Annotated in this window: 58 protein-coding genes and 1 tRNA gene (1 of these 59 only partly in view); 32 read left to right on the plus strand and 27 right to left on the minus strand. The window is 68.7% G+C overall.

Translation table 11 applies throughout. The features are described 5' to 3' along the window. Positions 1 to 80 precede the first annotated feature (80 nt). From CR162_RS22080 to CR162_RS22425, 4 genes are all read left to right on the plus strand, one after another. On the plus strand, positions 81 to 386 hold the full coding sequence (locus tag CR162_RS22080; RefSeq protein WP_141563163.1) for a hypothetical protein: 306 nt from the start codon (positions 81 to 83) through the stop codon (positions 384 to 386). Then, on the plus strand, positions 383 to 550 hold the full coding sequence (locus tag CR162_RS22420) for a hypothetical protein (protein ID WP_176559866.1): 168 nt from the start codon (positions 383 to 385) through the stop codon (positions 548 to 550). The genes CR162_RS22080 and CR162_RS22420 overlap by 4 nt, the downstream gene beginning before the upstream one ends. Before the next feature lie 94 nt (positions 551 to 644). After that, the gene (locus CR162_RS14895) at positions 645 to 1,031 is read left to right on the plus strand and encodes a hypothetical protein (protein WP_099096331.1); all 387 of its coding nucleotides are present in this window, start codon (positions 645 to 647) and stop codon (positions 1,029 to 1,031) included. A 40-nt stretch (positions 1,032 to 1,071) separates the two neighbouring features. Beyond that, positions 1,072 to 1,209, plus strand: a complete 138-nt coding sequence (locus CR162_RS22425) for a hypothetical protein (RefSeq protein WP_176559867.1) — start codon at positions 1,072 to 1,074, stop codon at positions 1,207 to 1,209. 195 nt (positions 1,210 to 1,404) lie between these two features. Here CR162_RS22425 and CR162_RS14900 read toward each other — a convergent pair. Both CR162_RS14900 and CR162_RS14905 read right to left on the minus strand, forming a co-directional pair. Continuing rightward, positions 1,405 to 1,481: transfer RNA gene (locus CR162_RS14900), tRNA-Ile, on the minus strand. A 7-nt stretch (positions 1,482 to 1,488) separates the two neighbouring features. Continuing rightward, complete coding sequence (locus tag CR162_RS14905; RefSeq protein ID WP_099096332.1) at positions 1,489 to 1,797, minus strand: hypothetical protein; 309 nt, start codon at positions 1,795 to 1,797, stop codon at positions 1,489 to 1,491. A gap of 118 nt (positions 1,798 to 1,915) precedes the next feature. On the opposite strand from CR162_RS14905, the gene CR162_RS14910 reads away from it, so the two are divergent. From CR162_RS14910 to CR162_RS14925, 4 genes are all read left to right on the plus strand, one after another. Next, positions 1,916 to 2,350: a hypothetical protein gene (locus CR162_RS14910; RefSeq protein ID WP_099096333.1), complete on the plus strand. Its 435-nt coding sequence runs from the start codon at positions 1,916 to 1,918 to the stop codon at positions 2,348 to 2,350. Between the two features lie 70 nt (positions 2,351 to 2,420). After that, positions 2,421 to 3,194 carry a hypothetical protein gene (locus CR162_RS14915; protein WP_099096334.1) on the plus strand — a complete coding sequence of 258 codons (774 nt, stop codon included), beginning with the start codon at positions 2,421 to 2,423 and terminating at the stop codon, positions 3,192 to 3,194. Positions 3,195 to 3,305: 111 nt separating this feature from the next. Further along, positions 3,306 to 3,677 (plus strand): hypothetical protein, encoded by a 372-nt coding sequence (locus CR162_RS14920; protein WP_099096335.1) that lies wholly within the window; start codon positions 3,306 to 3,308, stop codon positions 3,675 to 3,677. A gap of 44 nt (positions 3,678 to 3,721) precedes the next feature. Beyond that, the gene (locus tag CR162_RS14925; protein ID WP_099096336.1) at positions 3,722 to 4,210 is read left to right on the plus strand and encodes a hypothetical protein; all 489 of its coding nucleotides are present in this window, start codon (positions 3,722 to 3,724) and stop codon (positions 4,208 to 4,210) included. 223 nt (positions 4,211 to 4,433) lie between these two features. On the opposite strand, the gene CR162_RS14930 is transcribed toward CR162_RS14925, so the two are convergent. The 9 genes from CR162_RS14930 to CR162_RS14970 form a co-directional block, all read right to left on the minus strand. Next, the gene (locus tag CR162_RS14930; RefSeq protein ID WP_245870389.1) at positions 4,434 to 5,765 is read right to left on the minus strand and encodes an IS701 family transposase; all 1,332 of its coding nucleotides are present in this window, start codon (positions 5,763 to 5,765) and stop codon (positions 4,434 to 4,436) included. Positions 5,766 to 5,907: 142 nt separating this feature from the next. Then, positions 5,908 to 7,566: an ATP-dependent nuclease gene (locus CR162_RS14935; protein ID WP_099096337.1), complete on the minus strand. Its 1,659-nt coding sequence runs from the start codon at positions 7,564 to 7,566 to the stop codon at positions 5,908 to 5,910. 199 nt (positions 7,567 to 7,765) lie between these two features. Further along, on the minus strand, positions 7,766 to 8,314 hold the full coding sequence (locus tag CR162_RS14940) for an SOS response-associated peptidase family protein (protein ID WP_281254990.1): 549 nt from the start codon (positions 8,312 to 8,314) through the stop codon (positions 7,766 to 7,768). A 407-nt stretch (positions 8,315 to 8,721) separates the two neighbouring features. Then, positions 8,722 to 9,201 (minus strand): Cu(I)-responsive transcriptional regulator, encoded by a 480-nt coding sequence (cueR, locus tag CR162_RS14945; protein ID WP_099096338.1) that lies wholly within the window; start codon positions 9,199 to 9,201, stop codon positions 8,722 to 8,724. Between the two features lie 144 nt (positions 9,202 to 9,345). Then, positions 9,346 to 11,919, minus strand: a complete 2,574-nt coding sequence (locus CR162_RS14950) for a heavy metal translocating P-type ATPase (RefSeq protein ID WP_099096410.1) — start codon at positions 11,917 to 11,919, stop codon at positions 9,346 to 9,348. A 99-nt stretch (positions 11,920 to 12,018) separates the two neighbouring features. After that, positions 12,019 to 12,225 (minus strand): heavy-metal-associated domain-containing protein, encoded by a 207-nt coding sequence (locus CR162_RS14955; RefSeq protein WP_218014911.1) that lies wholly within the window; start codon positions 12,223 to 12,225, stop codon positions 12,019 to 12,021. Between the two features lie 211 nt (positions 12,226 to 12,436). Beyond that, positions 12,437 to 13,453: a CBASS cGAMP-activated phospholipase gene (locus CR162_RS23125; protein ID WP_099096339.1), complete on the minus strand. Its 1,017-nt coding sequence runs from the start codon at positions 13,451 to 13,453 to the stop codon at positions 12,437 to 12,439. Next, positions 13,443 to 13,949, minus strand: a complete 507-nt coding sequence (locus CR162_RS14965) for a hypothetical protein (protein ID WP_141563164.1) — start codon at positions 13,947 to 13,949, stop codon at positions 13,443 to 13,445. The genes CR162_RS23125 and CR162_RS14965 overlap by 11 nt, the downstream gene beginning before the upstream one ends. 6 nt (positions 13,950 to 13,955) lie before the next feature. Then, positions 13,956 to 14,555 (minus strand): hypothetical protein, encoded by a 600-nt coding sequence (locus tag CR162_RS14970; RefSeq protein WP_075798176.1) that lies wholly within the window; start codon positions 14,553 to 14,555, stop codon positions 13,956 to 13,958. Between the two features lie 242 nt (positions 14,556 to 14,797). On the opposite strand from CR162_RS14970, the gene CR162_RS14975 reads away from it, so the two are divergent. The 6 genes from CR162_RS14975 (at position 14,798) to CR162_RS15000 (ending at position 20,371) form a co-directional block, all read left to right on the plus strand. Continuing rightward, entirely contained in the window at positions 14,798 to 15,136 is a 339-nt protein-coding gene (locus CR162_RS14975; RefSeq protein WP_208863953.1) for a PadR family transcriptional regulator, read from the plus strand. 55 nt (positions 15,137 to 15,191) lie between these two features. Continuing rightward, entirely contained in the window at positions 15,192 to 16,649 is a 1,458-nt protein-coding gene (locus tag CR162_RS14980; protein WP_099096341.1) for an FAD-dependent oxidoreductase, read from the plus strand. Further along, on the plus strand, positions 16,646 to 17,899 hold the full coding sequence (locus tag CR162_RS14985) for an MFS transporter (protein WP_099096342.1): 1,254 nt from the start codon (positions 16,646 to 16,648) through the stop codon (positions 17,897 to 17,899). Before CR162_RS14980 ends, CR162_RS14985 begins: the two co-directional genes overlap by 4 nt. Positions 17,900 to 17,998: 99 nt before the next feature. Next, positions 17,999 to 18,745 (plus strand): ABC transporter permease, encoded by a 747-nt coding sequence (locus tag CR162_RS14990; protein ID WP_245870394.1) that lies wholly within the window; start codon positions 17,999 to 18,001, stop codon positions 18,743 to 18,745. Between the two features lie 29 nt (positions 18,746 to 18,774). Next, a complete protein-coding gene (locus tag CR162_RS14995; RefSeq protein ID WP_099096344.1) occupies positions 18,775 to 19,749 on the plus strand; it encodes an ABC transporter ATP-binding protein in 975 nt (324 codons plus the stop codon). 49 nt (positions 19,750 to 19,798) lie between these two features. Continuing rightward, positions 19,799 to 20,371 carry a GNAT family N-acetyltransferase gene (locus CR162_RS15000; protein WP_099096345.1) on the plus strand — a complete coding sequence of 191 codons (573 nt, stop codon included), beginning with the start codon at positions 19,799 to 19,801 and terminating at the stop codon, positions 20,369 to 20,371. A gap of 7 nt (positions 20,372 to 20,378) precedes the next feature. Here CR162_RS15000 and arsH read toward each other — a convergent pair whose 3' ends face one another. The 5 genes from arsH to CR162_RS15025 form a co-directional block, all read right to left on the minus strand. Then, positions 20,379 to 21,116, minus strand: a complete 738-nt coding sequence (gene arsH / locus CR162_RS15005) for an arsenical resistance protein ArsH (RefSeq protein WP_099096346.1) — start codon at positions 21,114 to 21,116, stop codon at positions 20,379 to 20,381. Further along, a complete protein-coding gene (locus CR162_RS15010) occupies positions 21,116 to 22,186 on the minus strand; it encodes an ArsO family NAD(P)H-dependent flavin-containing monooxygenase (RefSeq protein ID WP_099096347.1) in 1,071 nt (356 codons plus the stop codon). Before CR162_RS15010 ends, arsH begins: the two co-directional genes overlap by 1 nt. After that, complete coding sequence (locus CR162_RS15015; protein ID WP_099096348.1) at positions 22,183 to 23,496, minus strand: arsenic transporter; 1,314 nt, start codon at positions 23,494 to 23,496, stop codon at positions 22,183 to 22,185. Before CR162_RS15015 ends, CR162_RS15010 begins: the two co-directional genes overlap by 4 nt. 108 nt (positions 23,497 to 23,604) lie before the next feature. Further along, positions 23,605 to 24,030: an arsenate reductase (glutaredoxin) gene (gene arsC, locus CR162_RS15020; RefSeq protein WP_099096349.1), complete on the minus strand. Its 426-nt coding sequence runs from the start codon at positions 24,028 to 24,030 to the stop codon at positions 23,605 to 23,607. After that, positions 24,027 to 24,380, minus strand: coding sequence for an ArsR/SmtB family transcription factor (locus tag CR162_RS15025; protein WP_099096350.1), 354 nt, complete (start codon positions 24,378 to 24,380; stop codon positions 24,027 to 24,029). The genes arsC and CR162_RS15025 overlap by 4 nt, the downstream gene beginning before the upstream one ends. A 195-nt stretch (positions 24,381 to 24,575) precedes the next feature. Between CR162_RS15025 and CR162_RS15030 the strand changes: the two genes are divergently transcribed. After that, positions 24,576 to 25,292 carry a hypothetical protein gene (locus CR162_RS15030; protein WP_141563165.1) on the plus strand — a complete coding sequence of 239 codons (717 nt, stop codon included), beginning with the start codon at positions 24,576 to 24,578 and terminating at the stop codon, positions 25,290 to 25,292. Between the two features lie 130 nt (positions 25,293 to 25,422). Here CR162_RS15030 and CR162_RS15035 read toward each other — a convergent pair whose 3' ends face one another. Further along, positions 25,423 to 26,694, minus strand: a complete 1,272-nt coding sequence (locus CR162_RS15035; RefSeq protein WP_099096352.1) for an acyltransferase family protein — start codon at positions 26,692 to 26,694, stop codon at positions 25,423 to 25,425. 322 nt (positions 26,695 to 27,016) lie between these two features. Between CR162_RS15035 and CR162_RS15040 the strand changes: the two genes are divergently transcribed. From CR162_RS15040 to CR162_RS15075, 8 genes are all read left to right on the plus strand, one after another. Beyond that, positions 27,017 to 27,253: a heavy-metal-associated domain-containing protein gene (locus tag CR162_RS15040; RefSeq protein WP_245870396.1), complete on the plus strand. Its 237-nt coding sequence runs from the start codon at positions 27,017 to 27,019 to the stop codon at positions 27,251 to 27,253. Positions 27,254 to 27,275: 22 nt separating this feature from the next. After that, positions 27,276 to 29,465 (plus strand): heavy metal translocating P-type ATPase, encoded by a 2,190-nt coding sequence (locus CR162_RS15045; protein WP_099096353.1) that lies wholly within the window; start codon positions 27,276 to 27,278, stop codon positions 29,463 to 29,465. Next, positions 29,458 to 29,976, plus strand: a complete 519-nt coding sequence (gene lspA, locus CR162_RS15050) for a signal peptidase II (RefSeq protein WP_099096354.1) — start codon at positions 29,458 to 29,460, stop codon at positions 29,974 to 29,976. The genes CR162_RS15045 and lspA overlap by 8 nt, the downstream gene beginning before the upstream one ends. 13 nt (positions 29,977 to 29,989) lie before the next feature. Further along, positions 29,990 to 30,727 (plus strand): cytochrome c biogenesis CcdA family protein, encoded by a 738-nt coding sequence (locus CR162_RS15055; protein ID WP_456316219.1) that lies wholly within the window; start codon positions 29,990 to 29,992, stop codon positions 30,725 to 30,727. Next, on the plus strand, positions 30,724 to 31,341 hold the full coding sequence (locus CR162_RS15060; RefSeq protein ID WP_099096355.1) for a cation diffusion facilitator family transporter: 618 nt from the start codon (positions 30,724 to 30,726) through the stop codon (positions 31,339 to 31,341). Before CR162_RS15055 ends, CR162_RS15060 begins: the two co-directional genes overlap by 4 nt. A gap of 75 nt (positions 31,342 to 31,416) precedes the next feature. Then, positions 31,417 to 31,665 carry a hypothetical protein gene (locus CR162_RS15065; protein ID WP_099096356.1) on the plus strand — a complete coding sequence of 83 codons (249 nt, stop codon included), beginning with the start codon at positions 31,417 to 31,419 and terminating at the stop codon, positions 31,663 to 31,665. Positions 31,666 to 32,118: 453 nt separating this feature from the next. After that, complete coding sequence (locus CR162_RS15070) at positions 32,119 to 33,531, plus strand: YncE family protein (protein ID WP_099096357.1); 1,413 nt, start codon at positions 32,119 to 32,121, stop codon at positions 33,529 to 33,531. A gap of 72 nt (positions 33,532 to 33,603) precedes the next feature. Next, positions 33,604 to 34,611: an arsenic resistance protein gene (locus CR162_RS15075; RefSeq protein ID WP_245870397.1), complete on the plus strand. Its 1,008-nt coding sequence runs from the start codon at positions 33,604 to 33,606 to the stop codon at positions 34,609 to 34,611. Between the two features lie 59 nt (positions 34,612 to 34,670). Here the strand turns inward: CR162_RS15075 and CR162_RS15080 are convergent, their stop codons facing one another. Beyond that, positions 34,671 to 35,108 carry a MerR family transcriptional regulator gene (locus CR162_RS15080; RefSeq protein WP_099096359.1) on the minus strand — a complete coding sequence of 146 codons (438 nt, stop codon included), beginning with the start codon at positions 35,106 to 35,108 and terminating at the stop codon, positions 34,671 to 34,673. Positions 35,109 to 35,339: 231 nt separating this feature from the next. On the opposite strand from CR162_RS15080, the gene CR162_RS15085 reads away from it, so the two are divergent. Genes CR162_RS15085 through CR162_RS15100 form a run of 4 tightly spaced genes read left to right on the plus strand, consistent with a single transcriptional unit; the run spans position 35,340 to position 37,576 of the window. Next, positions 35,340 to 35,993 carry an SCO family protein gene (locus tag CR162_RS15085; RefSeq protein ID WP_099096360.1) on the plus strand — a complete coding sequence of 218 codons (654 nt, stop codon included), beginning with the start codon at positions 35,340 to 35,342 and terminating at the stop codon, positions 35,991 to 35,993. Then, complete coding sequence (locus tag CR162_RS15090) at positions 35,990 to 36,454, plus strand: copper chaperone PCu(A)C (protein ID WP_099096361.1); 465 nt, start codon at positions 35,990 to 35,992, stop codon at positions 36,452 to 36,454. Before CR162_RS15085 ends, CR162_RS15090 begins: the two co-directional genes overlap by 4 nt. Positions 36,455 to 36,476: 22 nt before the next feature. After that, entirely contained in the window at positions 36,477 to 36,935 is a 459-nt protein-coding gene (locus tag CR162_RS15095) for a disulfide bond formation protein B (protein WP_099096362.1), read from the plus strand. Then, positions 36,932 to 37,576 carry a DsbA family protein gene (locus CR162_RS15100; RefSeq protein WP_099096363.1) on the plus strand — a complete coding sequence of 215 codons (645 nt, stop codon included), beginning with the start codon at positions 36,932 to 36,934 and terminating at the stop codon, positions 37,574 to 37,576. Before CR162_RS15095 ends, CR162_RS15100 begins: the two co-directional genes overlap by 4 nt. A gap of 24 nt (positions 37,577 to 37,600) precedes the next feature. Here the strand turns inward: CR162_RS15100 and CR162_RS15105 are convergent, their stop codons facing one another. The 9 genes from CR162_RS15105 to CR162_RS15145 all read right to left on the minus strand — a co-directional run bounded on the left by CR162_RS15105 (position 37,601) and on the right by CR162_RS15145 (position 50,685). Then, on the minus strand, positions 37,601 to 38,920 hold the full coding sequence (locus CR162_RS15105) for an Nramp family divalent metal transporter (protein ID WP_099096364.1): 1,320 nt from the start codon (positions 38,918 to 38,920) through the stop codon (positions 37,601 to 37,603). Positions 38,921 to 39,155: 235 nt separating this feature from the next. After that, complete coding sequence (locus CR162_RS15110) at positions 39,156 to 40,082, minus strand: cation diffusion facilitator family transporter (protein ID WP_099096365.1); 927 nt, start codon at positions 40,080 to 40,082, stop codon at positions 39,156 to 39,158. A 77-nt stretch (positions 40,083 to 40,159) separates the two neighbouring features. After that, complete coding sequence (locus CR162_RS15115; RefSeq protein ID WP_099096366.1) at positions 40,160 to 42,739, minus strand: heavy metal translocating P-type ATPase; 2,580 nt, start codon at positions 42,737 to 42,739, stop codon at positions 40,160 to 40,162. Positions 42,740 to 42,859: 120 nt separating this feature from the next. Continuing rightward, a complete protein-coding gene (locus CR162_RS15120) occupies positions 42,860 to 43,789 on the minus strand; it encodes a cation diffusion facilitator family transporter (RefSeq protein WP_099096367.1) in 930 nt (309 codons plus the stop codon). Between the two features lie 165 nt (positions 43,790 to 43,954). Then, entirely contained in the window at positions 43,955 to 44,329 is a 375-nt protein-coding gene (locus tag CR162_RS15125) for a hypothetical protein (RefSeq protein ID WP_198368146.1), read from the minus strand. A 68-nt stretch (positions 44,330 to 44,397) separates the two neighbouring features. Further along, entirely contained in the window at positions 44,398 to 47,643 is a 3,246-nt protein-coding gene (locus CR162_RS15130; RefSeq protein WP_099096368.1) for an efflux RND transporter permease subunit, read from the minus strand. 15 nt (positions 47,644 to 47,658) lie between these two features. Then, entirely contained in the window at positions 47,659 to 48,912 is a 1,254-nt protein-coding gene (locus tag CR162_RS15135; protein ID WP_099096369.1) for an efflux RND transporter periplasmic adaptor subunit, read from the minus strand. Next, positions 48,912 to 50,234 (minus strand): TolC family protein, encoded by a 1,323-nt coding sequence (locus CR162_RS15140; protein ID WP_099096370.1) that lies wholly within the window; start codon positions 50,232 to 50,234, stop codon positions 48,912 to 48,914. The genes CR162_RS15135 and CR162_RS15140 overlap by 1 nt, the downstream gene beginning before the upstream one ends. Before the next feature lie 85 nt (positions 50,235 to 50,319). After that, positions 50,320 to 50,685 (minus strand): hypothetical protein, encoded by a 366-nt coding sequence (locus CR162_RS15145; RefSeq protein ID WP_099096371.1) that lies wholly within the window; start codon positions 50,683 to 50,685, stop codon positions 50,320 to 50,322. Positions 50,686 to 51,020: 335 nt separating this feature from the next. Between CR162_RS15145 and CR162_RS15150 the strand changes: the two genes are divergently transcribed. The 5 genes from CR162_RS15150 to CR162_RS15170 form a co-directional block, all read left to right on the plus strand. Next, entirely contained in the window at positions 51,021 to 51,605 is a 585-nt protein-coding gene (locus CR162_RS15150; RefSeq protein ID WP_141563166.1) for a hypothetical protein, read from the plus strand. 163 nt (positions 51,606 to 51,768) lie between these two features. Further along, positions 51,769 to 52,539, plus strand: a complete 771-nt coding sequence (locus tag CR162_RS15155) for a response regulator transcription factor (protein WP_099096373.1) — start codon at positions 51,769 to 51,771, stop codon at positions 52,537 to 52,539. Next, positions 52,536 to 53,861 carry a sensor histidine kinase gene (locus CR162_RS15160; RefSeq protein WP_099096374.1) on the plus strand — a complete coding sequence of 442 codons (1,326 nt, stop codon included), beginning with the start codon at positions 52,536 to 52,538 and terminating at the stop codon, positions 53,859 to 53,861. The genes CR162_RS15155 and CR162_RS15160 overlap by 4 nt, the downstream gene beginning before the upstream one ends. Before the next feature lie 70 nt (positions 53,862 to 53,931). Beyond that, on the plus strand, positions 53,932 to 54,345 hold the full coding sequence (locus CR162_RS15165; protein ID WP_141563167.1) for a hypothetical protein: 414 nt from the start codon (positions 53,932 to 53,934) through the stop codon (positions 54,343 to 54,345). Positions 54,346 to 54,915: 570 nt separating this feature from the next. Beyond that, positions 54,916 to 55,152, plus strand: the 5' end (the start) of a protein-coding gene (locus tag CR162_RS15170; protein ID WP_099096376.1) for a cupredoxin domain-containing protein. Its footprint extends 342 nt past the window's final position; the window shows 237 of its 579 coding nt (coding positions 1–237); it begins with the start codon at positions 54,916 to 54,918; its stop codon lies off the right edge, out of view.

Here is a 55,152-nt window from a genome sequence, read left to right on the forward strand (position 1 = left end):
GGCGCTGCGCGCCTGACGTCCCTTGCAAGCAGGGCACGGAACCTAGGGGACCGGTGCATCGCGCCCCCGAGGAGCTCCCCATGGCGGACAAGAAGCCTGCGGCCCTGACGCTGACGTGGGATGGTCAGACTGACACGCTGACCATCCGTCTGGGGCGCCGCCTCATCGGACAGTACTGCCACGACGAATGCGGGCACACCGGCGTGGCCGCGGCGGAGAGCGTCGCCGCCGAGATGGCCGCCGCCGTCGGCATTGAAATCCGGCACAAGAGGAAGGGTGAGCAATGTCCGCAGATTATAACTGCATGGCTGCTTACAGGAGTGACCCACGGGCGAAGGCCGTCGAAGGGTTCGTCGCGGGCCTCGCCATCTGATCCAAGCTCATGAGGAATGGCCTGCAGGTGCGCGGCGCATTTGGCGGCGAGCACGACATCATCAACGTCTATGTGGACCTTGAGGAACTGCCGGAAGACAGCGAGGACGGACAGGAACTCATCCGCCTCGGCTTCCATCCCGGCGAGGAAGCGGGGAACTGGGGTTACCACACCTGACCGGCGCGCCGGAGCAGGGCAGGGCGCCGGGAACATCACCGGCGCCCTTCTCTTTTGGGGCTCCGGCAGAGTCCCCAGTCGGCTACAAGGATTCATGCTCCCGTTCCCGACATCCCTGCGCGTCGCGGCGTCGAATGTTCTCGGCGGCTGCGACTACACCTCGGCCCTCAAGGAATTCCTCGACCACGCCGCCCGGTTCGGCGTGACGCGCGAGTTGATTGAGGACGCACCCCCGCACTTGGCGCATCCGATGCACCGCGCGCACCTCGCCGCGGTGGCCGAGACGCTGGCGGAGCTGGGCGGCCTGACTGCGCCTGGCTGGACAGAATGGCCCGAGTTCGCGCCGCTCGCCGAACCGGTGCCCGCGGATCCGGACCGGCGCGCCCGGCTGGCTCCGGTTACCCCGCCCGCCTTCGCCCGCCGCGGCCTGTACGGACCAGCGATGGCGGCTCTCTCGGGTCGCTTGCAAGCGAGCGGGTGAGCCTGGGGGCAGGGCGCCTTCCGCGCCCCAGGAGAGCCCCATGCACCCCGACGAGATCTCCGACATCTATGCCGAGACCATGCGCCAACTGCGTGAGGCGGGCGTCTCCCTGACCATCGGTGACGGAACCTCCTACGCCAGCTTCTCTACCGAGGACGGGCGCCTGCTCGACCAGTGACGAACCGAGGGCATGGCGGTCGCCGACGTGGTGCGCGTAGGCCACGCGCTGCGCAGGGCCTACGCGCAGGGTAGACTGGATGTTGAAACCGAGCGCGAGGCAGGGTGGACGAACAGCGCCTGCCTTCTTCGCTGAGCAGCCGAGCAACTGAAATCAAGAAGGGCGCCCAGGATGACCTCGGCGCCCTTCTGGTTGTGGTGCGCGCGGTTGAATTCGAACCAACGACCGACCTGTTATGAGCAGGCAGCTCTAACCGCTGAGCATACGCGCGCGAACTCTTCAGGCGTGACCAGCGGCCTCGCGAATGAGGCCCGCTAGCGGCAGGATCGGAGATTCCGGGTGCTGTGCGGACAGCGCCTGGGTCAGAGCCCGCTCGGCCGCGAGCTGCGCCTGGAGTTGCGCCACCTGCGCCTGTAGGCGCTTCGCGAGTTGGACGGCGCCGACCATGCTTTCCATCGCCACGGCCGTGGTACGCATGGACGCGGTCGCCAGGTCATTGGCAGCCCGCGCGTTCGCACCGGCCCCGATCATTAGGCCGTAGGCGACGTCGGGGTCGATGCCGTGGTGATGCGGGGCGGAGCCGAACATGACTGTCTCCTCGGGGTCGCTGCAACCTGGCATTGAATTCTGTTGTCGTCAATGTCGATTGGCGTTATCTACATTCCAGACGACCCGCCACCCCAGCCTTGCGGGAGAGGAGCAGCGCATGATGACCGCCACCGCCCCGACCACCGCCCGTGAGACCGTTTTGCTTGCCCTCGGCGACGCCTGGGAAGCTGCGGACGCCGCTGGGCTGGACGAACTCGCCCTCGACATTGAGGCCGACACGCAGGAAGCCCGGACGGATCCGGAACTGGCGCCGCCCCGGCCGGGCGTGCCTGCTGGATTGGAGCTCTGGGGCGCCGATGTCGTGCGGCGCCTGGCGGCCGCGCTGCGGGGCGGGGACGCCGCCGAGGCCCGGCGGCAGGCGGCGCTGCTCGAGGTCGCGTTCGGAACCGAGGGGGCGCGGTCTGGCCATGCGGCCGCCGTGGCTCGGCATGGTCATCGGCTGGTCCGGCGCACCGCGACCGGCTGGCCGCCGCCGGACCAGGCCGCAGCCGCCGAGGCGCTGCGTACGCTGCGCGGCGCTGCGGGGGGCTGAAGGCGCGCCTCCCTTGCCAAAGGTGACGGCAGAACTTGGGAAGGTTCCAGAGAGCAGGAGCATCACCCCAATGTCCGTCACCACCGTTATCGCTGCCGCCCTGAAGGCACTCGTCGAGGGCATCAAGGCCGCAACCGGGAAGTTCGTCACTCGGTCCCGAACCGTCATCCGCAATGGCCGGAAGATAGTCGAAACCACCTACGAATGGGTCCAGGAGAATGTGGCACCGGCCGTAACGCCGGTGGTCGCGGGCCTTGGACGCGCCATCTCGTCCGCTCGCGAAGCCCGTGCGGACCGCAGGGCCGTTGCCGAGCAGCGCGCACACGAGGTCGCCGTTGCCAAGGCGGGGCGCTCCGGCAGCGGCTTCTCCCTGAGTCTGTTCGGCCGCGGCGGCGCTGTCGCGGCCGAGGCCCGTGCGCCGAAGACCGAAGCCGAAATCAAGACGGCGCCCGCCGCCCCGCAGGTCTCCGAGGACGAGGTCTACGCCGGGAAGGTCCGCGCGGCCGCGAAGAGGATGGCGCGCGACCAGGCCGTCGACTGGTCCGGAGTGCACACCGAGCACCGCGAGTGGCTCCAGTCGCTGGACCGGCGCCAGCTCGAGGCGATCGGCGGCATCACTCGCGAGCGGGTCGTGGGGCACCTGGACGGCTCCCGCCTGCTGAACGGCGTTCCGGCCGTCGAGGCGGTGGCTGCCGCCCGCGAGGCCAAGGCGGGGCTGGCGGAAGCCCGCCACCCGCGTGTCACCGGCTCCGGCCTGGCCGACCGGCTGCGGGAGCGGCAGGCGGCCCGCCGCGCCGGTCAGACGGCGTCGCTGGCCGATGAGCTGCGGCACGAGCCTGCGTGAGCCCGAGCGGAGCCTGGACATGAACTGGGGGCGGCGCCGCAAGGTGACCGCGCCCTTTCCTTGCATCCGCCCCGGGTATCCTGGCCCCAGGCAACTCCAGAGGAGCGCCCCATGCTGACCCAGGACCTCTCCGACATCGACCGCTGGCCTGACCAACCTTTCCCCCGCATTGAGATCATTCTGCCCGGCGAGGGCCGGGTGAGGTGCTTCCGCGTCGGGCCCATCGGGTCGGTGGAAGCGGCTCGCGCGCGGCGCGCGCTGCGCGGCTCCCGCGCCATCCTCATCGACGGGCGCCTACCGTTGGACGTCACTGCAACACTCGACGAAGCCTTGCAGGGGCTGGACCGCTCCGGGCGGGCCTGCGACGAGCTGGACCTGCACTGGCTTCATCACCCGGAGAGCATCCGCGGCGCCGAGGCGTGCAGGCAGGCGGTCTATGAGCTGGACCGGCTGCACCGGATGATCCTCGAGGCCGACGGCTGAAATAGGATTCGCGCTCTGCGGCGCCGCACGCTACGGCGGTGCCCATGGCCAAAGACTCCCCTTCCGCTGCTGAGGCGCTGCTTCGCGCCGTCCAGGATTACGAGGCATGTGCCGTGAGGCTGGCCGAGGCTCGGAACGAGCCACCCGCACTCATCATCCACTTCGCGCAGGAACTGAACGCCGCGAGCGCGGAGTGTGCCGCCCGCAAGGCGGAAGCGATGCGCCCGGAAAACCGTGGAACCCTCGGGGCCGTTGAGCAGCTCTACATGGCCGCCATCGACAAAGCGAACCGCCTCGTCGACGAAGCCAACCCGGTCGTGGAAGCCGCGCTGCGGGAACTGGCGGAGTCCGGCGAAGAGGGTGGCGCCATCGTCTTCAGCCTGCGCGGGCGCGGCGAGGATGGCGAGCGTGAGGTTGAAGCAGAGGTGATGGGGGACGGTGACGTGGTGCCATCACTAACCACCGGCGGCGGCGGCAGTGGCCACCGGTTCGTCGCGGTCTGGCAGTGGGCGACGAGAAAGCCCAGGGCCTAAAAACAGAAAACGGGCCGCGCACCCCTGCGCGGCCCGTGAGAGCCCCAGCAGCCGGGAGCGCAGTGTCCGGCCTACAAGGAGATAATGTAGGCGTAGGACGCTGCTTTCAACAAAAATCTACATGTTCAGTATGCTATCGCCGACTTGCTCAATGCATCTAAAGGAATCTTCGGCGCCCATCATCTAGCATTTTCCTAATTGGCGCTAGCACTACTTGGGCAGTTTATTGGGTGGTGGCAGGAACCTGCGTCGACAGTGCGGGCATCGGAGAGGTGTTGCGAGGTGGGCGAACAGCCGGTCGAGGATGGCACGCCGGATGGTAGGCAGACTTGGTGAGGGTGGCGGACCCGGCATTCGGGTCGGCATTTTTTCCCCGGCTCATCCGACGGTGCTCGGCGAGGCGGAGGTGCTGCAGATAAGCGCAGGCGATGCAGGCCATCAGCGCATGTCGGTGCAGACCGGTCCAAGATCGGCCCTCGAAGTGCCCGAGACCGAGTTCTTGCTTGAGTTGCTGGTGCGCTTGCTCGCAGACCCAGCGCGCCTTGATGGCGGCGGCCAGGGCGCGCAGTGACGTGCCGGGATCCAGATTGCTGAGATAGTACTTCCGCTCGCCACTGGAGCGCCATTCGCCCACCAGCCAGACCTCGTCGCCCGGCAGGTGCCGGTTGTTGGCCCACACGGCTCCATCGCCAACTCGGACGCGGGCGGCGGCGAACTTGGCGGCCAGCGCACCCCTGGTGCCCTGCCGCCAGGTGATGCGACGCCAGGACAGACCAGCCAGCACCTTCTCCGCCTCCACTGGCTCCTCATCGGGCACCGGCTTGCGCGCGCGTCCCTGCGGCGGCACCAACTGCACTGCGGCGCTGTAGACCTTCTGGTTGCGTGGAGTGCCGACGGCCCAGAGCAGCTCTCGCGCATCGAGGCCGTGGCGGAACGCTGCACTGGCGCCGTAGCCCGCATCCGCCAACACGGTGCCGAACCGCACGCCCGCGGCACGCAACCGGTCGATCTCCTCCAGCGCGATCTCGCCCTTGCTCTGCGGCACCATCGCGGTCTCAGGGACACCTGCTCGGGCACAGCGTCCTGGTTCATCAGTCCACTCTTTGGGCAGGAACAGCCGCAGGCCCACCGGAACAGGCACCTCACCCTGCGCCAGGGTGAGCGACACCAGCGACTGGCAGTTCGCCTTCTTGCCGAGCTGGCCACAATACTGGGGCGCCACGCCGACAGACATCTCGCCCTTCTTGGGCAGCGCCGTGTCGTCGATCACCAGCCAGGCTGCTGGACCGCCGACCAGCTTGTCCGCCTCATGCGCCAGCACAGACCACAAAGGGCCATCATCCCAGGCTGGACTGGCGATGAAGTGCTGCAGCTGATCGTGACCACCCAGCCCCAGGCGGGCCGCCATCGGCTGCAGGCTCTTGCGCTCACCAGGGCCCAGCAAGCCCCGCAGGTAGAGCGGCGCCCAGGTCCGGCGCGTTCTGCGGCCGAGCACCTCCAGGAACGGCACCAGCCAGTGATCCAGGTCAGCGCCGCCACCATGCACAATCGCCATCCTCGCCTCCGCTGCATCGTTCAGCAGGGAGGTAACCGTCACCCAGCCTCGAAGTGCCCAAGTAGTGCTAGGCAACACCAGGGTCGCTCTCGTAAATGCAGGCAGCAACTACAGCCGTCAGAATTGGGCGTCTGGTCGCCAATCAGAGGAGCATTTCCTCGAGATCCAGTACCGGAGCGTTTACCATTTCACGCACCTTATCGAGGAGAGCACCGATGGTGGGTGGAACAATACCCTTTTCGACGAGCTTTCGAGCCATAAAGCGCGCCATGATGGGCTTGCCAACCTGCGAGCCAAGAACGCTTCGGGCCTCTTGTTCCAAGCTGGCATAGAGGCCGGGAATGATGCCCTCTAGCTCCCCCCGAAGTGACTTCTCGTAATCTCCTGCCAGAATGGCGCAGTTCGCTGCGACGCAAGCAGCCGGTCGTTCGTCCGGTGTCATGCCTACAATCCCGGTCAGCTTGCGATTTGTCTCTTTCTCATTGCCACCAGAACCAGCATCGTTGTCAAAGACGAGGTAGATAGGGAAGCCGAGGCCCTCGTAGAGCCGGTAAAGCAACGGCAGGCTGTTCTTGCCGTTGGCGCTGACTACAGACACCCCCAGGGCGTCGAGGTTCATCTCCATGTACTCGGCAAAGATAGGCAGTGCGGCACGTTCAGTTGGCCCCTCCACTAGGATAACAGCACGGCCAAAGAATGCTTCCGCATGCTCCTGGCCGCAGGCGTGCCGGAGGCGCTCTCGTAGCAGGGCTTCAGTCCCCGTACTGGCTTCAGGCGATGCCATCAGATGCGCGGCAGATAGGCGGCGCATCCGCGTGCAGAGCATTCCCTCATTGTCCTCGTCGAGGCAGCGCTCGACTACAGCGATTTCGTCAAAGTTCTCAGGCGATACGAAGGCGGCCGAGTGTGTGGAGTACAGGATTTGGGCGCCCTGGTCGGCCATCTCACGGAACAGAAGGGCGAGGCTGCGTTGGGCATGCGGGTGTAGATAGATCTCAGGTTCTTCGACCGCGAAAACCGCATCTCCTCGAAAGCACTTCGCGTATGCGCGGAAGAGGGCCAGTACGATGAGGTTCCTCATCCCAGAACCTGCTTCCTCAGGGCTCCGCTCCAACCCGTCCTCGACAAGGATGGGTTGGAGCGTCTTATAGAAGTTCAGCGGATCGAAGGTGCGGAAGTCTACTTTTACCTCGTGGCTGGTTCGGCGTAGCTGGGCTTTAAAGCCCTCGGCCATCTCTGTGACGAAGCTCGTGTATTTGTCTGTGCGCAGGATCTCTTGGGCTGTCCGCAAGCTCTGCTTGGCCTGCTCCTGCTGATCGAGGGGAACTTGGGACTTGTAATGGTCATTGAGGTGCCGGATGGCTTGTCCCCAAAGGGACCACTGGGAGGTGCCAAACTGTCGGTCGTAGTTGCGATCCGCATCTAGGTAGACCAGCGGAAAGGCTGCTCTAACCTCATTACTCAGGAAGGTAGGCGTCGAGTTGGAAGTGGTGGTGTACCTGGCGCCAGTGGCACGGGGTTCCCCATGGACGTACTCGTAAAACAACCAGTCAACATTCTTTGGATTGGGCCGGAACTGAACCCCAACTTGCATGCCGCCGCGCCGTGATTTTCCGAAGAAGTCAGAATCCATCAGACCGTTAGCAGACGGCCATTTGCCGCCCAAAAGGAAGTCCAGAGCCGACAGGATGTTGGTCTTGCCGGAGTTGTTCGGGCCTATCAGGGCGGTGAGTTTTCCTGGGTAGAAATCCAATTCCCGGATGGAACGGTAGTTCCTAATGCAAACTCTCTGGATCTGCACGCCGTCCCCCGAGCTGGCTTAATGGGTGACATAATTGCTTACTTGGGCTTGCGTCACAACTTTCGGTTGATATCTAAGGCGCTGGTATTTGGCTTAGTCCTCAGTTCGGGTCCTTCCGGTTGCCCTTCGACACGATGAGCATGTCCTCGTCCGGCAGCGGGCGCTGCAGCTCGCGGGCGACCTCCCACGGCGCCTCTAGCTAAGTGTCCATCTCGTCCGGGGTGGACAGCAGCACGGGCATCGCCTTCGGGTGGATGGCGCCCACCGTCTCGTTCGGGCCGCAGGTCAGGAAGCCGTAGAGCTCGTGCTCGCCCTCGACCGGGTTCGACTTGGGGCCGCGCGTGCCAGTCCAATTGGTCCAGATGCCCGCGAAGGCGAAGGGCGGCCGCTCCTCGGACAGCGCAAACCACACCGCCGTCTTCTTCGGCTTGGTGTCTTCCCACTCTGAGAAGGACGTCACCGGCACCAGGCAGCGGTGCGCCGGGCCGAGCCAGCGGCGCCAGTGCGGGCTGCGGGTGTTGCGGATGTTGGTCACCGGATGCCCGCCGTACTGCTCTGGGCCCGGCATGCCCCAGCGCATCATGGTCAGCTCCCGCTCTCCAACGATGCGCCCAGCGTTGCTTGCCGCCTGTGACCAGCCTTTTGTCCTGGCCCTCGTCCCGCAGGAGCCGCCAACCGACCTAGTCGGCGATGCCCAGCCAGGGCGTCCAGTGAGGTGACGAGAGCCACCTCCTTTAGAATCGAGGATTCTCCCGGTGTATCCCGCCTAAGTTTCAGATATTGTTGGTCATTGTGCTGGAACCTCTACTCAGCCAGCCCGACATGACGCGTCCACCGGCTGCCCGCCCTCCCGCGCCGCTAGCGCCTCGGCCGCTCTGCCTGCCCGCCGCGTGGCATAGCCCATCTCATTGAGCGGGCCGCAGGCGAAAGCCGCCACCTCCGCAGTGTCGTCGACCACCAACACCTCCCGGCCGAGGCCCTGGAAAACGCGGGGCTCCTTCCTCGACTCGCCGCTGCTCCCCGGCTGTGCGTAGCAGGGCGGCTGTAAGCGCTTCGATCAGATGCTCCAGTTCGGCGCGGTGATCATTCAGCGCGGCCTCGGCCGTGCGTCACGTCATGCAGACGGCAGCCACGGACAGAAGGCGGCCCTCGTCGTCACGCACCGGCGCGACGCTGTTGTTCAGCAGCGCCGCGCATCGGGGTGCCGACATGGTTTGGCAGGTCGGCTCTGCTCGCCGCTGCCTGCGCCCCACCCTCAAGGTCGCGCAGGATCGGGCACTCCGGCCGGTGGTCGCCGTGGCAGGCGTCCGCCAGTTCCTGGAGGGTGTCCCGCATGGCCGTAAGTTCCAGGATCCTGGCGTCCAATTCGGTGACGTGCTCTTGGGCAACCCTCTTCACGTCCGCGCTCGACCGCTCCCGGTCCTTCCACAGGCCGACCAGCAGCTTGATGCGCTCGATGGACAGGCCGAGGTCACGCGCCCGCCGGATGAAGCGGAGTGTGTTCACATCCTTGGCCGAGTAGACGCGGTAGCCTGCCTCGGTCCGCGCCGCCTTGGGGAGAAGCCCGATGCTCTCGTAGTAGCGGAGCATCTTCGCTGATACGCCCGAGGCCGCCGACGCCTGCCCGATGTTCATGCCTGCCTCCTTTCAATCCGCCCCTAGGGGTGGTGCCTGATCCTGAAGGTAGGGTTTCCCATTATGGGAAGGTCAAGGCATCCCCGATGCGGCCACTACATCGTTCAGGACCGTGACCTTCCGTACGGCTCGCTGCCGCGCCGGTCAGGCCGCCGCGGAAGCAGTGTGGGTGGCAGGCGGCTCAGCATGGTGGCTCGCGGCCTCCGCAGGCGGTCGGAACCCCCGCAGGCGCAGCGCATTGGTGAGCACGAAGACGCTGGAGACACCCATGGCCGCTGCCGCCAGCATGGGTGAAAGCAGCACGCCGGACACCGGGTAGAGCAAACCGGCCGCCACCGGAATCAGCGCCGTGTTGTAGGCGAAGGCCCAGAACAGGTTCTGCCGGATGTTGCGCATCGTCGCCTGCGAGAGGGCGATCGCGTTCGGCACGCCCCGCAGGTCGCCCGACATCAGAACCACGTCCGCGCTCTCGATCGCGATGTCCGTGCCCGTGCCGATGGCGAGCCCCACATCCGCGGCGGCGAGCGCGGGCGCGTCATTGATGCCATCGCCGACGAAGGCGACCTTGCGCTGTCCACCCGCCTTCAGGCGCTCCACCACGGCCACCTTGCCGTCCGGCAGCACCTCCGCCTCCACTTCGTCGATGCCGAGGCGGCGGGCGATGGCTTCCGCGGTGCGCCGGTTGTCGCCGGTGACCATCGCCACCTTGAGGCCGAGCCGGTGCAGCGCCTCCACGGCCGCGGGCGTCGTCTCCTTGATCGGGTCGGCAACGGCGATGGCCGCCGCGAGCCGTCCGTCCACGGCGGCATAGAGCGGCGTCTTGCCGTCGTCGGCGAGACGTGCCGCCGCTTCGGTGAAGGTGGCCAGGTCATGCCCGAGGCGGACCATGTAGCGGTCGGCGCCGACCTCGACCCGTCGTCCGTTGACAGTTGCGGCCACGCCATAGCCCGGCACGGCCTCGAAGGCCTCAACCGTGGACAGCGTCAGCCCGCGCTGCCGGGCCGCCTCAACGATGGCCTCCGCCACCGGATGCTCGGAGCGCGCCTCGACGGCGGCGACCAGCGCGAGAACCTCGGCTTCAGCGAAGCCCGGAGCGGGCACCAGGTCGGTCAACTCGGGGCGGCCCTTGGTGAGCGTACCGGTCTTGTCCACCGCCACGATCTGGGCGTCCCGCAGGGTCTGCAAAGCTTCGCCCTTGCGGAACAGCACACCCAGTTCGGCCGCCCGCCCTGTTCCGACCATGATGGAGGTCGGCGTGGCCAGGCCCATGGCGCAGGGGCAGGCGATGATCAGCACCGCCACGGCATTGACGAGCGCAAAGGTTAGCGCCGGATCGGGGCCGAAGACGAGCCAGACCGCGAACGTCAGGGCAGCCACCGCCATGACGGCCGGGACGAACCACATAGTCACCCGGTCCACCATGGCCTGGATCGGCAGCTTGGAGCCCTGCGCGGATTCCACCATGCGCACGATCTGGGCCAGCACCGTGTCGGCGCCGACCGCGGTCGCACGGAAGCGGAAGGAGCCGGTCTTGTTCACGGTGCCTCCGACGACGGACGCGCCCGCCTCCTTCCGGACCGGCACCGGCTCGCCGGTGACCATGCTCTCATCCACAAAGGAGGCGCCATCCAGCACCTCGCCATCCACGGGCAGCCGCTCGCCGGGGCGTACCAGCACGATGTCGCCCGCTCCGACTTCGGCCACCGGAAGCTCCACCGCCTGGCCGCCGCGCTCCACCCGCGCAGTCTTGGCCTGGAGGCCCATCAGGCGCTTGATCGCCTCCGAGGTGCGGCCCTTGCTGCGGGCCTCGAGGAAGCGGCCGAGCAGGATGAGCGTGACGATGACGGCCGATGCCTCGTAGTAGACGTTGCGCGCGTCTGCTGGCAGCAGGCTGGGCGTGAAGGTGGCGACCGTCGAGTAAATCCAGGCGGCACCCGTGCCGAGCGCCACCAGGGAGTTCATGTCGGGGCCGCCGCGCAGCAGGTTGGGCCAACCCTTCCGGTGGAAGCGCAGACCCGGGCCGAAGACCACCAGCGTCGCCAGCCCGAACTGGAGATACCAGGCGGCCTCCATGCCGATGCTGGCCGCGATCCATTCGTGCACCCCGGGAACGAAGTGGCTGCCCATCTCCAGAAGGAAGAGCGGCACCGTCAACACGGCGGCCAGCATCGTGGCGCGCCAGAGGGAGGAGAGTTCGCGCTCGCGTGCCTCGCGCTCGCGGTCCACCCGGGCATCGGCAGTCTCGAGTGTGGTCCGACGTGCCTCATAGCCAGCGCGGCGCACGGCCGCTTCCAGGGTGGCGGCATCCACGGCGCCGCCCGCATGACGCACGAGGGCGCGCTCGGTCGCTAGGTTCACCGAGGCTTCCAGGACTCCCGGAACGACCTTGAGCGCCCGCTCGACCCGGCCTACGCAAGAGGCGCAGGTCATCCCCTCGATGGAAAGTTCCGTGGTACCCTCGGGCACGGCGTAGCCTGCACGGTCGACTGCCGCGAGAACCGCCGGGAGATCGGCCTGCCCGGCAAAGCGGAGATCCGCGCGTTCGGTAGCAAGATTGACCGTGGCCTGGGTGACTCCTGGTACCTTGGCCAGGGCACGCTCCACCCGGCCGACACAGGAGGCGCAGGTCATCCCCTCGATGGGTAATGACAAGGCACTGCCAGCCTCCTGCGCCCCAGCCCGGCGGACCGGCGACGCGACATTGGTGTCCGGAGCCATCATTTTTCCTCTGTGAATCTGGTCGCCGCCCCGAGGGGTGGGGCTTACGGTGCGTCGGTGCCGGGCTTGCGGAGCCTGCCGCAGGCCCGGACCTACGCGTCAGGCCGCCAGGCGCTCGCTCTTCCAGCCCGCGTCGCGGAGGGCGCGGTCCAGAGTGTCGGCATCTGCGGCCTTGGTCTCGACGGCAACTTCGCGTTGCTCGAGATCGACTTGGACGACAGCATTCGGGTCCACCTCACGCACGGTGGCCGTCACGCCTTTGGCGCAGCCGCCGCAGGCCATGTTCGGAATCTTGAAGCGCAGCATGGGTATCTCCTTCGTGGTGCGTTCGCCGTGAAGGTGGGGTTTCCCATCGTGGCAAGGTCAAGTCATGACCGTGTGGAAGTCAGCGTAGTGCATCCGCCGCAATGGATGCCGGTGCAACTGGACGGACGTGACCTGGCGGAACCCTTGGGAGCCGGAATTCGGGAGGGCACGGCCGCCGAAGAGGAACACGACCGAATGGGACGGTGGGTGCTCAGCGGCGGACGAACTGCGCTCGTGCGACCATCCTGCGCCAAACTCCGTGGCTGTGATGATCGCGCAGACCGGCCTGGGTCTGTCGGGCGAGATCCTCCAGCGTCCGGCGCGCCTGCTCTGAGGCGTTATCAAGCTGGAGCAACTTGGCCTGGGCGCCGCTCGGAGCGCGATCAAGCCGCAGATAGCGATCGCCTCCGAGGCGGGCTCTGGCCTCTGTGAGGCCATGAGCTTCCTGGACAGCCATCATCAGGTCGACAAGGCCACGGCCGCCCAGGTGCCGGAGAGTTCCCACCAGACCGAAAGCGGCTGGCGTGAGGGTGCCGACCCCTCCCTGTGCGGGGGCACAGGTTCCTACTGAGAGGATGGCGAGCCGCTCCTCAGGCAACCCGAGGCTGAAGGTGGCCTCGCGGATGGCCAGAGCGTCCGGCGCGTTGGCCGCAATGCCCCCGTCCACGAGATCCATGGAGGTGCCCCCAGACCCCAGGCTTGCCCGATGTGAGGGGAAGTAGGTCGGAGCAGCAGAGGTCGCCATAGCGGCGTCCGCGGTAGACATGAGCGCAGTGGCGCCGCCGTCCCAACTCGACAGCACCACCAGTCTTGCCGTTGCAGGTGACACCGAGACGACCATGACAGGAGTCGGCGCCGCAGAGAGTGAGAGGTTAGCCTGAGCGGGGAGGATCCGCTTTACGGCATCGCCGACCCGCCCACCGCGATAGGGCGGCCCAAAGGCGCGCCGTAATCCTGGGAGGGGATATCGTGGGAAGATCGCCGGGCCGTGCTCCCTGATCATGTCCGCCAAAGTGCGCGCAGGCACACCGTGGGCCAAGCCAAGCGCCAGGATGCCGCCGATCGATGTTCCCGCGATAAGGTCGAAGATCCGGTTGCAAGGCGCACCAACCGCCTCTTCGACGGCTGCAAGCACGAGGGCGCTGTAGTAGCCACGAAAGCCGCCGCCTGACAGGCAAAGGAGCAGTGGCATTGTCTGGCGGGCTTCTGCCGCGTCATCAGGTGCCATGTGCACCTAGCCAAGTCGATGCAGGGACAAAGCGGATGCCAAGGCCATCGAGTACTCTGAGCGTATCAGGGTCGTCGGGGGCTGGTCCGATCAGCGGCTTGAGGTGAGCGGCGGCCGTGGCGAAGACGAGAAGCTCGTCAGGCCCTAACTGCTGGGCGACATGCTGGGCGACCCCGTCATCATAGGCGGCAATGTTCACCTCCAGGGATCGGATCTGCGCCCAGATGTCCAGCGCTGGTTCGTCAGGATATGGGTATTGGGTAGGGTTAATCCTCGCCATCTGGCGGGCATGCATCTCTACCGCCTGGTATCCCCGCTTTCTAAGTTCCGGGGACGCGCCACTCTCTCCGAAGAACTGATCTTTCATGATGGCGTGGGAGAGCGGCGATACCCAGATTTCCTCAGTTGGTGAATTGCGGATGTACTTGGCGAGGGGGCTGTTCGCCCACAGCAAGCTGACACGCAGCCCGGCAGTCGTCAGGAAAAAGCCAGCCACAACCGTTCAGCCGGGTTCGCCAAGCAGTTCGGCGATGGCGCGCTCGCGATCCGCAGCCTTCTGCCGCTTCGGCAAGGGCCGGTTGAAGTCACCGGCACTCAGTTGCGCGGCTTCCGAAGCCGAGAATTCAACCGGCATCAGGTCACCGGCTCGTGGCTTCGCCTTGAGGGCTTCTTCAGCCAGTTCCATGATGACCTCGAGGACGCGCCAGTCGACCATCGCGACAGCCTCGTCCACCTTCCCCTGCTTCGAGATGACAGACACGAAACTCTCCCGCGTCCCATTCATCAGTCTGGGAAGCGCAGCCCTGGCACGCTCCACTGTGGCCTCAGTCAAAGGTGTCGCGTCTTTCTCCTCGCTGACGGGCTCCAAACCTACCCGTACAGCCAGCCCTGTGATCACTTGGCGGACGCGGTCAGCCAGGGAGCGGGCCAACTCATCGGGCGAGCTAGGCGTGCTGGCTTGGATGTGGACGAACTCGGCCACAGATACCTTGTCACCCGCCGAGCCCGCCAACTGCTGCTGGCCACGGATACGAAAGATGCGGTTCTCTCCCCTGCCTTGAGGCTGGCTGGGACGGGCGCTTCGAGCGGTCAGGAAAAACATGTAGCCTCCTTCGCCTGCGGGGCACCGGCCCACAAGCTGTACAGCTAACACATAGATCTGTACATGTTTTCGCCCCAAGAGACAAGAATCCTCCGCAACTGCCACAGCGACGTGCGGTACTTCTTGATACCTCGCCCTCCAAGGCATAGCTTGCCGATATGCCCAAGCAGCCCACTCTCCAAGCCGTCCCTCGTCCCTCTCCGGACTTCACGGACCGGAGCTACTGGGCCGGAACCATCAAGATGGCCCTCAGCCGCTTCTTCGTGCTCCAGGTCCTGCACGATGGCCCGGCGCACGGCTACGACATCGCCCGAGCGGTTGAGCGGACCACCAATGGCTGCTGCTCGCCGTCCGAGGGTGCCCTGTATCCGACGCTGCGGGAGTTCGAGCAGGGCGGTTACCTGACCTCGGAAGCCGAGGTCGTCTCCGGCCGTGAGCGCAAGGTCTACACCCTGACCGACAAGGGCCGGGAGGCCTTCAAGGTTGGCCTGGAGGCCTGGATGGATGCCACAGCCGCCCTGACCGAAACCGGCCGCGCCGCCAAGGCCCGCCGCAAGGCCAAGGGCACCTGCCAATGCTGACCCTTGGCTTACTCGTATGCATCGCCCACCGAGGCATAACAAAGGGGAACGTCAGATGAGCTCCTGCTGCTCCGCCAAGCCTGCCCCTCAGAACAGGGCCCCTGAACGCTCCGCGAGCCCCGGATCGCTGCCCGTCGCCATCATCGGCGGTGGTCCGGTCGGCCTGGCTGCCGCCGCGCACCTGCTGGAGCGCGGCCTGGAGCCGGTGGTGTTCGAGGCCGGACCTTCGGTCGGCACGGCGCCTCTGGACTGGGGCCATGTCCATACCTTCTCCCCCTGGCGGTACAATGTAGACCGGGCCTGCCGCGCGCTCCTGGAGCGGCACGGGTGGACGGCGCCAGATGCCGAGGTCTTCCCGACCGGCCGCGAGCTCGTCGAGGACTACCTGGCACCTCTGGCCGTCTTACCGGAGTTCGCCGCCTGCCTGCGTCTGAACACCCGGGTGACGGGCGTCGCACGGTTGCGGGCTGGCAAGGTTCGCAATGACGGTCGTGAGCAGCAGCCGTTCGAGGTCAGGTTTCAGACCGGGGGCCAAGAGGGCCGCCTGCTCGCGCGGGCCGTTATCGTGGCGACCGGCACCTGGGGACATCCCAATCCGGCAGGCGCCTCTGGCCTGCCCGCCATCGGTGAGCAATCAGCCGCCGACCGGATCCGCTACGGCATGCCGGACGTCCTGGGCGCCGAGCGAGGCCGGTACGCGGGCAAGCGCGTGCTGGTTGTCGGCTCTGGCCACTCGGCCATCGGCAGCCTCATCGACCTCGTCGCCCTGGCCGACCAGGCGCCGGGCACCACCGTCATCTGGGCGGCGCGCAGCCCTGATCTGACGCGGGCCTACGGTGGTGGCGCGGCCGACCAGTTGCCGGAGCGTGGCGCTCTGGGGCAGCGGCTGAAGGCCTATGTCGAGGGTGGCCGGGTGCAGTTGCTGGCGCCCTTCGCTGTGGAGGAGGTCCGCCGCCAGACGGACGGCTCACTGGATGTCCTCGACAGCAGCGGCCGGTCGGTTCAGGCAGACGAGATGGTGGTGGCCACCGGCCTGCGCCCTGAGCTCTCCATCCTGCGGGAGGTCCGCCTCGACCTGGATCCGGCGCTGGAATGTCCCCGCGTCCTGGCGCCCCTCATCGACCCCAATCTGCATTCCTGCGGCACCGTCCGCCCTCACGGCGCCTTCGAGCTCCAGCAGCCGGACACCGGGCTCTTCCTAGCGGGCATGACCTCCTACGGGCGGGCCCCGACCTTCTTGTTGGCCACCGGCTACGAACAGGTGCGCTCGATCACCGCCTTCCTGGCGGGGGACATCGAGGCCGCGCGCCGAGTGGAACTCGACCTGCCAGAGACAGGCGTGTGCAGCAGCAGCCGGGTGTTGCCTGCGGACGCTGATGCGGCATCCTCCTGCTGCACGCCCAAGACGCCCCAGGGCGCCTGCTGTGCGCCTAAGCCCGAACTGGCAGAGGATGCTCCGTGCTGCGGGACCGCAGCCCAGAAAGTGTCCGTCCCGGCCGAGCCTGCGGAATGAGCCAGGCCGCCATTCAGGCTCAGGCTGGCTCCACAGGTCCGGCGGCCAGCCGCAGCCGTCTCACAGTCGTCTCGGCCATTGGTGTCGGCCAGATCCTGGCCTGGGGTAGTAGCTACTACCTGCTGGCGGTGCTGGCCGGGCCAATCGCCTCCGACACGGGCTGGCCGCTCACCTGGATCATGGGCGCCCTGTCCATCGGCATGCTGGTCTCCGGCTTGGCCTCCCCGCGCATCGGCCACCTGATTGACCGGCGTGGCGGCCGCCCAGTTCTGGCAGCCAGCGCCGTCTTGCTCTCCGCTGGCCTGCTGCTGCTCGGGTTGGCGCCCAGCCTGCCGGTCTTTGTGCTGGCCTGGGTCATCCTCGGGCTGGCCATGGGTGCCGGGCTGTACGACCCGGCCTTCTCGACCCTGGGGCGGCTCTATGGCGAGCACGCGCGCCCGGCCATCACCCACGTCACCTTGTTCGGCGGTTTCGCCAGCACTGTCTGCTGGCCGCTCAGCGCCTTCTTGGTTGACCACCTGGGCTGGCGCGGCGCCTGCCTGACCTATGCCGCCATCCACTTGGCCGTCGTGCTGCCGCTATACCTCTTCGGGGTGCCGCGCGAGGTAGCGAAACCTGCCACGGCACCTAGAGCCGCCAAGGCTGCCGCGGCGCCGGGCCATGTGCAGGCGGGCCAGCGCTATGCCTTCGTCGTGCTGGCTGCGGGCTTTACCCTGGCGGCGGTCATCATGACCGTGCTCTCCGTCCACTTGCTGACTCTGCTCCAGTCCCAGGGGCTGGCGCTGGCGTCGGCCGTTGCCCTGGGCACGCTCATCGGCCCAGCACAGGTCGGTGCCCGTGTGCTGGAGATGCTCTTCGGCAAGACGGCGCATCCTATTTGGAGCTTGGTGGCCTCGGCGGTGCTGGTGGCGGTCGGCCTGGGCATGCTGGTGGGCGCGCCGGGCGTCGTGGCCGCAGGCATCGTCATGTACGGGATGGGCAGCGGCATTCGCTCCATCGCCCGCGGCACGGTGCCCTTGGCCCTCTTCGGCAAGGAGGGTTACGCCGTGCTGATGGGGAAGATTGCGATGCCGACCCTCATCGCGCAGGCAGCTTCGCCCTTCCTGGGCGCCTGGCTGCTGGACAGCTTTGGCGCCTCCACCACGCTGGCCGTGCTGTGCGCTACCGCCGTCCTGAACATCCTCATGGTGCTGGCGCTCGTGCCATATGCGCTCCGACGGCAGCGCATCGACGCCCGGCAGGCGCCTTGACCTTCCCACGGAAGTAGGAAGCAGACTGCCAGGTCAGACGAAGTGATGGAGAGTGGTTTGTCGGCTACACGGCTTGGCAGTGGAGTGAACTGGATAGGGGTGGCCACTCTCTATCGGCGCGAGGTCCAGAGATTCCTGGCGGTCGCCGCCCAGACGGTCGGCGGCCCCGTGGTCAGCACGCTGCTCTTCCTGGCCGTCTTCGGTGTGGCGCTCGGCCGCCATGCTCCGGCGCCGGGTGGCGTTCCTTACCTGGTCTTCGTCACCCCGGGCCTCGTCATGATGGCGGTCCTCCAGAACGCCTACGCCAATACCTCGTCGTCTCTCCTTGTCGCGAAAGTTCAAGGCAACATTGTCGACCTCCTGCTGGCGCCGCTCGGGCCCGGGGAGTTCCTGACCGGCATGGTGCTTGGGGGTGTCACACGAGGCGTCCTGGTAGGCGCGCTGACCGCCCTGGCCGCCGCGCTCTTCGTGCCCCTGCCGCTCGCGAATCTCGCCCTCTGCCTGTTCTACGCCTTCGGCGGGTCTCTGCTGTTCGCGTTGCTGGGCGTCCTGGGCGGGTTGTGGGCCCAGAAGATGGACCATCAGGCCGCCGTGACGAACTTCGTCATCGCACCGCTGACGCTGCTGTCCGGCACCTTTTATGCCGTCAGCAGTCTGTCTGAGCCATTCCGCTCCATCGCCTATGCCGACCCCGTCTTCTACATCGTGGATGGCTTCCGGCACGGCATCACGGGCCACTCGGAAGCATCGCCCCTCGCCGGAATTCTCGTGGTGCTCGTCGCAAACGGCCTGCTCGGCGTCCTCTGCCACCGGCTGCTCGCGTCGGGCTGGCGGCTGCGCCAGTGATCCAGCCGCCATCGAGAACGAGTCCCGCGATGACTAAGCACGACCAACCCGCGGCGGCCATCGAGGTAGAAGGCCTCCAGAAGGTCTATCCGGGTACAAACGGCCGTGCCGCCAAGCACGCCCTCAAGGGGGTGAACCTAGTCATCCCCCGCGGCAGCATCTTTGGCCTGCTCGGGCCAAACGGCGCCGGGAAGTCGACCCTCATCAACATCCTGGCCGGGCTGGTAAGGAAATCGGCAGGCACGGCACGGGTCTGGGGCATCGACATCGACGAGGCACCGCGGGCGGCCCGGGCGGCGATCGGCGTCGTGCCGCAGGAACTCACCCTGGACCCCTACTTCCCCGCCAGGGCCGCGCTCGAACTCCAGGCAGGGCTCTTCGGCATCCCCAAGGCCGCCCGACGCACCGACGAGCTCCTCGAGGTCCTGGGGTTGGCGGACAAGGCCACGGCTCCCGCGCGCAGTCTTTCCGGTGGCATGCGACGTCGGCTCATGGTGGGGAAGGCGCTGGTGCACAGCCCGCCTGTCCTCGTGCTCGATGAACCCACGGCGGGCGTAGACGTCGCTCTACGTCAGCAGCTTTGGGATTACGTCCGGCTGCTCAATCGCCAGGGCACCACCGTCCTGCTCACGACCCACTATCTCCAGGAGGCAGAGGCGCTGTGCGATCAGATCGCCGTTATGGCCGACGGCCAGATCGTCGCGCATGACACCACAGACGCCCTGTTCCGGCGCGTGGAAGACCAGGAGCTCGTGGTCGATGTCTCAGCGCCCCTCGGCGCCATCCCAGACAAACTTCTTCCCTTCAACCCCACCCTGGCGGCTCCACAGCGGCTGGTGTTCCGGTTCGCACAGGCGAGCGGCAATGTTGACGAGATGCTCGGCGCCATTCGCGTCGCAGGGCTGCAAATAGCCAGCGTGACCACGAAGCAGCCGGACCTGGAGGACGTCTTCCTTCAACTCGTGCAAGGCCCCGCCAGCAACGGCGAGGGCATGACCGGCTAAATCGTACACCCAGACCAAGTGCTCTCAATCCAGCCAGAGGAAACTCCCGGTGCCTGACGCGAATGAAGCCGCCCCCGCCAAACAGCCTGCCGCAGTAACTATCCGGCCCGCTACGGCGGCCGACATGGACGCCGTAGCCGCCATCTACCGGCACCACGTGCTCCACGGCACCGCCACCTTCGAAACAGAGGCGCCAACGGCCGAGGACATGCGGCAGCGACGCATCACCCTCATCGAACGCGGGCTACCCTACTTGGTGGCCGAGGACACCGATGGCCGCGTGCTCGGCTACGCCTATGCGGGCGCTTACCGTCCCCGACCTGCTTACCGGAACACGCTCGAGAACTCGGTCTACATCAGCGAGGAGGCACGTGGGCGGGGCATCGGCCGACGCTTGCTAGAGGCTCTCATCCAGGAGTGCGCCGCGCTCGGCTACCGGCAGATGGTGGCGGTCATCGGCGATAGCGCGAACGAGGCGTCGATCCGGCTGCACAGGGCGCTCGGCTTCGAGCCCATCGGCACCCTGCGCTCGGTCGGACGCAAGCATGGGCGATGGCTGGACACCGTGCTGATGCAGTTGGCGCTGGGGGACGGCGACCGCACCGACCCGGCGGTCGAGTAGGCGGCCCTCAGCCGACGGCGCCGGAGAGCTTGGCCAGGTCAGCCCTGACCTGCTTCTCCGCCCGCTCCTTGCGCTCGCTGTAGCGGTCGGTCAGGTACGTGGAGACATCCCGCGTCAGCAGGGTGAACTTCATCAGTTCCTCCATGACATCGACGACGCGATCGTAGAGCGGGCCCGCCAGCATCCGGCCTGCCTCATCGAATTGCTCGTACGCCTTGGGCACCGAGGACTGGTTGGGAATGGTGATCATCCGCATCCAGCGGCCAAGCAGGCGCAGCGTGTTCACGGCGTTGAAGCTCTGGCTGCCGCCGGAGACCTGCATGACGGCCAGCGTGCGTCCCTGGGTCGGCCGGACGCCGCGGCTCTCCAGCGGCAGCCAGTCGATCTGGTTCTTGAGGATGCCCGTGACGGCACCGTGCCGCTCCGGGCTGCACCAGACTTGGCCCTCAGACCAGAGCGAGAGCTCCCGGAGCTCCAACACCTTGGGGTGGTCGGCGGGAACGCTGTCGACCATCGGCAGGTCGCGAGGGTCAAAGACCCGCGTCTCGGCGCCGAAGCGGCGGAGGATGCGCTCGGCCTCCAGCGTCAGGAACCGGCTGTAGGACCGCTCCCGCAGCGAGCCGTAGAGCAGCAGGATGCGCGGCGGGTGCTGGCTCGCACCGGGGATGCCCAGCTTGCCCAGGTCCGGCGTCTGGATGTGTTCGTCGGCCACATTGGGCAGCGAGAGGTCGAGGTCGGACTTCATCAGGGTCTCCCCGTCGTCAGGAAGTGTTGGATGGCGTGGACGGTGTCGCGGGCGGACCGGGTGATGCCCGCCAGGGTTGCGGAGGCGGTGCCGGTCCAGTCGCCGTAGCCGAGCAGCCAGAGGCGCCGCTCGCGGGTGGCGCGGCCGTGTTCGACGGCGACGTGACCCTCCGCCGTCAGCACGCCCAGATGCGCCAGGTGGCTCAGGTTCGCCCGGAAGCCCGTGCACCAGATCACGGCGTCCACGGCGGTGCGCGTGCCGTCCGGCCAGACGACGCCATCCGCCACAAAGCGGGAGAACGGCCGGACCGTGTAGAGCACGTCCAGGTCCCGGGCCTCTCGCACGGACGGCACCATGACGATGTCGCCCAGGCCACCCTTCGGCAGATCCGCCTCCCGGCCTTCCATCTGCGCCCGCACCCGCTCTGTCGCGCGCTCGAACAGCACACGGCCGTCCACGCTATCCGGCAGGAAGCGGGGCGGCTCCAATGTGACCCAGGCCGTCTCCGCGACCTTGGAGACCTCGGCCAGGATCTGCGCGCCCGAGTTGCCGCCACCCACCACCAGCACGCGCTGGCCTGCGAACTCGTCGGGGGAGCGGTAGGCAGAGGAATGGACCTGCCTGCCCTGGAACAGCGCTCGGCCGGAGTAGGGCGGAATGTAGGGCTGGCTGGCGCCCCCGGTCGCGCTGATGACCGCCTTCGCCAGCCATGTGCCGCGGTCGGTGCGCACCGACAGCCCGTCCGGCGAGCTCAGGATGTCCCTGACGCGCACCGGCCTCTGGATCGGCAGGCTGTATCGCTGCTCGTACTGCTCCAGGTAGTCGACCACGTGGTCCCGGGTGGGATAGCCACCCGCAGATGGAGGCATGGGCCAGCCGGGCAGCGAACTCATCTGCGCTGGCGAGAACAGGCGGAGGGAGTCCCAGGCGTCCGGCCAGGCGCCGCCCGGTCGGTCGTTGGCGTCCAGGATCTCGAAGTCGATGCCCTGGCGGCGCAGGAAGTACCCGGCGGCGAGGCCGGACTGCCCGCCACCGATGACCACGACGTCGCGGAAGACCCGACCGCTCATGGCGCGCTGACCACCGGCAGCCAGAGCGCCAGGGCAGCCAGCACGGCCAGCAGCACCGGCGGCGTGATGACGAGGCCGACCTTCATGTACTGTCCCCAGGTGATGGTGGTGCCCTTGCGCGCCAGCACGTGCAGCCAGAGCAGCGTCGCCAGGCTGCCGATGGGCGTGAACTTGGGGCCAAGGTCGCAACCGATGACGTTGGCGTAGACCATGGCCTCGCGGATGGCGGGCGGGATACCCTGGGCCTGCTCGATGGCCAGGGCGCCGACCAGCACGCTGGGCATGTTGTTCATCACCGAGGAGATCAGCGCAGCGCCGACGCCGGTGCCGATAGTCGCCGCCCATAGGCCATGCCCGGCCAGCCACTCCAGCGCGCCAGCCAGGTGGTCCGTCAGCCCAGCGTTCCGCAGGCCATAGACCACCAGGTACATGCCCAGCGAGAAGACAACGATCTGCCATGGCGCCTCGCTCAGCACCTTGCGGATGGAGACCACGGCGCCGTTGCCGCCCCGGTGCCAGCGCCCGGCCAGCACCAGCAGCACCAGGGCGGCCGCGCTGGTCACCGCCGCGACCGGCACGCCGAGCGGCGCCAGGACGAAGTAGGCCAGCAGCAGCACGGCAAGCAGCGGAAAGGCCGCCCGGAAGACGAGGTGGTCGCGGATCGCGGCGCCTGGCCGCTCCAACTGGTCCAGCGCGTAAGCGGCGGGCACCTGACGCCCGTAGTAGGCCCAGAGCACGGCCAGCGTCGCGACGAGGGCCACCAGGTTCACCGGCACCATGACGGCGGCGTAGCGGCCGAACTCGATGCCGAAGTAGTTGGCCGAGACGATGTTGACGAGGTTCGAGATCACTAGCGGCAGGCTGGTGGTGTCGGCCACGAAGCCGCAGGCCACGATGAAGGCCAGCGTGGCGCCCGCGGAGAAGTTCAGTCTGAGCAGGATGGCCATGACGATGGGCGTCAGCAGCAGGGCCGCGCCGTCGTTGGCGAAGAAGGCGGCGATGAGCGCGCCCAGCACCACGATCAGCGGGAACAGCCGCCGTCCGTTGCCGCCGCCCCAGCGCGCCACGTGCAGCGCGGCCCACTGGAAGAACCCGGCCTCGTCCAGCAGCAGCGAGATGATGATCAGCGCCACGAAGGTGAAGGTGGCATCCCAGACGATGCCCCAGACCACCGGCACGTCGGCCCAGCCGATGACGCCGGTCAGCAGGGCCAGCGCGGCGCCGCCCATGGCGCTCCAGCCGATGCCGAGGCCGTGGGGCTGCCAGATGACCAGGACGAGGGTGAAGACGAAGATAGCCAAGGCCAGCATGTAGAGGGTGCTCTCAGACTTCAGGGCGCGCCGGGATACCCGCCGACCTGGGACGGTCAGCGGTGCAGTACGTCGTCGTCAGGGGGGGAGAAGGCGCGGACGCCCGGCTCAGATCAGGCGGCGGCCCTGCTCATCGACCACCGGCTCACCATCCTCTTTCGCGTAGGCGCCCTGCTGCGGGTTCGGCAGGATGTCGAGCACCGCCTCGGACGGCCTGCACAGCTTCACGCCGAGCGGGGTCACCACGATGGGACGGTTGATGAGGATGGGGTGCGCCATCATGGCGTCGAGCAACTGGTCGTCCGTAAGAGACGGGTCGCCAAGGCCAAGCTCCTCGTAAGGCGTGCCCTTCTGACGCAGCACGTCGCGCACCGACACGCCCATGCGCTGGATGAGGCCCTTGAGTTCCTCCCGCGTCGGCGGCGTCTTCAGGTACTCGATGACCTGCGGCTCCTCGCCACTGTTGCGGATGAGGGCCAGGGTGTTGCGGGACGTCCCGCAGGCCGGGTTGTGGTAGATGGTGACGTCGCTCATCGGACGGCCTTCTCTTGCGGGCAGCAGGGCAGCAGGTCGGCGATCAGGGGCTGGCACAGGTCGGCGCGGCCGCCGCAGCAGTCCCTGACCAGGAACAGCATCATCTCGCGCAGGCGCTCCAGGTCGGCCCGATAGACGATGGAGCGGCTGAGGCGCTCGGAGCGGAGCAGGCCAGCGCGCGTCAGCACCGCCAGGTGCGTGGACATCGTGTTCTGGGGAACGTCGAGTTGCCGGGCCACCTCACCGGCGGGCAGGCCGTCCGGCTCATGCCGGACCAGAAGCCGAAAGCTTTCCAGGCGGGTGGATTGCGACAGGGCTCCGAGGCACGCCAGGGCTTCATCCAATTCCATATATCGAGGAATGAAGATATGTAGGCTCGCAGTCAAGCTGTTTGCATCATTTTGTTGCGGGGAGGGGATGACCCTTCGGCTCCGAAGATGAGGGACGTAGGATCGGCCACTTCCGCATGGAGCCGCCGCTCCGGGCAGGCACAGGGATCGCGGGGCACAATGCATTCAACGTCGGCAACGGCAGTTCCAAGGTTCATGCCTTCACGAACCCTGGTTGCCTGCCTGCTTATCCTGGCCGCAGGCGTGGTGGCCATGCCGTCCGTAGTAAGCGCGGCATGCCCCGGGGGTCCCTCGGCGCCGCCGGAAGTCGTCATCCTCGACGTCCCGGAGCCGTCGCCGCCCGTGGCGCGCGTGCCCCTGCGGACTCGCGAGGTGAACGGCGAGGTCCGCCTTCAGAACGTCTACGGCACGCCCGAGATCATCAAGCCCCGCCTTCGCCCCGTCCTCGAGGCGCGCTCCGTGGCGGAAAACGGCAACGGCTGCTGGCGCCTCGCACGCGTGGAAATCCGGCTGGAGGTAGAGGCCTCGCGCTTGGAAGTGCCGGAGGAATTCGCGGACAACGCGTGCCTGTACATCGGCGCGCTCGTGGCCGCACTCGAGGACCACGACCGCATCCATGTCTCCATGCGGGAGTTCTGGCAGCGCGTGACGCCCAGGCTCAGCCAGCGCCTGGGCGAGTTCCAGCCAGCCATTGCCAACGGTGAAGACGCCGCGACGCAGGCATTCAATGCATGGTTGAGGCCGCGCCTGCTCGGCATCGTGGAGGCGCTCCACGCCGAGGACGGCGGGCCTCGCCCCCCGCCGCAGGACGCGGGCTTCGAGGCCGGGCAACGCGCTTGCCCCACGTTCCTCGAGGAGCTGACGCGATTCAAGGCCGCCCGGCAACCCGGCGCCAGAGGGGCGCCGATCTAGGAACGACGTGCTGGACGGGCACAAGCGGAACGGCGCGACCGGGCGATCCCGTCTCCCGGTCGAGACCCACCACCCGAATCTCGACAAGCTCGGCCTGCTTATGTGGGCAGCCAAGGCGCCACCGGCATGCCTACTCCTCTATCCTCCTGGCCGTCTCCAGCACTCTGGCCGGGACATGCCTTGGTGCGGCTGAAGCAGTCATTCCTCCACGGACTTCCCATGTGCCGTTGAACAGGAAAGTCAGCACGGGACTGCTCCTGACGAGGCAATGGAAGGCATAGGAAGCGGCTGCCGAGAGCACGACGATCAGGGCGATTTCCAACTCGGCTGGCCATGACACTTCGAGGAATGCGACAGAAAGCCAGAGCACGATCGCCACATGCACGAGGTATATGGTCATGGCCGCCTCGACCATGGCGTTCGACAGCCTGTTCCTGCGATCCAACCACTTGCGTGCCGCGGACAGCAGCACGTGCGAGAAGAGGATGCCGACGACCGGCATCAGGAAGAAGGTCAGCGCGCGACTGAAGTCGTCACCCTTCTCCTGGAAGTACGCCATGGCGAAGGCGGAGGCGAAAGCCAGTCCCCAACTCGGCCAGCGCGGGCGCGAGAACCCGTCGACCCAGGCCGGGCGCGACGCGATCAAGGCTCCAACCAGGAAGACAATTCCGTCAGCCGCAAGTTGCGCGGGAAGCAGGATGCCGCCGAAGAGGTACATGGCGTCGAAGAACTTGGCGGCGACCGCCGTTGCCAAGGCGGTCAGTCCCGCGAACAGCAGTCCCAACCACGGCAACATCGGATTGCGGGCTACCCACCTCTGTACGGCGTGATTGCCTTCTTCGATCCGCCGGGCGCCGACAATCCGCCACAGCATCGCGAACGCACCACAGTAGAGCAGCAAGTAGATCAGGAACCAAAGGTGCACGGTCCAGGTGTCAGACAGGTTGCGCGCGGTCTCGACCAAGCCGGGCAGCGCGTTCGACACCCCACCGCTGGCGACAGCACTCGCCATGACCATCAAGGGGCTGATGACGAGCAGCGAGGTGACCAGGGGCACACCGAGGCGCTGAAAGCGCCCTTTCAGCCACGTGCCTGGCCCGCGCCGACAGACGAGCAGCATGGCGAAGAGGCCAGCGATCAGGAAGAAGGCTGGCATCCTGAAGGTGTGGCTGAACTGGATGATCCAGGTCACCGCCTCGGACTTGTCCGGGGACGCCACGATCCAAGTGGCGTGGGACGCGTAGACCAGCCCGACGTGGTAAGGGATGCCAGCCAGCATCAGGATGGCCCTGAGCTGGTCCAGGTAATCCCAGCGAACCCCGGAGGCCCGGGACAGATCCGGGGCTTGAACGGCGGGACGGGAGGGGCCGTCCGGGCGAACCGACGTGGAGCGCGGGAGCATGGACCTCCTATCCCGGGCTCGCTTTGGCACACCTGCGATTGCCCGGCGCCATCATGAGCCAGCCCGTCGGTGCGCGGCAGCCACCGCTTCGCATCATTTTGTTTCAGCGATGGAACAGCGCCCCAACGGCGCGGTGGACCGACCTTCCTTTCGCCAGGCGGTCTCGACCTCGGTGTCGCTGGTCCGGGCAAGCTCGCCAACCGTGAGCGACTTCCCGTCGACTATAGCATTGACCCTGTAGTGACTACAGGGTCCATATCGGAAGCCTTCCATCCCGCAGCGGCCCGCGTGGATGCTTGAAATGGGAAGGCGATCGATAACGATGCACAAAGGCACAGCGGCCCTGGTGGAGCTGCGTTACCTGGTCGAGGGCATGGATTGCTCCGGCTGCGCCCTGAAGATCGAGGACGCCGTCGAGCAGCTCGGCGGCGCCCAGGACATCCAGGCCAATTACAAGACGCAGACCCTCGAACTGCGTCTCGATGAGGCCACCACGCCCCGCACGGCGCTCGAAGAGAAGATCCGCGGTCTCGGTTACGGTGTGGCGCCTCTGGCGTGACCTAGGGAGCAGGACAACGGCCATGGCTGACGGCGGAACGGCTACACGCGACCCTGGATCCAGGGCGGCCCTGCGGTACCACGTGGAGGGCATGGACTGCCCCTCCTGCGCCTCCAAGATCGAGACGGCTGTCGGTCGTTTCGAAGGCGCCGCGGACATCCGGATCAACTACCACCGCCAGGTGCTGGCCTTCCGGCTGGACGAGGCGGCCACGCCACGCTCGGCCGTGGAGGAGCAAATCCGCAAGCTCGGCTACGGTGTCGCCCCTGTCGAGGCACCGCAGGTCGTTGTCGGCGAGGAGGGCGCAGGCGGGAATGAGGCGTCTGGTCGCACGGGCAAGGCCTGGTGGAACGGCGCCAAGGCCCGGCTGGCCGCCCTCATCGGCGCCCTTACTGGCGCCGGGTTTGCCGTCTCCCTGGCCGCTCCGTCGCTGGATCACTGGGCTTATGTTCCCGCCGCCCTGATTGGCCTTGCCTTCTTCGGCAGGAAGGCCATCGCTGCGGCACGCGCCGGTTCGCCCTTCAGCATCGAGATGCTGATGTCGATCGCGACGGTCGGCGCCATCGCCATCGATGCGACCTCCGAGGCGGCCGTCGTGGTGTTCCTGTTCACCGTCGGCGAACTGCTCGAGGGCATGGCGGCCGGACGGGCGCGCGCTGGCATCGAGGCGCTCGGCGCCCTGGTGCCGAGGACTGCGCTGCGCATCGAGGATGGCACGGCGCGGGAGGTGCCCGCCGCCAGCCTGAAGGTCGGCGACCTCGTCCTGGTCCGCCCGGGCGATCGCGTCTCGGCCGACGGCGAGGTGACCGAGGGCGAGTCCGAGGTGGACGAGAGCCCGGTGACCGGCGAGTCCGTCCCCGTCCCCAAAGCCGAGGGCGCCTCCGTCTTCGCGGGCAGCATCAACGCCTCTGGCGCGCTGCAGGTCCGGGTGACGAAGCCCGCCTCCGATAACACCATCGCCCGCATCATCCGCCTGGTGGAGGAGGCGCAGGACGCCAAGGCGCCCACCGCCCGCTTCATCGAGCGGTTCTCGGCCGTCTACACACCTATCGCGGTCGCCGTCGCGGCTCTGGTGGCTGTGGTGCCGCCGCTTTTCCTCGGTGCCGACTGGGACACCTGGATCTATCGAGGCCTGGCGCTGCTGCTGGTCGCCTGCCCCTGCGCCCTCGTCCTCTCGACGCCCGCGGCCATCGCCTCCGGCCTCGCCGTCGGCACCCGACGCGGCCTGCTGGTGAAAGGCGGCGGCGCCCTGGAGGCCATCGGCCGGATCCGCACCGTCGCCTTCGACAAGACCGGCACCCTGACCGAGGGGCGGCCCCGCGTGACGGACGTCCTCGCCTTGTCCGGCCCGGAGCGCATCATGCTCGGCCTCGCCGCCGCGGTGGAGAACGGCTCCAGCCACCCGCTCGGCCGCGCCATCCTGGAGCGGGCGGACGCCGATGGCATCCCGCTCCGCCCCGCCAAGGACTCGCGGGCCATCCCGGGCAAGGCCGTCGAGGCGGTTGTCACCGGCAAGCGGGTGGCCGTCGGCTCGCCCTCCCATGCCGCCGGACGGGCACCGCTTCCGGCCGACGCGGCGCGGACGGTCGCCGAGTGGGAGAACCAAGGAAAGACGGTGGTCGTCGTCTCCGTGGACGGTGCCCACACCGGCCTGATCGCGGTGCGCGACGAGCCCCGGCCGGACGCAGCCGCGGGCATCCGGGCGCTCGACGCCCTGGGCGTCGAGGCCGTCATGCTCACCGGCGACAACGTCCGCACCGGGCAGGCCATCGCCGGGGCGCTCGGCCTGAAGGTGAAGGCGGGCCTGCTGCCCGAGGACAAGCTGCGCGAGATCGGCGCCCTCAAGGAAAAGGCGCCCGTGGCCATGGTCGGCGACGGCATCAACGACGCGCCCGCGCTCGCGGCCGCTTCAGTCGGCATCGCCATGGGCGGCGGGACCGACGTGGCCCTGGAGACGGCCGACGCGGCGCTGCTGAACAGCCGCGTCGTGGATGTGGCCGCCCTGGTCGGGCTGTCGCGCGCGACGCTCTCCAATATCCACCAGAACGTGGCCATCGCCCTCGGTCTGAAGGCGGTCTTCCTGGTGACGACGGTGGTCGGCGTCACCGGCCTCTGGCCCGCCGTGCTGGCCGACACCGGCGCGACGGTGCTGGTGACCCTCAACGCCCTGCGCCTGCTCGGATACCGCTTCAAGGGCGTGGCGCATGACTGAGGTCCTGCCTAGGGCGCGCCTCGCCTGGACCTGGAGCGCGGCGACGGCCGCGCTGGCCTTCGCGCTGGACCAAGCGACGAAGTGGTGGGTGCTGGCCCATCTCATGGATCCGCCCCGCGTCATCCCCATCACCCCGTTCTTCAACCTGGTGCTGGGATGGAACCGGGGCGTCAGCTTCGGTCTGCTGTCGGCGGACCACCCCGCGACGCCCTGGCTCCTGTCCTCCCTCGCGCTCGCCGTCGTCGTGGGCCTCGTCGTCTGGACGACGCGCGACCGGCGGCCGGGGATGGCGGCCTCGGTCGGGTTCATCGCCGGAGGCGCCCTGGGCAACGTCGTCGACCGGCTGCGGCACGGCGCCGTGACGGACTTCCTGGACTTCCACGTGGCTGGCTACCACTGGCCCGCCTTCAACCTTGCCGACACCGCGATCTTCGTCGGCGTCGCGCTCCTGCTCCTCGTCGGCGGGAGGCGCGAACCGGCGGGCGCGCCGACCTCCGCGGCGCGACCCTGAGGGCGGGACCGCCGTGAACCCGCTCCTCCAGATGTCCGGCCTCCTGACAGCCTTCCTGGCCGGGATGGTCTCGTTCCTCTCGCCCTGCGTGCTGCCGCTGGTGCCCGGCTACGTCTCCTACGTCGCCGGTCGCTCGGTCGCCGCCGAACGCGCGGCGCCCGGTCGCCTCGCCACGGTCGGCCTCGGCCTCTGCTTCGTCCTGGGGTTCGCGACCGTCTTCGTGGCGATGGGCGCGGGCGCCTCGGCGCTGAGCCAAGCCCTGCTGCGCTACCGCTACGAGGCCGGGATCGTGGGCGGCGTGGTGGTCATCCTGTTCGGCCTCATGACCGCGGGCGTCCTGCGGCTGATGCCGCTGCAACGCGACCTCCGCTTCATGCCGACCCTCAGCGGTGGCACGCCGCTCTCCGCCTACGTGCTCGGGCTGGCCTTCGCCTTCGGCTGGACGCCCTGCATCGGGCCGGTGCTCGGCGCCATCCTGGCGCTGACCGCCACCAGCGAGATCAGCCACCTCGGCATCGTGTTGCTGGCCACCTACGCGGCCGGGCTGGGCGTGCCCTTCCTGCTGGTCGCCGCCTTCGCGGACAGCTTCCTGCGCGGCCCGTTCCGCGGGCTGCGGCGCCTTGGCCGTGCTCTTCAGATCGTGGCGGGCGGCGTCATGGTGGCGATGGGGGTGGCCATGATCACGGGCCACCTGACCGACTTCGCCATCCTGATGCTCCGGCTCTTTCCCTGGCTTGGGAACATTGGATGAGCGACGACGACGACCTTCCCGAGGACCTCGCCCACATCACGCCCGCCTACCGCCGGGCGCTCTGGATCGTGGTCGGCCTCAACGTCGGCTATGGCCTCGTGGAGATGGTCGGCGGCTTCGTCTCCGGCAGCCAGGCGCTGAAGGCGGACGCTCTCGACTTCCTGGGTGACGGCCTGATCAGCTTCCTCGGCCTGCTGGCCATCGGCTGGAGCCTCGCCTGGCGCGCCCGCTCTGCCCTCATCCAGGGACTGTTCCTCGCCGTGCTCGGCCTGGGCGTGCTCGCCACCACGGGCTACCGGGTGCTGGTGCTGAACCAGCCCGAGGCCGAGCTGATGGGCCTGTTCGGCGCCGTCGCGCTGGTGGTCAACGTCGCCTCCGCGGCGGTGCTCATCCCGCATCGGGAGGGCGACGCCAATGTCCGGGCCGTCTGGCTGTTCAGCCGCAACGACGCCATCGGCAATGCTGCCGTGCTGGTCGCGGCGGGCCTCGTCTGGTGGACCGAAACGGCATGGCCCGATCTCGCCGTGGCATTCGTCATCGCCGGGCTGTTCCTCCAGTCGGCTTGGTCGATCATTCGCGACGCGCGGGCGGACCTGAGGGTGGCGCGTGATTGACGACGTTCTCCCGCAGCGAAACCCTCCCATGTGGGAAGTGCGTCTTCGTTGCGGGCAACCATGAGGAGGTCAACGATGCGGAAGTTCGTCGTATCCATTGCCGCCCTGGCTGGAATTCTGGCCGTGGCAGACGCCTCTGCCCAGGGCAGCCAGACCCAGGGCGGAATGATGCCGATGCAGCAGGGGCAGCAGGGCGGCATGATGATGGGCTGCCCGATGATGCAGCGGATGGCCTCTTTGGAGACTCGCCTGCGCCAGCTTGAGGAGCGGGCAGGAATGCCGACTCCGCCAGCCCAGCCAGGCGCCCCAGAGGGTAGCCACTAGCATCAACGGAAGACCCTTGTCGGCGGCCGACCTGTACCGGATTTGGGAAGTCGGCCCTGGCCAAGTCGACCGGCGGCCCAGACCGCCGGTCGGCCTGCCTCGGCCGCCGCGTTGAAGGGCGCCGCTCCCACGTTGAGGCCCGCCCGGAGCCTTCGCGAGGATGTCGAGGCGCCCAGGGGGAGCCACTGACACCGGGTGGTGGGCCAGTGGAACGGTTGCAGTTGCTTAATCTTAGTGCGATATGCGAATGATTATCATGTGCTGCCGTGAACCAACGCCTTACTGTGCCCGACGCCGTACTCCATCCCGCCAGGATTGTCGGGTCGACCGCGGCCGAAGTCCCTCCAAGGGAGGCAAGCCGTAGCTTAGGCCCCTGGCACGCGGCGGTCCCACGCGCTCTCACGTCAGCCTGACCAACCTCCTCGCCCACCCCGACCAGCAGGACACCGCACCATGCGACGCCTCCGCACGCACTCTCGCCTCGCCACCATCGGCATGTTGGCCGCCGGTTCGCTGCTTCTGGCCACGGGTGACGCGCTGGCGCAGTCCTCCTTCGGCGCAGTGGACGCTGCGGCCAACGCGCAGGTACGCTTCGCCGCCACCGAGCGCGGCAAGCCCATCCTTCCCGGGAGCGAGGTTGCCGTGTCCGGCCAGGGCTTCCGCCCAGGCCAGAAGGTGGCGCTGCTCTATGGCACGGCGGCACTGCCCAACGGCACGCTGGAAGCGGACAAGGACGGCAAGATCGCGGGCCGGATCATGGTCCCAGCCGACGCCGCCGTGGGCAGCCACCCGATCGTGGTGGTGGCGCAGGGCCCCTACAGCGCGGCGCTGGCGCCCTTGAAGGTGTCGCCCAGCATCCCGCTGTCTGGCCAGAACGGCTACGTGACGCGGGAAGCCAAGGTGGCGCGCGGCCTCTACCAGTCCGCCTACAGCGCCAAGAACAATGCGCTGTTCGTCACCTCCGCCATCGGTCGCCCGCCGGTGAAGCAGTCGGAACTGCTGAAGCTGAACCCTGAGACGTTGGAGGTGCTGGCGCGCATCACGCCGCAGGCTGCCCCGGCGCGGCCTGGCGGCCCGGCGGATGCGGGCGTCTACGCCGTCTACGGCATAGGCGTGGATGACGGCAACGACACGGTCTGGGTCACCAACACGCGGCAGGACACCGTGGCGGTGTACCGCCAGTCCGACCTGTCGCTGGTGAAGCAGTTCCCGCCCGGCACGGTGAGCCACGCGCGCGACGTGCTGGTCGATCCGCGGCTCAACAAGGCCTTCGCCAGCGCCATGCTCGCGCCGGAAGTGGTGGTGTTCGACACCCGCAGCAACGAGGTCGCCGCGCGCATCGAGATCGTGTCCCGGGTCCGCGGCGGCACTTTCTCCGCCGCCAGCCTGTCGCTGGATGCCGCCGCGAACCGGCTCTACGTCGTCAGCCAAGTCACCAACGAGGTGGCGGTGATCAACACCCGCACCAACGCGGTGGAGAAGGTGCTGCCGGTGCCCGGCGCGCGTGGCGCCATCGGTGTTTCCCACGACCCGCAAACCGGGCGCATCTACGTCGCGTCGCAGGACAGCGACAACCTGGTGGTGTTGGACGGCGAGAGCGGCAGGGTGGTGGCTGACACCCCTGTGGGCGCCGGGGCGCTGAACGTCGTATTCGACCCGGCGCGACGCCACGGCTACGTGGCCAGCCGCGGGGCGGGCACCGTTACCGTGGTGGACGCGGACGGCAAGATCCTGGCCAACCTCGGTCCGGCGCCGCTGGCCAACCACGTCCTGCTGGGGCCGCGCGGCACTTTGTACTCCGTGGACAAGTCGGCCGGGGTGCTAGAAGCCGACAGCGACACCATCCTGCGCCTCCAGCCGCGCTGACAGGAGATCTCCTCCCCGAGCGGTGCGGATTGGTCCTGCCCAAGCCGCAGGTGAATGGCATTGGGTCAGGGGTTGCCCACTCATCACGAAGGAGCCGACAGCTTGGCCGTCACCCGCACCGGATTGGAGGAGAACCAGGTCGCCATCTACTTCGCCGCGGTCGTCGCGGGCGCGCTCATGGCCGTTGCCGCCCCTGGGGAAGCCTGGGGCGCGGTCATCAACCCGGCCCTCGCGGCCTTGCTCTACGTAACCTTCCTCCAGGTGCCCCTGGCGGACCTCCGGAAGAGCCTGGCCAACGGGCGGTTCTTGCTAACGCTGCTGGCCGTGAACTTCGTCGCCGCGCCCCTGGTGGCATTCGTCCTGGCCTCCTTCCTACCCAGCGAGGAATGGGTGCTTCGCCTGGGCGTCCTGATGGTGCTGCTGGCGCCCTGCATCGACTACGTGGTCGTGTTCACCCACCTCGGCCGCGGCGATCCCCGGCTGATCGTGGCGGCGACCCCCGTGCTGCTGGTGGCGCAGATGCTGCTGCTGCCCGTCTATCTCGGCCTGTTCGTCGGCGAGCGCGCCATGGCGATGATGCAGCCCGGCCCGTTCATCGAGGCATTCGTCTGGCTCATCGCCGTCCCGCTGGCCCTGTCGGCGGCGACTCAGGCCTGGGCGGCACGGTCCGGTGCTGGGAAGACGGTCGCCGACGCCATGGGATGGCTGCCAGTGCCTCTGATGGCCATGGTGCTGCTGGTGGTCATCGCGGCGGTCGCGCCGGACGTGGCGGCGCAGGCAAGGTCCGTCGCGATGCTGGTGCCGGTCTACGCCGCGTTCGCCGTGGCCATGCCGGTCGTGGGCAGCCTGGTGGCCAGGTTCGCGGGCCTCGAGGCGGGCGCGGGGCGGGCCGTCACCTTCAGCGGTAGCACCCGCAACTCCCTGGTTGTCCTGCCGCTGGCCTTCGCCGTTCCGGAGGCTGGCGCCCTGCTGCCCGCCGCGGTGGTGACGCAGACGCTCGTAGAGCTCGTCGCCATGCTGGTCTACATCCGCTGGGTGCCGACGCTGGTGTCTGCCAAGCCTGCCGCCGCCGCCGAATAGCTAGGGGTGTGGTCACCGATCCCAGGCCGGTGGCGCCTGGATGCGGCGCGCATGCATGGCTAGAGCCCGGCTGCCGCGCCGAGTGCCTCAGGGGTGGGCGCCAGGGCTTCGACGATCCGGCATTCCGACACGGTGCCGCAGCCGCACTGGCTGATGAGGGCGTCCAGTTCGCGGCGAAGCGCCTGAAGGTCCGCAATCTTCCGCTCGACCTCCGCCAGATGCTCCCGGGCGATCGCGTCCACGGCGCCGCATGGCAGGTCGGGCTGCCCGACGAGTCCAAGCAGGGCACGAATCTGCTCCAGCGAGAAGCCGAGTTCCCGTGCCCGCCTGATGAAGCTCAGGCGCCCGAGATGGGCTTCCCCGTAGGTCCGGTAGTTTCCGGCGCTCCGACCGGGTTTGGGCAGCAGGCCGACCTTCTCGTACCAGCGGACGGTCTCGACCTTTGTGCCGGTGGCCCGGGCAAGCGTGCCGATGTTAAATGACTGTTCGGCAATCATGGCGTTGACCCTGTAGTGGCTACAGGGTGCATCTAGGGAGCCTTGGGCCGTAGCCGCAAGCGGCTATGCCCCTGCGTAAAGAATGGCGGAGCCATGGCTGACAGCGGACACTGCGCATCGGGAAGGTGCCCCCGGCCTGTTCCGGGAACCGGCTTCATCGCGGGCGCCGCGGCGCCACTCCAGCCAGATGACCATTTCCAGGCCACGACTGACTTGAGAAAGGACACAGGGATGAACCGCAGGACCCTGCTGCTCGCCCTTGGCGTTGGCGTCCCGGCTGGGAGCGCGCTCGGGTGGGGCCTGTCCGAGTGGATGCTGCGCTCCAAGAGGGCTTCCGCGCCGCGATCCAGCGGCATGCAGCAGCCCATCGGGTCGCCCTTCGCGCTGGTCGACCATACGGGCCAGCGCGTCACCGACGCGACCTACGCCGGGCAAGTGCGGTTGGTGTTCTTCGGCTTCACCCATTGCCCGGACGTCTGCCCGACCGGCCTCGGCTACATCGCGGAGGTCTTGGATGGCTTGGCGCCGCAGGAGGCCGCGGCGGTGCGGCCCCTGTTCATCAGCGTCGACGCCGGGCGCGACTCCCCGGAGTTGCTGGCCAGCTACGTGACCAACTTCCATCCCACCCTCATCGGCCTGACCGGCACCGAGGAGGAGGTGGCGCAGGCCGCAAAGGCGTTCCGCTCATATTACAACAAGGTTCCCACGGGCGGGGATTCCTACGTCATGGAGCACACCGCCTCCATCTACTTGGTCGGTGCGGACGATATGCTGCGCGGCTTCCTGGACACCCACGAACCCGTGCCGACGGCGGTCGCCAAAATCCGGCTGGCCCTAGGCAGCGCGGCGCTCGGCGCCGCCAAGGCGGAGGACCGCTCGTCGTGAAGCGCCGTACTTTCGTGGCCGCCTTGCCTTGCATGGTGGCGAGCGGGGCGTCCGCGCAGGCGCAGCCCGGGTTGTTCGCCGAGAACGCGTGGTCCCGACCGGCGCTGGCGCGCATCGGCACCGCGGTCGTCTACCTCAGCCTCCGCAACGGAGGCAGCCAACCCGTCCGCCTCCTCGGCGGCAGCACGCCCGTCGCCGAGAGGGTCGAGATCCACGAGAGTGTCGTGGAAGGCAGGGTGGCCAGGATGCGCGCACGGCCGGGCGGCGTGGTCGTGCCCCCGGGTGGCGTGATCCGCTTCGAGCCGAGCGGCCTGCACCTGATGCTGATCAAGCCAGCCGCCGACCTCAAGGCTGGGCAGGGCTTCACCCTGACCTTGAACTTTGAGAACGGTGCGACCTTTGCCGTCCCGGTGCAGGTGGCGATGCGGGAACCGGCGGCCGGTCATGGAGCCGCACACTGATGACGGAGAAGGGGACGCGCCCATGAGCGCCGTGACGTCGACCACACAGGGCCGCGCCGACGCCAAGGCTTGGTCCATCCTCTTCGCGGCCTGGGCCGTGGCGCTCGCCGCCAGCCTCGGCGCCCTGTTCATCGGCGAGGTCATGGGCCAGGCGCCGTGCTCCCTCTGCTGGCATCAGCGCGCCTTCATGTTCCCGCTCGCCGTGCTGCTGGCCGTGGCCTGCTACCGCTCCGACACGGGCGCCTGGCGCTACGCCCTGCCGTTGGCGCTGGTCGGCTGGCTGATCGCAGGGTGGCACACGCTGATGTTCTACGGCGTGGTGCCGGAAGCCATACAGCCCTGCGCCGCGTCGGGTCCGTCCTGCTCCGGCGAAGGCATGCTGCTGCTGGGCTGGGCGCCGCTGCCCATGCTCTCGTTCCTCGCCTTCACCACCCTGCTGATCCTGCTGACACTGCTCGCCCGGGGAGGGCGCAAGGCATGAACCGGCGCGTCCTCACCCTTGGCACCGGCGCCGTGGCCCTCGCGGCCTTCGGCTTCGGATACTGGCTGTACCCGCACGGCGAACTCGCTGGCCCGGCGGTAACCGGCCAGGACGACACCTACGTGCGGCCGCACTCGCCCGTCATCGGCAAGGCCGACGCGCGCGTGACCCTCGTCGAGTTCTTCGATCCGTCCTGCGAGGCCTGCCGCGCGTTCCACCCGATCCTCGGGCAGATCCTGGCCCGCCACCCGGAGGACGTCCGGCTGGTGCTGCGCTACGCGCCGTTCCACCAGGGGTCGGACGAGGCCGTCCGCATCCTCGAGGCGGCCCGGCTGCAGGGTCGCTTCGAGCAGGTGCTGGACGCCCTCTTCGCCCGGCAGCCGGAGTGGGCGGCCCACGGCGCGCCGAACCTCGCGGCCGCCTGGCGGATCGCGGGGGTTGCCGGGCTGGACATCGAGCGGGCCAGGAAGGACGGACGGCAGCCGCAGGTCGACCGCGTGCTGCAGGCCGACACGGCGGACCTGCAGTCCCTGCAGGTGCGGCAGACGCCGACCTTCTTCGTGAACACGCGGCCGCTGCTCTCCTTCGGTCCGCGCCAGCTCTACGAACTCATCCTGAGCGAGCTGGACGCCCCGCGCTGAAGGCCGCGCCCGGACGGCGCGACCTCATTCTTGGATGATGAGGTCGAGGATCACCTTGGCGTTCAGGCCGATGATGAGCGCCGCGCTGGCCCAGCCGAGCGCCAGTTGCCAGCGGGGCGCCGTCAGGGTTCCCAATCGCCCCTTGTCCCCGGCGAACAGCATCAGCGGCACCACGGCGAAGGGCAGCTGGAGCGACAGGATCACCTGGCTCAGGATCAGGAGCTGCGCCGTGCCGCTCGTGCCGTAGAACCAGGTGACCAGGACGGCCGGTATGATGGCCACCAGGCGGGTGATCAGGCGCCGCAGCACCGGCGGCAGGCGGAAGCGGAGGAAGCCCTCCATCACGATCTGGCCGGACAAGGTCGCCGTGACGGTGGCGTTGATGCCGCACAGCAGCAGCGCGACCGCGAACAGCGTTGCCGCCGCGCCGGTTCCGACCAGCGGCGAGAGCAACTGGTAGGCTTCCTGGATCTCGGCGACTTCCGTCCTCCCGGCGGTGTTGAACACCGCCGACGCGGTGATCAGGATGGCCGAGTTCACCAGCAGGGCCAGGCTCAGCGCCACGGTGCTGTCGATGCTGGAGAAGCGGATGGCCTCCCGCTTGCCATCCAGGTCCCTGCCGTAGTCCCGCGACTGCACCAGCGCCGTGTGCAGGTACAGGTTGTGCGGCATGACGGTGGCGCCGAGGATGCCCATGGCGATGTAGAGCTGCGTCTCGTTCATGACGATGGAGGCGGCCGGGATGTAGCCGCGCAGCACGGCGCCCCAGTCCGGATCCGCCAAGGCGATCTGGATGGCGAAGCAACCGAAGATCAGGGCGATGAAGCCGAAGATCAGGGCCTCCAGCCAGCGGATGCCCTTGTTCTGGAGCCACAGGATCAGGAAGGCGTCCAGGGCCGTCAGCATCACGCCGAAGAGTAGCGGAATGCCGAACAGCAGCTGCAGGGCGATGGCGGTGCCAATGAGTTCCGCGAGATCCGTCGCGCAGATCGCGAGTTCCGCCAGGAGCCAGAGCGGATAGGCGACGGGAGCCGGAAAACGCTCGCGGCACAGCTGCGCCAGGTCGCGGCCCGTCGCAATCCCGACGCGGGCGCAGAGCGCCTGCAGGAGGATCGCCATCAGGGACGAGAGCAGGGCGATGGAGAGCAGCGTGTACCCGAAGGCCGAGCCGCCAGCCAAGGCCGTCGCCCAGTTACCCGGATCCATGTAGCCGACCGCCACCAGGTAGCCGGGCCCGACGAAGGCCAGCAGCTTGCGGAGGAACCCTCCGGCGTTCGGCACCCGGACGGAGCGATGGACCTCGGGAAGGCTTTCAGGCCTGGAAGGAATCAGGGGAACCGTCATGGACGACGCCTGCCAAGTGGGTGCTCGCCTGCCACCGGCTCCCGCCAGAGGCCCAGAGTGAACCCAAGGCTACAATCATTAGTAGAGGCATCTCAAGCGCAATCCGCGCGGTCCCCGACGGCCGTGAAGGCATCCATCGGCAGGTTCGCACCGGCGCTTGGTCGCCCCGCGCTGAAATCCGGGACTCGCCCACTGGGCAGCCGGTGCTCGGTGCCGGGAGCTTTCTTTCCCTGCCTCAGGGGTCCCCGAGAAGCTGCCGTCCATGGCGGAAACGCCCCGCCAGTTCGAACTCGAGGGTCGCGTGCCCGATCTCGAAGCGGTCGCGTAGCTTCGCCTTGAGGCGCTCCTTGATGTCGGTCACCTCCCCCAAGGGCAGATCCTCCACGGCGAGGTGCGCTTCCAGTGCCACCTTGCCCTCCTCCGGCTGCCAGACGTGGATGTGGTGAACGTCCCGCACGCCCGGCGCCGCCCTCAACTCGGCCAGAACGGCTTCGTAGTCGAAGTCCCGGGGAGCACTGTTCATCAGCACCGCAACCGCCTCCCGGATCTCGTGCCACGCGTGGATGAAGATGTAGACCGAGATCGCCGCGGTGATGGCCGGGTCGACCCACTGGACGCGCTCTCCCCAAACCATGATGGCCAGGGCGCCCACGATGAGACCCACCGTCGCCAGGGCATCCGCGATCATGTGCAGGTAGGTGCTCTTGACGTTCAGGCTGCCGATGTCCTTCCGCAGCACCCATGCGGAGGCGGCGTCCTCCACCAGGGCGATGAGGCCCACGATCAGCATCGTCTTCCCGGCGACCTCCGCCGGATTCATGAAGCGGTCTGCCGCCTCGTAGAGCAGGTAAAAGCCGATGACGAAGAGCGTCGTCAGGTTGATGAGCGCGCCGACCGTCTCCGAGCGCCCGTACCCGAAGGTCCGCCTCCGATCCACGTCGCGCCGGGAGATGCGCCATGCGACGTAGGACACGAGCACGGAGCCTGCGTCCGAGAAGTTGTGGGCAGCGTCGGCGAGCATCGCCAGCGATCCGGAGATGACGCCCCCGACCACCTCGGCCGCCGTGATCCCGAGGTTCAAAGCCAGCGCGACGAGAAGACGCCTGCCGCGTCCAGGCGAATCCTTGGCTTCCGTGCCGCCGTGATGATGGTGGTGGGCCATGACCGGCTCCCGAGTTCAGGTTGCTTGCGGCGGAACTCGCCTTCGGGCATCCGGCACCCGGGTTCCACGCATCAGGGCTACACCCCGGGCTTCCAGGCCAGCAGCCGGAGCGCGTTGAGGGTGACCAACACCGTCGCGCCGGTGTCCGCCATGATGGCGGGCCAGAGGCCGGTCACGCCGATGAGCGTCGTCACGAGGAACACGGCCTTGAGGCCGACGGCGATGGCCACGTTGGTCTTCACGTTGGTCATGGTGGAACGCGACAGGCCGACGAGTTCGGCGACGCCGGAGACGCGGTCCTTCAGCACCGCCGCGTCGGCCGTCTCCAGCGCCACGTCGGTGCCGCCGCCCATGGCGACGCCGACCGAGGCGGCCGCCAGCGCCGGGGCGTCGTTGATGCCGTCCCCCACCATGACCACGGAACCGGCTTCGCGGAGCGCGCCGATCTCGCGCAGCTTGTCCTCGGGCAGCAGTTCGGCCTTCACATCCAGGCCAAGGCCACCTGCGATGGCGGCGCCGGTCCGGGCATTGTCGCCGGTCAGCATGACAGAGCGGATGCCCAGCTTCGACAGAGCGGCCACGCCCGCGGCGGCATCCGCACGCGGCTCGTCGCGCAAGGCCAGGACACCCGCCGCGGCGCCGTCCACGACCACCACGACGGCGGTCTTCCCCTCGGTCTCCAGCTTGGAAACCTGTTCGGCGAGAGCACCCATGTTGGCGCCCAGCTCCGCCGCGTGGCGCGGGCTGCCGATGCTGACCTTCCGCCCGCCCACCGTGGCGGTGACCGCCTTGCCGGGCACGGCTCCCTGGTCGGAAGCCTGGGGAGTCGCAATGCCACGCTCACTGGCCTCGGCCAGGACGGCCTTGGCCAGGGGATGCGAGGACCCCTGCTCCACGGCCGCGGCATAGGCCAGGAGATCCCAGGCCGATGTTCCTGCCACCGGAAGCACGTCGGTCACCTTCGGGTGGCCCGCCGTCAGCGTGCCGGTCTTGTCGAAGGCCACCGTCCGGGCCGCCCCGATCGCCTCCAGCGCCGCACCGCCCTTGATCAGCAGGCCGCGCCGGGCACCGGCCGACAGGCCGGAGGCCAGGGCGGCGGGGACGGAGATGACGAGGGCGCAGGGGCAGGCGATCAGCAGCACCGCCAGCCCGCGATAGACGCTGGTCCACCAGTCCCAGCCGAGCAGGAAGGGCGGCAGGAGGATGACCAGCGCGGACACCACCATCGCGCCCGGGGTCCAGTAGGTCGAGAACCGCTCGATGAAGCGCTGCGTCGGCGCGCGGGAGGCGGTGGCCTCCTCCACCATGCGGATGATGCGGGCGATGGTGTTGTCCGTGGCCGCGCGGCTCACCCGGACGCGGAGCGCGCCGTCGGCGTTGATGGAACCGGCCACAACCGCGTCCCCGGGGCCGCGCGTCACCGGCACGCTCTCGCCGGTGACCGGGCTCTCGTCCAGTGCGGACTGCCCTTCCTCGATGGTGCCGTCGCCGGGCACGCGGTCGCCGGGGCGGACCAGCACGAGATCACCGACCGACAGGCGGTCGGACGGCACCTGTTCGGTCGAACCGTCCGCGCGCAGGCGCAGGGCCGTGCGGGGCATGAGGTTCGCCAGCGCCTTGATGCCCGCCCGGGCGCGCCCGGCCGCCACGTTCTCCAGCAGCTCGCCCAGGGCGAAGAGCAGGACAACGACCGCCGCCTCCTCCGCCGCGCCGATGACGGCGGCGCCCGCGGCGGCGGTGACCATCAGGGTCTCGATGGAAAAGGGCGAACCCGCCCGCGCCAGGTTGAAGGCGCGCCGCCCGAACGGCACCAGGGCGACCAGCGTCGCGATCAGGAAGAGCGGATAGGTCAGGTTGCGGGGCAGCACCAGCGACAGCGCGTAGGCGCCAATGACGAGGGCGCCCAGCAGCCAGACCAGGCGCGCCTTGCCCGTCGCGTACCAGGGCTTGGTCGCGTCGGCCGGATCATCGTGGTCGGCATGCGAGTGGCCGAACGCGGCGCCATGGGCATGGCCATGGTCATGGTCATGGGCGGCGTGTGGCTGGGCACCGGCAGGCTGGGCTTGGGCATGTCCATGCCCGGCATGGCCGTGATCATGGTCATGATGGCCATGGTCGTGCCCGCGGCAGTGGCCATGGTCGTGGTCAACTGCCGAGGCAGGCGGCGCGCCCGGGGCTTCCTGAGGCGCGAGGGCCTTGGCCTTGTAGCCGAGTGCCCCGATCTGCTTCTCCACGGCCGCGGCATCCGTGGTGCCCGGCGCGAGGCGCAGGGTCAGCCGCTCGGTCATCAGGTTCACCGAGACGTCGGACACACCGGGAAGGCGGCCGACGGCCTTCTCCACCTTAGCGACACAGGAGGCGCAGTCCATGCCCTCCACCCGCCAGGACAGCGGCGGCGAGGCGGCCAGGGCCTCAAGGCGGGTGACCTTGTAGCCCAGGGCGCCGATCTGCTTCTCGACGGCCTCGGGCGTCGCGCCACCGGGCGCCAGCGTGGCGCCGAGCCGCTCGGCCATCAGGTTGATCTTGATGTCGGTGACGCCCGGGAGACGGCCGACAGCTTTCTCGACCTTGGCGACACAGGAAGCGCAATCCATGCCTTCCACCCGCCATGTCACCGGCTGTCCCGGGGTACCTCCGCCGCTGCGCGTGCCGTCCATCGAGCAATCTCCTGCTGATGGTCCTCTAGATACGACCTCCAGTCACTGGAGGTTCAAGGGGGTGAATCAGGTTCACGGGAAACTTCCGCTGGCGTGTGGCGGCGACAGCCATGGGAGGAGCTATCCATGCGCATGCCCAGCTTCGGGCTTTCCCCACAGGTCTTCGGTCACACCACCATGGGCGCCCGCCAACTCGGTCTGGATGGTCGCGTGGGTGATGCCGAACCGCTCCGCGAGCATGGCTCCCAGCACGTCCTCCAGCCTCTCCTCCCTGGACAGCGCGGCGTCGACAACGATGTGCGCCGAAAGGGCCACCTTGCCGCTGGTGAGTGCCCAGATGTGGAGGTCATGAATGCCGCGGACCCCGGCCGTCTCACTGATGGCCTGCTCGACGGCGTCGATGTCGATGCCGCGCGGGACGCTCTCCAGCAGGACGTCGATGGCTTCCGACAGGAGTGTCCAGGTCCGCGGGAGCACCCAGAAGGCGATGGCGATGCCGAGCACGGGGTCCACCCAGGTCCAGCCGGTGGCCCAGATGACAGCGGCGCCGATGATGACCGCGACGGAGCCAAGGAGGTCGCTCCAGACCTCGAGGTAGGCGCCCTTGACGTTGAGGCTGCTCTCGCTGCCCCCCGCCAGCAGGCGCATGGAGATCCAGTTCACCAGCAGCCCGAAGGCGGCCACCGCGAGCGTGCCGAGGCTGCCGATCTCCGCGGGCTCGCGGAAACGCTGGTAGGCCTCGTAGAGGATGTACAGGGCGACGAGGAACAGCAGGGAAGCGTTGAACGCGGCCGCCAGGATCTCGAAGCGATGGTAGCCCCAGGTGCGCCGCCGGTCGGCTGGGCGACGGCCAACCCGGATCGCGACGAGGGCCACTGCAAGGGCCAGCGCGTCGGTCAGCATGTGCGCCGCGTCGGACAGGAGAGCCAGGCTGTTAAAGATGTAGGCGCCCGCCACCTCGGCGAGCAGGAACGCGCCCGTCAGTCCCAAAGCCTTGGCCAAGGCCGCCGAGTTGGCGTTGCCCGCACCGTGGTCGTGACCCTGTCCCATTCAAGCCTCCAGCAAGGACCCACCGTGGTCCATCCGGGCAGGTCGTTGGCACCTCCAGCCGCTGGAGGTTCAACCCTTAAAAGCCCTTCGGCTCCCTTCCACTCCGGCACTTGTCCGTGAAGTCAGGCAGCCGCCCCACCAAGCGAGCGGGGCGGCATCCAACGCTCAGTAGCGCGCCTGGCCGCTGCGCCCGGCCGGGTTCTTGACCTGCAGGGTCACGGCGGCGCCTCGCGCGGGGGCGCTCGGAGCTGTCCCGGCCAGGGTGTTGTCCGTCCCCGGCGCCAGCTGGACGACCTGGCGGGCCTGGCCGGAGCCGACGAGCGCGGACACCGTGTAGCCCGCCGACGGCACCGGCTTCCCCGCCTCGTCGTAGAGGTGGACCGTCAGGGTCCGGTCCGAGACGATGAGTTCGGCGTGCACGCCGACGACGTCCTGCATGCGGCCGCCATGGGCGCCCTGGTCACTGTGGCCATGCGCCTGTGCCAGCGCGCCGGTGGAGATGGAGGCGGCCGCCAGGGCCGCGAGAAGGATGGTCCGCACGTTTGATGTCCTCGTTGGTTGGTGGACTGTTGTCGCCGGGAGGGGCTGGGACGCCCCTCCCGCCGGATTCACTCGGCCGCGGCGTGCCGCGCCCCGGCGGGGACGGCGTCCTCCGCCACGGGCTTCTGGACACGGCCGAAGCGCACGTAGAGCGCGGGCAGCACCAGCAGGGTCAGCAGGGTCGCGCTGATCAGGCCGCCGATGACCACAGTGGCCAGCGGCTTCTGGACCTCGGCGCCCGCGCCGGTGGCGAGCGCCATGGGAACGAAGCCGAGCGACGCCACCAGCGCCGTCATGGCCACGGGCCGCAGGCGGGTCATGGCGCCCTGGTACACCGCGTCCCGCAGGGACAGGTGCCCCTGCTGCATGAGGCCCTTGATGGAGGTCGCCATCACCAGCCCGTTCAGCACCGCCACGCCGGAGAGGGCGATGAAGCCCACCGCCGCCGGGACGGAGAAGGGCATGTCCCGCAGCCAGAGCGCCAGCAGGCCGCCCGACAGCGCCAGGGGCACGCCGCTGAAGACCAGGAGGGCGTCGCGGACCGAACCGAGCGCCGCGAAGAGCAGGATGATGATGAGCAGGAAGCAGGCGGGCACCACGACGCTCAGCCGGTCGCGGGCCTTGGCGAGGTTCTCGAACTGGCCGCCCCAGGTGATGGTGTAGCCGGGCGGCAGCTGGACCTGTTCGTTCACCTTCGCCTGCGCCTCGGCCACGATGGAGCCGATGTCGCGTCCGCGGGCGTTGGCCTGGATGACCACGCGGCGCCGCCCCTGCTCGCGGCTGATCTGGTTCGGCCCCTCGACCACGTTGAGGGTCGCCAGCTGCTGCAGCGGCACCGAGGCGGCGGGCCTGCCCGCCACCGGCGGCAGCGGCACCGGCAGGTTCCGCAGCGCCTCGAGGTTGTTGCGCAGACTTTCCCCCAGGCGGACGACGATGGCGAAGCGCCGGTCGCCTTCGTAGACCATGCCCGACTCCCGGCCGCCGACCGCCGCCGCCAGCACGGCCTGGACGTCGGCGACGCTGAGGCCCCTGCGGGCGACCTCCGCGCGGTTCACCGTGACCTCCAGGAAGGGCAGGCCCGTCGCCTGCTCCACCTTCACGTCCGCGGCGCCCTCGGTGCCGTTGAGGATCTGCGAGATCTGCCCGGCCACCTGCAGCATGGGGCCGTACTCGTCGCCGAAGACCTTCACGGCGAGGTCGCCGCGCACGCCCGCCAGCAGCTCGTTGAAGCGCATCTGGATGGGCTGGGTGAACTCGAGCGCGTTGCCCGGGATGCCCGCGACCGACTGCTCGATGCGGCGCACCAGCTCCGCCTTGGGCAGCGACGGGTCGGGCCACTGGTCGCGCGGCTTGAGGATGATGAAGGTGTCCGAGGCGTTGGGCGGCATCGGGTCGGAGGCCACCTCGGCCGTGCCGGTCTTGGAGTAGATGATCTGAACCTCGGGCAGGCGCGAGATGCGGCGCTCCAGAACGGACTGCATGGCCTGGGACTGCTGCAGCGAGGTGCTCGGGATGCGCAGGGCCTGCATGGCGAGGTTGCCCTCGTCCAGCTGCGGGATGAACTCCTGCCCCAGCCGCGAGAACAGGCTCAGCGACCCCACGAACAGCAGCGCGCCCACGGCGATCACCGGCAGCGGCGCCCGCAGCGCGCGCCCGAGCACGGGGGCGTAGACGCGCTTGAGGCCCCGCACGATCGCGACGTCCTTCTCCTGCACCCGCCCGCTGATCCAGATGGCGATGAGGGCCGGGACCAGGGTCAGGGAGAGGACGAAGGCGAAGGCCAGGGCGATGATGACGGTCAGCGCCATCGGGATGAACATCTTGCCCTCGACGCCCGTGAAGGTGAGCAGCGGGGCGTAGACGAGGATGATGATGCCCTGGCCGTAGAGCGACGGCCGGATCATCTCCTTGGCGCTGTCGGCGACCGTCTCGAGGCGCTCGCCCAGGGTGAGCAGGCGCCCCTTCTCGTGCTGGCGCTCGGAGAGGTGGCGCAGGCTGTTCTCGGTGATGATGACGGCACCGTCCACGATCAGGCCGAAGTCCAGGGCACCGAGGGACATCAGGTTGGCCGAGATGCCGCCGCGCACCATGCCGAAGGAGGTCAGCAGCATGGTGATGGGGATGACCATCGCCGTGATGATGGCGGCCCGGATGTTGCCGAGCATCAGGAACAGGATGACGACGACGAGGAGCGCGCCCTCGCCGAGGTTCTTGGCGACGGTCTTGATGGTGGCGTCCACCAGGATGCCGCGGTCCAGCACGGCCGTGGCCTCGATGCCGACCGGCAGGGTCCGCTTCAGCTCGTCGACCTTGGCGTGGACGGCGGCGGCCACGGTGCGGCTGTTCTCGCCGATCAGCATCAGCGCGGTGCCGACCACCATCTCCTGGCCGTTGCCGCTGGCGCTGCCCGTCCGCGGGGCCTGGCCGATGGAGACCCGCGCGACGTCGCGGAGGAGGATCGGGGTGCCCTCGCGGGTGGTGACGACCACCTGCTCCAGTTCCGCCACCGTGGCGACACGCCCGCCCGAGCGGACCACCAGGCCCTCGCCGCCGCGCTCCACGTAGCCCGCGCCGGTCGAGACGTTGTTGCGCTCGATCGCGGACGCGAGGTCGCCGAAGCTCAGGCCAAGGGCGATGAGGCGTCCAGGGTCGGGCTGGACAACGTACTGCTTGGTGTAGCCGCCGATGGCGTCCACGCCCGCGATGCCGGGCACGTTGCGGATCTGGGGCCGGATGATCCAGTCCTGCACGGTCCGCAGGTAGGTCGCCCGGTCCGCTTCCGTGGCCAGGCGCTCGCGCTCCGGCGTCAGGTAGCTGCCGTCGGCCTGCCAGCCCGGCGTGCCGTTCGGCTTGACGTCGCCCGGCGTGCGGTCGGCGAAGCGCACCGTCCACATCGTCACCTCGCCGAGGCCGGTGGAGACCGGCCCAAGACGGGGTTCCACGCCTTCGGGCATGGCCTCGCCCGCCTCGATCAGGCGCTCCAGCACCTGCTGGCGGGCGAAGTAGATGTCGGTGCTCTCGGCGAACACCGCCGTGACCTGGCTGAAGCCGTTGCGGGAGATGGAGCGCGTGCTCTCCAGCCCCGGGATGCCCGCCAGCGCGGTCTCGATCGGAAAGGTGACCTGCTTCTCGATCTCGTAGGGGGAGAGCGAGGGCGCGACGGTGTTGATCTGCGCCTGGTTGTTGGTGATGTCCGGCGTGGCGTCGATGGGCAGGCGCGCGAGGGACCACGCGCCGATGCAGGCCGCGATGACGGCCAGCAGCACCACCGTCCAGCGGTTGCGGACGGAGAAGTCGAGGATTGGTCCGATCATGTCAGGTGATGCTTCTCAATGCGCATGACCGGCTTCGGACTTGCTGAGTTCGGCCCGGAGCGAGAAGGCGTTGCCGACCGCGATCTCCGTCCCGGCGTCCAGCCCGAAGACGACCTCGTAGCCGTTCGCGTCCTCGCGCCCGAGCGCCACCTCGCGCAGCTCGAAGCCCTCCTCGTTCCGGACGAAGACGACCTTGTTGCCCTCGACCTCCTGAACGGCCTCCCGGGGCACGAGCACGTCCACGGGCTGCTCGGCCGTCGAGAGGTGCGCCGTGACGAAGCCACCGGCCCGCCAGGCACCGTCGGCGTTGGGGATCTCGGCCACGGCCCGCGCCGAGCGGGTCTCGGGGTCCAGGACCGGGCTCAGGAAGACGATCTTCCCTTCCGCGCGCGCGTCCCCCTCGCCGGTGACGAGGACGGTCTGGCCCTGCCGGGCCATCGGGACGTCCCGCGGCGGGATGGTCATCTCGACCCAGAGGGTGGACAGGTCAGCGACCGAGAAGACCTCCGCGTCGGCGGCGACGGCGGCGCCGAGGACGGCGTTGCGGGCCGTCACTCGGCCCGCGATGGGCGCGCGGAGCTCCAGGCGCCGCAGGGTGGCGGCGGGCTGGCGGGCCAGTGCCGCGACCTCGGCCTCCGACAGGCCGAAAGCCGCGAGCCGGGCACGGCCAAGGTCGACCTTGATGCGGGCGTCCTCGGCCGCGGTGCGGGCCTGGAGGAACTCCTGCTCGGCGGAGATGCGCTGGCGCCAGAGGCGGGCCTCCCGCGCCAGGGTGGTCTCGGCGAGGGCGGCGACCCGGGTGGCCGCCAGGAACTCGCCCTTGGCGTCGGCCACCTCGCGGCTCTCGAGCACCGCCAGCACGTCGCCCTTGGCGACCTCGTCGCCCAGGGTCTTGCGCACCTCGGAGACGATGCCGCCGAGGCGGGCGGTCACCCGCGCCTGCCGGTCCTGGCTGGCGGACAGGACGCCGGGCACGGCCGCCCGGCTTACCAGCACGCCAGGTTGAACCGCGGCGACGCGGATCCCGGCCGCCTCGACCTGCTCGGCGGTCATCTCGATGTGACCTTCCTCGCCTTCGGCGTGCTCTCCGCCCTCGGCATGGCCGTGCCCGTCACCTTTCGGGGTTTCTGCGGACGCCGGTGACGCCCCGACGGCGGGCGGCACGGGCAGGCCCACGAGGTTGCGGGTGGCTTCGGGGATGGAGGGGAAGACGGTGGCGACCGCGAGCCCGCCAAGGGCGGCCCCGGCCATCAAGGTCATGCGGAGCATCAACGCGCACTCCTGGTCTGGATGTTCATGGGCTGGGGCGGCGCGGCGGGCGCCTCGCCCCGCAGGCGCTGCACGGCCGCGCGGATGGTGTGGAAGTCGCGGTAGGCCTCGACCAGCTGGGCGCGGGTGTCCGAGAGGGCGCGTTGCGCGTCCAGGACTTCCAGGAAGCCGAAGCGGCCCTCGCTGAACCCGCCCGACGCGAAGCGGGCCGCCTGCTCGGCGGACGGCAGGGCGGTGCGGCGGAGGCTCTGCACGGTGCGCCAAGCGAGCGCCAGGCGCTCCTCCGCGGCCACCAGTTGGGCGACGAGCGCGCTGCGCCCCCGCTCGGCCGCCACCTCAGCCTGGGTCAGCTCGGCGTGGGCCCGGGCGATGCCACCCTGGTTGCGGTCGAAGAAGGGAAGCGGGATGGAGGCGCCCGCGACGAAGGCGGTCTCGCCTGTGTCGCCGAACCGGCGCACGTCGGCGTTTACGGTCAGGTCGGGCACCGCGTTGGAACGCTGGAGATTGAGGTTGGAGCGCTGCTGCGCGATGGCGGCGTCCAGCCGGGCCAGTTCGGGGTTCGCCGCCAGCCGGGCCAGGGGATCGGCCTGCGCGGGGCGCGTGGGGGCTGGCCCGATGTCCTCGAACCAGGGCTGGCGCGGCGCCAGTGCGACCCGCGGCACGCCGATGAGGACAGCCAGGTCGGCCAGGGCGATCTCGACCTCGCGCTGAGCCCGTTCGGCGGCGATGTCGGCGGTGACCCGCACGACTTCGGCCCGCTCGGCCTGCAGGAGCGGGTCGCGGCCCGCCTCGACCCGGCCACGGGAGGCCCGCAGCGTCTCGGCGGCGAGACGTGCGCGCCCACGCTCCACCTCGGCCAACCGGCTCGCGGCCTCCGCCGCCGCCAGGGCGGTGACGACCTCGCGCGCGACCTCCAACCGCACCCCATTGAAGTCGAGCTCGGCCACGGCCGTGTTCCGGGCCGCGTAGTCCATCCGGGCGCCGCGCTTGCCACCCAGCTCGATGCGCTGGGACAGGCCAATCGTGGTCTCCAGCGTCGTGAAGCCCCGGTTCTCGTTGCGGCCGCCGAAGCCGCCGAAGTTCTCGAAGGAACTGTTAAGCTCCGGGTTTGGGCGCAGCCGCGCCTGCAGGGCGTCCGCCTGCACGGCCTGCCGGGCGGCCCCGGCACCCCGGAGCGTGGGGGATACGTTGAGCGCTGCCTCGACCGCCTGCTGGGGCGAGGTGATGGTGAGCGGAGCCGCGGCCGGGTGAGCGTTTTGCGCGCGGGCCATGACCGGGGCGACGGCGAGGACCGCCGCCAAGCAGAAGACCTTGATTGTCATCGAAGCACCTGAAAAGCGAGCCGTAAGCAGCCCACGCAGGCGCTCCCTCAGGAGGCCGTGCGTGGCCGACAGGAACAGGCAGGCTTCAGGCGCGGGGGGGTTTGGTCAGCAGTTCCGACGGTCCGGGCACAAGGGCGTGCGCCGGGGCAAAGGAACTTCTTGGGGAGGCTTCGTCGGCCGGTGGACACATGGCGACGGCGGACGAGCGGAGCAGCGCGACATGGCCGCAGAACGGGCCGCTACCGTGACCCGGCAGCGTGTCCGGTCGGGCCGCGGGCTCCTCGTCCACGCCTTCGGAGAAGGCGGCCTCGATGGCGGCCATCGGTCCACCCGCCGCGTCGTCTGCCGCGTGCGCGGGCATGACGGCGAGCAGGATTGCCAGCGCGCAGAAGATCGCGATGATCCCCGCGCGAAGCGCCGACACGACCGACGATGTGCCCTTGGTCCACATGCCAGGAGCCGGACTAGTCGATTTCATCGGGCCTGTCACGCAAACGGGCATGTCCGCTCCTGGCCCCGAATCACCTGAAGCCCAAGCCCACGCTTTGCGAATGGGCTTCGCCCGGAGCACGGGCCTTGGGCGGGGAGCGGAGACAGGGGGCATGCGGGCCGGAACTTCCTCCTCGGGAGGCCGCCATCTACCACGCGTCGCCGCCCGGACTATCCGCCATCTGGCGCCGTCACAAAACGATGCGCCTCCGTCAGCGGGGCATGAAAAATCGCCGGTAGCCTTTCGTCAGCGGCACGGGCAGCGCTCCTGTCCGCCACCTGGAAAGGATCCCTATGATGCTGAAGTTCGCACTCGTGGCAGGCGCGTTGATGGTGGTCTCCACCGGCCTGTCGGCCCAGGAAGCCAGCCTCCGCTGCCCGGCGCCGGGCAGCAAGGTCGAGCGGACCAACCTGCCGACGATCGCCTACCGCGGCGCCGACCCCGCGTCCCCCCTCGTCTGCCTCGACCAGGCGCGTCAGCCGCGCTTCCTGGGCTACTGGAGCACGCAGTCGGCCTTCTTCAACGCCGGGGGCAAGCAGCTCCTGTCGACCTTCGCGGAATGGAAGGGCGGCCCGAGCCGCGTGGTCAACATCGACTACTTCGGCAGCGACCGCTACGGCAACAGCACCACCGCCAACGAGAAGTGGCAGATCCTGGGCCAGGAGCGGGTTGACGTGCACGCCGGGTCCTTCGACGCGGTGAAGGTGCGCCGGATCTTCTCCATCGTGGGGACGAACTACGTCTTCACGGAGACGCTGTGGATCGACCGGGCGAGCGGCACGCCGGTCAGGTCCGTCGTGGACCACATGAACGCCACCATGAGTCCCGACGTGACCAGCTGGCAGGCCACCGAGGTGATCACCCGCCCGTCGGGTTCCTGACCACCGCATCCGAGGACAGGGCGGGAGCTGCCCGACGCCACCAGGGCGCGGGCAGCTCCTTCTTTGTGACCAGCGGCAATAGACAGTAACTTGCTTCCGGCGGCAGCGCAGGTGATGGCTCCCGGAAACACTTCGAAGTAAAGCCGGACCAAGCGCCAGAAGAATGAAGAACCCGGAGCCAGGTTATATTATAACGAGTACCGACGATCCGCCCGTGCTGTCCGGCGAGGGCTTCAGCATCCTCCTCGTCGAGGACAACGGCGACCTCCGCGCCCTGCTGCTCCAGATGCTGCGGCGGAGCGGTTTCCGGGCCAACGGGGCGAGGAACGCCGTGGAGATGCGGGACATCATGGAAGGCAGCCACGTCGACCTGCTCCTCCTCGACGTCATGCTCCCCGGCATCTCCGGCTTCGAGATCTGCCGGGAGATCAGGGCGAGGAGCGCGGTGCCCATCATCCTGCTGACCGCCCTCGGCGAGGCCCACGATCGGGTCATCGGGCTCGAACTGGGTGCGGACGACTACATCGTAAAGCCGCCGGACTCGCGGGAACTGGTGGCGAGGATCCGCGCCGTGCTCCGCAGGCGCCAGCGGATGAGCCCGGAGGAGCAGGACGCCAGGCGCGACCGGGCGGAGTTCCGGGGCTGGCTGCTGGACACCCGGCAGCGCGAGCTGACGGCCCCGGACGGCAGCCGGATCGAGCTCACCAGCGGCGAGTACGACCTGCTCCTCGCCTTCGTGGAGCGCCCCCAGCGCATCCTCTCGCGCGAGCAGCTGCTCGACATCGCGCGCGGCCGGGCGCTGGGCGGCCTCGAGCGGTCGGTCGACGCGCAGATCAGCAGGCTCCGCTCCAAGCTCGGCGGGCGCGGCGAGGAGATCATCAAGACGCTCCGGGGCGCCGGGTACATGCTCGCCGCCCCAGTGAGCTGGCGGTGACGGCGTCTCGACGCCCGCGGTGGCTGAACTCCTTCGCACTGCTGATCCTCGCGCCCGGCGCGCTGGCGCTCGTCGTGCTCCTCGGGGTCAGCCTCGCCCTGCACGGCTACATCCTCCGTGGGGCCGCCGAGCGCGGCGCGGCGGAGGTGGCGGTGTCCCGCATCTACTCGACGGTCCGGCAGATCGCCTCGCTTCCACCCGACGAGCGGACAGGCGCGGCCAGGCGCAACTCCACTCCCGACATGGAGGTGGAGTGGTCCGCGCGCACGGCCGTGCCCGACGGCAGCGACCTCGACGACGATCTCAGGGCCATCGTGTCCGGCCCGCCGGAGTGGCGGGCCGTCCGTGTCAGGCTGGATGCGTCCGGCACCTCCGGGAATGTCCAGGACGTCGCGATCAGCGTCCAACTGGCGGACAGCACGTGGGTGAACGCCCGGCTCCGCGCGGTCTCGCTGCTCAGCGCCGACGACATGGCCTTCCGCATCGCCATCATCCTGACGGCGGTGACGCTCCTGGCGCTTGCGGCCTTCGCCTCCCGTCTGGTCGCCAAGCCAATGGCCCTCCTGGCCACGCGTGCGCGGAACCTGCCTGCCGACGGTGTCCTCAAGCTGGACGGGCTGGCTTCGCCCACCGAGGTGCGGGAGGTCGCCGAAGCCCTGGAGGCCGCGACGTCCCGAACCAGGGAACTGCTGCAGCAGCGGTCGCTGGCCCTTGGCGCGCTCTCGCACGACCTGCTCTCGCCACTCGCCCGCATGCGCCTCAGGGCGGAGGACATCGCCGACGGCCATGCCAGAGGCCGGATGCTCCAGGACGTCCGCGAGATGGCCGAGATGGTGACGGACGTCTTGGCCTATCTGCGTGGCGGGGATGGCGGGGAAGCCGCGACGAGGATTTCGTTGGTCTCGCTGGTTCAGGTGGTGGTCGATGAGTGCGCCGAGGAGGGTGCCCTCCTCGAGGAGCGTGACTACCAGGACTCCACTGTCCTCGCGCAACCGACGGCCCTGAAGCGTGCGATCCGCAACGTGCTCGGCAACGCCATCAAGTACGGGCGCTCCCCCTGGGTGGAGGTGCTCCGACGCGGGGATGAGGCCGTCGTGGCCGTGGGCGACAGCGGCCCGGGCGTGGCGCCGGTCGATCTCGAACGGGTCTTCGAGCCGTTCTTCCGGGCGGACGAGGCGCGGGCGGCGGGTGAAGGAAGCGGACTTGGGCTGCCCACCGCCAAGGCCATCGCCGAGGCCCATGGCGGCCGCCTGGAGATGCAGAGCGTCCAGGGCATCGGGACTGTCGTGAAGCTCACCCTCCCAAGTGCCCGGGCGGCCTGACGGCTAGCCTAGGGCGATCGTCCGCCATTGCTGCCAATTGGCGCTCCAGCCACCTTCCCGTAAGAATTCGATGCAATCCGGTCAGGCCACCGCACGATTGGATCCGTACATCACCGGGCCAGCGCACCAGGCGCTGTTTACGCAGGAACCGATGATGCCGAAGTCTCGACTGATATGGGCGGCGACCCTTTCTTTCCTCATGGCAGGCTGCGCGGGCCTGGATGAATCCCCCTCGTACCCGCGCGTCGTAGCCAACGGCGAGAACACGATCATCGACTATGGCCCAGGTCCGAGGAACAACGTCGCCGGAGGCGGCGCCGTCGCACTGACCGGCGGGGCGGGCGAAAACCTCACCATCACCTATTTCGACCGCTCCAAGGCGCAGATGCCGCCAGCGGGCATGACACCGGTCATCGCCCAGCAAGGGGAGAACACGGAGATCGTGTGGGTGCCATCTCCGTCCGGCGCCCTGGCCGCGCGATGAGTTCGCCGTTGCCCCGGCGCTCAGTTCGGCGCGGGGCACCGGGATAGCTGCGCGCGATGGTCGTTCCGGGGCGTGCCGCTGGTACGGCATCAACCACCATGCTGCTCGCACCGGATTGTTGATCGAGACGCTCCGGCGAACCCTTTGCCGGGTCGCCCTCGCTCATGTCCGCTTCCGCATGCTGCTGCCCCAGGAGCGGACAGGCAGCTTGCGGTCAGACCCAGCCATGACCGCTCAGCGCCAGTGGCGTTCATCCACACTTCGAAGCCGAGCTCTCCAGAGCGGACACGCGCTGGTCACGTAGGAACGTAGGAACCATGGTCTCCCGTCGTTCCTGGTGCAGACCGATAGGCGTATCGGTCAAAACGCCAGGCGTCGACCAGGTCGAGCGGAACATGGACCGCTGGGCCGGACGGCTGGTGCCGCTCCATGGCGCAGGCGGCGCCGCAGCCTGAAATATCTTGTCACACTCGGGCAATCTTCGGCTCGCACTCGGCCGCCATCCTGACCCCGTCACATCGAGCGTGGGCCTTGCCTTTCCCGCGCCTGCACAGACCGGGAAGCCCAGAGATGCGTCTTGTCACCTCCGCCGCGGCCGCCGCCCTGGCCCTCCTCGCCATCGTGGCCCAAATCCAGCCCGCCGCCGCGGACCAGTCCTACCAGGAGTTCGGCGCCCGCGGCCGCGCCGTGGACGCCAAGCGGACGGTCGACATCGTCATGCGCGACAACAGCTACCAGACGCAGCGCATCCAGGTCCGGGCCGGTGAGACCGTCCGCTTCCGGGTGCGCAACGCGGGCGAGTTCCTG

The sequence above is a fragment of the Teichococcus rhizosphaerae genome, from assembly GCF_002631185.1.
Classification (GTDB): Bacteria; Pseudomonadota; Alphaproteobacteria; order Acetobacterales; family Acetobacteraceae; genus Pseudoroseomonas; species Pseudoroseomonas rhizosphaerae.

Bases quoted from the DNA above. Each gene is read 5' to 3' on its own strand.
- CR162_RS14975 (WP_208863953.1), top strand. From the start codon at position 14,798: ATGGCCCTCAGCCGCTTCTTCGTGCTCCAGGTCCTGCACGATGGCCCG.
- CR162_RS14915 (WP_099096334.1), top strand. From the start codon at position 2,421: ATGTCCGTCACCACCGTTATCGCTGCCGCCCTGAAGGCACTCGTCGAG.
- CR162_RS14985 (WP_099096342.1), top strand. From the start codon at position 16,646: ATGAGCCAGGCCGCCATTCAGGCTCAGGCTGGCTCCACAGGTCCGGCG.
- CR162_RS15010 (WP_099096347.1), bottom strand. From the start codon at position 22,186: ATGAGCGGTCGGGTCTTCCGCGACGTCGTGGTCATCGGTGGCGGGCAG.
- CR162_RS14955 (WP_218014911.1), bottom strand. From the start codon at position 12,225: ATGCTGCGCTTCAAGATTCCGAACATGGCCTGCGGCGGCTGCGCCAAA.
- CR162_RS15035 (WP_099096352.1), bottom strand. From the start codon at position 26,694: ATGCTCCCGCGCTCCACGTCGGTTCGCCCGGACGGCCCCTCCCGTCCC.
- cueR (WP_099096338.1), bottom strand. From the start codon at position 9,201: ATGAACATCGGGCAGGCGTCGGCGGCCTCGGGCGTATCAGCGAAGATG.
- CR162_RS15145 (WP_099096371.1), bottom strand. From the start codon at position 50,685: ATGTGGACCAAGGGCACATCGTCGGTCGTGTCGGCGCTTCGCGCGGGG.
- lspA (WP_099096354.1), top strand. From the start codon at position 29,458: ATGACTGAGGTCCTGCCTAGGGCGCGCCTCGCCTGGACCTGGAGCGCG.
- CR162_RS14950 (WP_099096410.1), bottom strand. From the start codon at position 11,919: ATGGCTCCGGACACCAATGTCGCGTCGCCGGTCCGCCGGGCTGGGGCG.
- CR162_RS14995 (WP_099096344.1), top strand. From the start codon at position 18,775: ATGACTAAGCACGACCAACCCGCGGCGGCCATCGAGGTAGAAGGCCTC.
- CR162_RS15100 (WP_099096363.1), top strand. From the start codon at position 36,932: ATGAACCGGCGCGTCCTCACCCTTGGCACCGGCGCCGTGGCCCTCGCG.
- CR162_RS22425 (WP_176559867.1), top strand. From the start codon at position 1,072: ATGCACCCCGACGAGATCTCCGACATCTATGCCGAGACCATGCGCCAA.
- CR162_RS15105 (WP_099096364.1), bottom strand. From the start codon at position 38,920: ATGACGGTTCCCCTGATTCCTTCCAGGCCTGAAAGCCTTCCCGAGGTC.
- CR162_RS15070 (WP_099096357.1), top strand. From the start codon at position 32,119: ATGCGACGCCTCCGCACGCACTCTCGCCTCGCCACCATCGGCATGTTG.
- CR162_RS15140 (WP_099096370.1), bottom strand. From the start codon at position 50,234: ATGACAATCAAGGTCTTCTGCTTGGCGGCGGTCCTCGCCGTCGCCCCG.
- CR162_RS15115 (WP_099096366.1), bottom strand. From the start codon at position 42,739: ATGGACGGCACGCGCAGCGGCGGAGGTACCCCGGGACAGCCGGTGACA.
- CR162_RS15040 (WP_245870396.1), top strand. From the start codon at position 27,017: ATGCACAAAGGCACAGCGGCCCTGGTGGAGCTGCGTTACCTGGTCGAG.
- CR162_RS15155 (WP_099096373.1), top strand. From the start codon at position 51,769: ATGAAGAACCCGGAGCCAGGTTATATTATAACGAGTACCGACGATCCG.
- CR162_RS14905 (WP_099096332.1), bottom strand. From the start codon at position 1,797: ATGTTCGGCTCCGCCCCGCATCACCACGGCATCGACCCCGACGTCGCC.
- CR162_RS15085 (WP_099096360.1), top strand. From the start codon at position 35,340: ATGAACCGCAGGACCCTGCTGCTCGCCCTTGGCGTTGGCGTCCCGGCT.
- arsH (WP_099096346.1), bottom strand. From the start codon at position 21,116: ATGAAGTCCGACCTCGACCTCTCGCTGCCCAATGTGGCCGACGAACAC.
- CR162_RS14930 (WP_245870389.1), bottom strand. From the start codon at position 5,765: ATGGCGATTGTGCATGGTGGCGGCGCTGACCTGGATCACTGGCTGGTG.
- CR162_RS22420 (WP_176559866.1), top strand. From the start codon at position 383: ATGAGGAATGGCCTGCAGGTGCGCGGCGCATTTGGCGGCGAGCACGAC.
- CR162_RS14970 (WP_075798176.1), bottom strand. From the start codon at position 14,555: ATGTTTTTCCTGACCGCTCGAAGCGCCCGTCCCAGCCAGCCTCAAGGC.
- CR162_RS14910 (WP_099096333.1), top strand. From the start codon at position 1,916: ATGATGACCGCCACCGCCCCGACCACCGCCCGTGAGACCGTTTTGCTT.
- CR162_RS15095 (WP_099096362.1), top strand. From the start codon at position 36,477: ATGAGCGCCGTGACGTCGACCACACAGGGCCGCGCCGACGCCAAGGCT.
- CR162_RS15025 (WP_099096350.1), bottom strand. From the start codon at position 24,380: ATGGAATTGGATGAAGCCCTGGCGTGCCTCGGAGCCCTGTCGCAATCC.
- CR162_RS15135 (WP_099096369.1), bottom strand. From the start codon at position 48,912: ATGCTCCGCATGACCTTGATGGCCGGGGCCGCCCTTGGCGGGCTCGCG.
- CR162_RS15150 (WP_141563166.1), top strand. From the start codon at position 51,021: ATGCTGAAGTTCGCACTCGTGGCAGGCGCGTTGATGGTGGTCTCCACC.
- CR162_RS14980 (WP_099096341.1), top strand. From the start codon at position 15,192: ATGAGCTCCTGCTGCTCCGCCAAGCCTGCCCCTCAGAACAGGGCCCCT.
- CR162_RS14895 (WP_099096331.1), top strand. From the start codon at position 645: ATGCTCCCGTTCCCGACATCCCTGCGCGTCGCGGCGTCGAATGTTCTC.
- CR162_RS15080 (WP_099096359.1), bottom strand. From the start codon at position 35,108: ATGATTGCCGAACAGTCATTTAACATCGGCACGCTTGCCCGGGCCACC.
- CR162_RS15060 (WP_099096355.1), top strand. From the start codon at position 30,724: ATGAGCGACGACGACGACCTTCCCGAGGACCTCGCCCACATCACGCCC.
- CR162_RS23125 (WP_099096339.1), bottom strand. From the start codon at position 13,453: ATGGCACCTGATGACGCGGCAGAAGCCCGCCAGACAATGCCACTGCTC.
- arsC (WP_099096349.1), bottom strand. From the start codon at position 24,030: ATGAGCGACGTCACCATCTACCACAACCCGGCCTGCGGGACGTCCCGC.
- CR162_RS14925 (WP_099096336.1), top strand. From the start codon at position 3,722: ATGGCCAAAGACTCCCCTTCCGCTGCTGAGGCGCTGCTTCGCGCCGTC.
- CR162_RS15130 (WP_099096368.1), bottom strand. From the start codon at position 47,643: ATGATCGGACCAATCCTCGACTTCTCCGTCCGCAACCGCTGGACGGTG.
- CR162_RS15030 (WP_141563165.1), top strand. From the start codon at position 24,576: ATGCCTTCACGAACCCTGGTTGCCTGCCTGCTTATCCTGGCCGCAGGC.
- CR162_RS15045 (WP_099096353.1), top strand. From the start codon at position 27,276: ATGGCTGACGGCGGAACGGCTACACGCGACCCTGGATCCAGGGCGGCC.
- CR162_RS15120 (WP_099096367.1), bottom strand. From the start codon at position 43,789: ATGGGACAGGGTCACGACCACGGTGCGGGCAACGCCAACTCGGCGGCC.
- CR162_RS15015 (WP_099096348.1), bottom strand. From the start codon at position 23,496: ATGCTGGCCTTGGCTATCTTCGTCTTCACCCTCGTCCTGGTCATCTGG.
- CR162_RS15110 (WP_099096365.1), bottom strand. From the start codon at position 40,082: ATGGCCCACCACCATCATCACGGCGGCACGGAAGCCAAGGATTCGCCT.
- CR162_RS15165 (WP_141563167.1), top strand. From the start codon at position 53,932: ATGCAATCCGGTCAGGCCACCGCACGATTGGATCCGTACATCACCGGG.
- CR162_RS15065 (WP_099096356.1), top strand. From the start codon at position 31,417: ATGCGGAAGTTCGTCGTATCCATTGCCGCCCTGGCTGGAATTCTGGCC.
- CR162_RS22080 (WP_141563163.1), top strand. From the start codon at position 81: ATGGCGGACAAGAAGCCTGCGGCCCTGACGCTGACGTGGGATGGTCAG.
- CR162_RS14920 (WP_099096335.1), top strand. From the start codon at position 3,306: ATGCTGACCCAGGACCTCTCCGACATCGACCGCTGGCCTGACCAACCT.